This is a genomic window from Shewanella sp. MF08487 (assembly GCF_050848685.1).
GTDB lineage: Bacteria > Pseudomonadota > Gammaproteobacteria > Enterobacterales > Shewanellaceae > Shewanella > Shewanella glacialipiscicola.
The window spans coordinates 1-50091 of the sequence record NZ_JBOZPB010000031.1 but is presented as its reverse complement, the minus strand read 5'-3'; the positions used below and the strand labels follow the sequence as shown (position 1 = coordinate 50091).

Genomic DNA, 50091 nt, shown 5'->3' with positions numbered 1-50091 from the left:
CAAACGACGATAAGACCACGTTTTCCAACACCAGCTTGATGAAGTATCTTTGCTAAAACTCCGCAGCATGTTTCTTGGTAACACAACTGCGGAAAATTGCTGTAATCATTGATCTTACTGCTTATTAAGTTATTAATAATTCTAAAAAACTCATTATTTCATTGAAGCTTCCAACCACCTGTCAAGGTCCTTGAACTTGGGGTTTCTCAGCTTCTTTGTCCCAACCACTATTGTCGGGAAATTCAGCTTTCCGTTCGAATAGAGGGAGCACAGTTCATCAGCAGCCGCGTCGTCTTCATGAACATCCAAAAAAACAAACTGGCTCCCTTTTTCTTGCAAGTACGAATGGTAAATCTTGGTTTTATGGCAGTCTTTATGACCGAACAGCTTAATCAACACGAACGGCTCCTTTTTTCAAAAGGTTCACTTTCATAAACCCCCTCGATTTAAAAATTATTCTACAAACTTCAATGACTCCGAGTTAATACAGAATCGGACCCCTGATGGCTCAGGACCGTCTGGAAAAGCGTGCCCCAGATGGGCTTCGCACACATTGCATAGCACTTCGATTCTGCGCCCGAAGGTCGTATCCAGTTCATATTGAATTACGTTGTCTGCGACTGGCTCAGAAAAACTCGGCCATCCCGTTCCCGAATCGAACTTTAGGTTCGAGTCAAAGAGTTCGGTGTCGCAGCCCACACAGGCGTACCTTCCAGCTTCATAAAATGAACAGAGTTCTCCGGTGTGCGCGCGTTCGGTGCCTTTCATCCGCATGACCCGAAATTGCGCTGGCGTCAGAATTTCTTTCCACTCTTCCTCGCTCTTTTCTACTTTTTTGGGAGGCGCGGGAGTGCCGTTATCCAGGTAGTTGTAAATGCTTTTCCAATTGAACATATATTTGCTCCTTTATTTTAGGGTTCACTCTTTAGCTATCAATCCACGAGAAGAAGTCTGTAGCACTACCAATGAATTCTCCATCCACAAAAACTTGCGGTACAGTTTGGAGATTTGTTCTTTCCTTCAACTCCAGGTAAGTCTTCGGATCGTCGTCTACGCGAATTTGTTTGAAATCGACCTTTTCAGCAGTTAGGTAATTCTTCACGCGTGCGCAAAATGGACAATGGTCTTTCGTATAAATAACAACATTCTTAAGTGCTTTCATTTTTTCCTCGTTCATTTGGTTCATGATTTAGTCTCTTTCAAAATGGCAAGAGTATCCGCTGGGATTCCTCTGCAAATAGTTTTGGTGATATGCCTCAGCGTCGTAGAATTCTTTTTCCAGGGTGACGGTCGTGACCACTTCATTCTCGAAGCGACCGATCTCATTGACCTCATCAATCACGTTTTCGATAATCGCTTTCTGTGCATCGTCACGATAGAACGCTGCCGAGCGATACGAAGTGCCAACATCATTTCCTTGGCGATTCTTCGTAGTCGGATCATGGATTTTGAAAAAGTAATGTAGAATCTCTTCGAGAGATATTTCGTCTTGGTCGTATTCCACGCGAACCGCTTCGGCGTGCCCCGTTTTCCCTGTTATAATATCGGCGTAGGTAGGATCATCAAAATCTCCGCCAGAGTAGCCCACCTTCGTTGACGTCACACCGTCCAGACTCCTAAGGAGGTCTTCGAGACCCCAAAAACACCCTCCGGCAACGATCACATAATCTAGTTTCATAAAGCCTCCTTAGTTTTCATCCACTTACTGATTAGACTGACTTTACAGCATGTAAAATAGATATAATATGTTCAATAGTTCGTATAACATGACCTATTGGACAGTTTACGTAGGAGCTATATATGGATGTTCTCAGTGAAATTTTAGATAAGGTAGAGCTTACTAGCAGCTACTGGTATAGAACCTCATTTGCGGGAGACTGGGGCATCAGCCTCCCGCAGGAAGAGAATCTAGCGAGATTTCACATCGTGACTCATGGCGAGTTTTGGTATGAGGTGCCAAAACTTAAACTTAAAGCATTGGCGGAGCAGGGCGATATTTTGATCTTTTTCAAAGGGATGGAGCACACCATGGCCAGTGCACCAAAAATCAAGGCCGAGCCTGCGGTCGAATTTAGAGCTAAAGCCAACCTCACCGAAGCTCAAGTTTTGGAATACGGTGATCAGAGCAAGCTCAAAGCCAACGTCGTTTGCGGACATTTTTGTTTTAATGGCGGACCCGATCATCCATTCTTAAATTCGCTGCCAAATGTCGTGCATATCAAGAGTGCTGATAACTCCCACTCGCCTTGGCTTGCCATGCTTTTAAGTATTATAGAGCAGGAAGCAAAATCAGGGCTTCCTGGAAGCAACACGTTAGTCAGAAAGCTGACCGAAATTATCTTCGTGCAAGCGTTAAGAATCCACATGTACAAATCCAATAAAAATGCTGGATTCTTCAAACTGATCGAAAATCCGCAACTCAGCAAAACCTTGGAAGCTATTCATCATAGTCTCGATAAAAAATGGGGTCTTGACGATCTCGCCGGGATTGCGGGGATGTCGCGTACGAACTACAGCGTCAAATTTAAGGAGCTGTCAGGCATGACACCTCTTGATTATTTAACCTATTGTCGGCTTGAAAAAGCAAAGCAGCTGCTTAAAGAATCCGGTAAGTCTGTTCCCGAAGTGAGTGAAGCCATTGGGTATCCGGCACATGAACACTTTCAAAAGTTGTTTAAGAAAAAAATTGGCAAAACTCCTAGCGCGTACAGAAAAGAAAATTCTGAAAAGGTGTAAAAATGAATATCTATAACTCTCCTGTTACCAAAATAGCTTTCTGGGTCATAGTCATTGGTGGTGCGGCTTGCCTGCTTATCCCTTTGTTTGCACCTCTTCTTCCGCTGCAATATTTGAAAGGTTATGGCGAAATAGGAGATGTTCTTGGAGGTATTTCAAGCCCATTTGTACAAATTCTGGGTTCAGTGCTTCTCTTTCTGGTGTTAAAAGCTCAGATTGACGCTAATGGCATCCTCCATCAGCAAATCGAAAAGGAATATACGAAGGAGCAACTGAGGCACGAGTTGAATCAGCTTCACGAACTTTATATGTTCGTCGAAAGAAACATTAAAAATTTTAGCTACGATCAGGAAAAGATGATTGATGGCAAGTCGCAAATGATCCTTTTGCATTCCCGGCGAGCGATTAAATGTTTCATTGAGGATCTAGAGAGCTTAGATGTTGATATTCACAAAGATGACGACATTTTAAGGTTCGACGGGGTTAAAGAAATTATGAGCATTTTGAACAGCGTTGACCTATATTTCGACAAAATCAAAGACAGCGAGATTGCACCTTATCATAAGAGTTTTTATAAAACGCTTATGCAGCACGAACTTCTCTTCAGCGTTTTTCCTTATCAAGATCTCGACAATCAAGCGTACCTAAAACAAGAGCATTGCCCAGAGTGTGGTGAATATCATGCAAATTATCCGCCACTGATTTATGACCGGTTACAGAAAATTAAAAAAAGTTTCTCCTGATGTATTATGGATATTTATTCGGTATCGGTCCTACCAAAAAGCTATTTGTAGTATCTCGAGTACGTGCTGTGGTGTAGTAATTCCAATCTTAGAAAACTCAAAGCTTATTCTGAAACTATCGGAATTGTCGGTTGGGTGAGACTTAGTCGCCCCGTAAAGCCTTATCGGGGCGGCAAAGATAACTTTTTATATCACTGCTATTGATGACGTCCTTTGTTTACTAAAGTTGTAAGCCCTTATTCTTTGTTTTAGACCTTCAACCACTCCGGGCTTGTCACTAGGAGAGTCCCCTTGGCTAACCTTAGCCGTCAGATCGTATTCAGCGATTTCTAGCCGGTCCCCCTGAATCATTTTACGCCAACCGTTCCACAACTTAGGGTCAAGCTCTTCGGTACGCCAACCATCGGTCGGTTCGCTCCGACTCGCTAAAGCCAGATCCCTGATTTGGTTCTGGAGCGTTAGATCGTCAATCATTGTTCAGCGCCGTACAAAAATGCTATTTTGTTCATACTCAATGCGTTTGTGGGTTTGGTTTGTTTGGCGACTGATCTGATCGCGCAAACTGCATTGAGTTCCCTTACCTGAGTGATCTACTATTTCGCACAGTTATTTAGCTTTATCGTAACGCTCAAGAAATTGGGCTTAATGCCGAATACAATAAAATAAAACAGCCAACCCTTGAGGCTCTTATGCGCCAGAATTTACCAGTGACGGGTCGAAACTTAGAACTCCCAAAAGATACCAATATTCTTTCGACTACCTCCCCTCAAAGCCATATCACGCACGGCGGCCGCAAAAACTGAGTGCAACACCTGACCTTTCCGGTACGGTGCTGCCACTATGTCCTATCACGAACTCAGTATCCCCGAACGTGCGACCCTTCAACTCGGCCTTGCCCAAGGTTTCAGCCAGCGGCGAATTGCCCGGATGCTCGGCCGCTCCCCCTCGACCATCAGCCGGGAGCTGCGCCGCAACCGGGCCCCTGGCACCCGCTACCAGGCCTGTGCTGCCCAGCAGCAGATGCAGGTCCGCCGCCAGGTCTGCAGGCCTCAGTGCAAGCTGCTGCCGGGCAGTGAGCGCTTCGAGCTGGTCGTCCATATGCTGCGTGAGGGTTTGTCTCCCGAGCAGATTGCCGGCAAGCTGCGCAGCATGAACATACCCAGCCTCAGAGAGGCCTACGTCTGCCGCGAGACGATCTATAACGCGATCTACGCCCTGCCGGTCGGTGGCCTGCGCAAGGAGCTGATCATCTGCCTGCGCCAGGGCAAGACGAGTCGCAGGCCGCGCTCTGGCGGCGTCGATCGGCGCGGCCAGATCCCTGAAATGCTCAGCATCCACGTGCGCCCGCCGGAGGTCGAAGACCGGCTGATGCCAGGCCATTGGGAGGGCGACCTGATCAAGGGCAAGGCCAATGCCTCGGCGGTGGGCACCTTGGTGGAGCGTACCAGCGGCTACCTGATGCTGATCAAGATGGCCGACGCGACGGCGACCTCGGCGCTGGAGGGCTTCAGTGCGGCGCTCAATGGCATGCCGCTGGCGGTGCGCAAGAGCATGACCTACGACCAGGGCCGGGAGATGGCGCGGCACGCCGAGATCACCCAGCGGACCGGGGTGGCGATCTACTTCTGCGACCCGCACAGCCCCTGGCAACGCGGCAGCAATGAGAACATCAATGGACTGATCCGCCAGTACCTGCCCAAGGGCACGGACTTGTCGGTGCATAGTCAGGAAGCCCTGGACGCCATCGCTTTGCAACTGAATATGCGACCGCGCAAACGCTTCGACTTCAAATGCCCGATCGAGGTGATGGGCGAAGTGATGCAAGAAGCCGTGGTGATGCGGCATGATGCTCCCGCTTCAATTCAATAACCGTGTTGCACTCAGATCCTGCAACCAGCTATTATGATGGACACACCAAATAACTCACTGCATGAGGCAACCCATGAAAAAGCAATTAAAAATAATTCTGCTCGCGTCCCACCTGGCTCTGTTTGGCGCGGGAGTTGGGCTAGGGATCTATATACTTCCGATTTTGACAGCACAAGAAAACGCCACCATCGCCGAAATTGAAGAAGTGCAAAAGGTGGCAAAGTATAGCGGAGAGTTCAAGAAAGATCAGAAAGGCAGCGACGCCCTTCACTGGGCGAATGGACAACTTTTTGTTACGGATAACGAAATTGTATTTAAAGGTGATGTAGCACCTGGTCCAGACTACAAAATTTACCTGACAAAGAAACAAGCCACCGACAAAGAATCGTTTTTGGACATAAAGAAAGAAGCAATTCTGATTGGCGAATTGAAAAACTTCGGGAATTTCAAGAAAACCATTCCTGCAAGCGTCAACGTCAACGAGTTTACAACGGTCCAAATATGGTGCGAGCATTTCTCTAAGTTCATCGGCTCCGCAAAATATCAGTAAACAAGCTTAAACTTGGATCTTGCCTGTTCACGAATAACATGCGCCTCATGCCAATGGAAATTAAAGTCTTGCCGGGCATGAGGCCTCCCCTCCACGTCTAGATTCTTGAAGTCAAAATTGACCTCAACCGACCCTCAGACACTGACTACGATGCCTGCATACCCTGAAGCGGTTCACCAGATGGGCTTGCGACAGAGATAAGTACGCGCCAACCTCAGATGCCGCTAAGGCTCTATACGCCGCCTTATCGGAATGGGTGGAATTTTGCGCGCGAGCGTCTAATGTTATCCAAGAGCGAGGGCTCTGATTAGTCCCGTCTCCCATGAAGATTCGCAGACTAAGACCCCTATTAAATCTGTAACATTTCGCTAGTTGGGGTCGTCTCAGAATTCGGAAAATAAAGCACGCTAAGGCGTAGTCACCCCGTGACTCCCCCGCGCCGATGCAGCGAGCTTCGTTCCGTCTTGCAGTGACGCAATCAGCGGGCAGGAAACGTTCCCTTTCCGCGCATGGCAGGCGCACACCAGTTCAGACAGCACGGCCTCCATGCGTGCCAAGTCGGCCATCTTCTCGCGCACATCCTTGAGCTTGTGCTCGGCCAGGCCGCTGGCTTCCTCGCAATGGGTGCCATCCTCCAGCCGCAGTAGCTCGGCGATTTCGTCCAGGCTAAAGCCCAGCCGCTGGGCCGATTTCACGAACCGCACTCGTGTTACATCCGCCTCGCCATAGCGGCGAATGCTGCCATAGGGCTTGTCTGGCTCCGGCAGCAGGCCCTTGCGCTGGTAGAACCGGATGGTCTCCACATTGACCCCGGCCGCCTTGGCAAAAACGCCAATGGTCAGATTCTCAAAATTAATTTGCATATCGCTTGACTCCGTACATAACTACGGAAGTAAGCTTAAGCTATCCAAACCAAATTTGAAAGGACAAGCGTATGTCTGAACCACAAAAGTCTGAACCACAAAAGTCTGAACCACAAAAGTCTGAACCACAAAACGGGCGCGGCGCGCTCTTCGCCGGTGGGCTGGCCGCCATTCTTGCGTCGGCCTGCTGCCTGGGGCCGCTGGTTTTGATCGCCTTGGGGTTCAGCGGGGCATGGATCGGCAACCTGACGGTGCTGGAACCCTATCGCCCGATCTTCATCGGCGCAGCGCTGGTCGCGCTGTTTTTCGCCTGGCGGCGCATCTACCGCCCGGCGCAAGCCTGCAAACCGGGTGAGGTCTGCGCGATTCCCCAAGTGCGAGCTACTTACAAGCTCATTTTCTGGATCGTGGCCGCGCTGGTCCTGGTCTCGCTCGGATTTCCCTACGTCATGCCATTTTTCTATTAATCACAGGAGTTCATCATGAAAAAACTGTTTGCCGCCCTCGCCCTCGCTGCCGTTGTTGCCCCCGTGTGGGCCGCCACCCAGACCGTCACGCTGTCCGTGCCTGGCATGACCTGCGCCTCTTGCCCGATCACTGTCAAGCACGCGCTTTCCAAGGTTGAGGGCGTGAGCAAGACCGACGTAAGTTTCGACAAGCGCCAGGCCGTCGTCACCTTCGACGATGCCAAGACCAACGTCCAGAAGTTGACCAAGGCGACCGAGGACGCGGGCTATCCGTCCAGCCTCAAACGCTGATCCGTTAACCGAACTCGGGAGCGACACATGGGACTCATCACGCGCATCGCTGGCAAAACCGGCGCGCTCGGCAGCGTCGTTTCCGCGATGGGCTGCGCCGCCTGTTTTCCTGCCATCGCCAGCTTTGGCGCGGCCATCGGACTGGGCTTCTTGAGCCAGTACGAGGGGCTATTCATTGGCATCCTGCTGCCGATGTTCGCCGGCATCGCGTTACTCGCCAATGCTATCGCTTGGCTCAATCATCGACAGTGGCGACGCACGGCGCTCGGCACGATAGGCCCGATCTTGGTGCTGGCAGCGGTGTTTTTAATGCGGGCTTACGGCTGGCAGAGCGGTGGACTGCTCTATGTCGGCCTGGCCTTGATGGTTGGGGTGTCGGTCTGGGATTTCATCTCGCCAGCACATCGCCGCTGCGGGCCGGACAGCTGTGAATTGCCAGAACAACGTGGCTGACGGCAACAGCCGTAGCCACCACAGAAAAGGAAAAATACATGACCACCCTGAAAATCACCGGGATGACCTGCGACTCGTGCGCGGCTCACGTCAAGGAAGCCTTGGAGAAAGTGCCCGGCGTGCAATCGGCGCTGGTGTCCTATCCGAAGGGCACAGCGCAACTCGCCATTGAGGCGGGCACGTCATCGGATGCGCTGACTACCGCCGTGGCCGGACTGGGCTACGAGGCAACGCTTGCCGATGCGCCACCGACGGACAACCGCGCCGGCCTGCTCGACAAGATGCGCGGCTGGATAGGGGCCGCTGATAAGCCCAGTGGCAACGAACGCCCGTTGCAGGTCGTCGTCATTGGTAGCGGTGGAGCCGCGATGGCGGCAGCACTGAAGGCCGTCGAGCAAGGCGCGCAGGTCACGCTGATTGAGCGCGGCACCATCGGCGGCACCTGCGTCAACGTCGGTTGTGTGCCGTCCAAGATCATGATCCGCGCCGCCCACATCGCCCATCTGCGCCGGGAAAGCCCATTCGACGGCGGCATGCCACCCACACCGCCGACGATCTTGCGCGAGCGGCTGCTGGCCCAGCAGCAGGCCCGTGTCGAAGAACTCCGTCATGCCAAGTACGAAGGCATCCTGGACGGCAATTCAGCCATCACCGTTCTGCACGGTGAAGCGCGTTTCAAGGACGACCAGAGCCTTATCGTTAGTTTGAACGAGGGTGGCGAGCGCGTCGTGATGTTCGACCGCTGCCTGGTCGCCACGGGTGCCAGCCCGGCGGTCCCGCCGATTCCGGGCTTGAAAGAGTCACCCTACTGGACTTCCACCGAGGCCCTGGCGAGCGACACCATTCCCGAACGCCTTGCCGTAATCGGCTCGTCGGTGGTGGCGCTGGAGCTGGCGCAAGCCTTTGCCCGGCTGGGCAGCAAGGTCACGGCCCTGGCGCGCAATACCTTGTTCTTCCGTGAAGACCCGGCCATCGGCGAGGCGGTGACAGCCGCTTTCCGTGCCGAGGGCATCGAGGTGCTGGAGCACACGCAAGCCAGCCAGGTCGCCCATATGGACGGTGAATTCGTGCTGACCACCACGCACGGTGAATTGCGCGCCGACAAGCTGCTGGTCGCCACCGGCCGGACACCGAACACGCGCAGCCTGGCATTGGAAGCGGCGGGGGTAGCCGTCAATGCGCAGGGGGCCATCGTCATCGACAAGGGCATGCGCACCAGTAGCCCGAACATCTACGCGGCCGGCGACTGCACCGACCAGCCGCAGTTCGTCTATGTGGCGGCAGCGGCCGGCACTCGTGCGGCGATCAACATGACTGGCGGCGATGCGGCCCTGGACCTGACCGCAATGCCGGCCGTGGTGTTCACCGACCCGCAGGTCGCCACCGTGGGCTACAGCGAGGCGGAAGCACATCACGACGGGATCGAGACCGACAGTCGCCTGCTAACACTGGATAACGTGCCGCGTGCGCTTGCCAACTTCGACACACGCGGCTTCATCAAGCTGGTCATCGAGGAAGGTAGCGGACGGCTCATCGGCGTGCAAGCGGTGGCCCCGGAAGCGGGTGAACTGATCCAGACGGCGGTGCTCGCCATTCGCAACCGTATGACCGTGCAGGAACTGGCCGACCAATTGTTCCCCTACCTGACCATGGTCGAAGGGCTGAAGCTCGCGGCGCAGACCTTCAGCAAGGACGTGAAGCAGCTTTCGTGCTGCGCCGGATGAGGAAAAGGAGGTGTTCAATGAGCGCCTACACAGTGTCCCGGCTGGCCCTTGATGCCGGGGTGAGCGTGCATATCGTGCGCGACTACCTGCTGCGCGGATTGCTACGGCCGGTCGCGTACACCACGGGCGGCTACGGCTTGTTCGATGACACCGCGTTGCAACGGCTGCGCTTTGTACGGGCTGCCTTCGAAGCGGGTATCGGCCTGGACGCACTGGCGCGGCTGTGCCGGGCGCTGGATGCTGCGGACGGTGACGGTGCGTCTGCGCAGCTTGCCGTGTTGCGGCAACTCGTCGAGCGTCGGCGCGAGGCCCTGGCCAGCCTCGAAATGCAACTGGCCGCCATGCCAACCGAACCGGCACAGCACGCGGAGAGTCTGCCATGAACAGCCCAGAGCACTTGCCGTCTGAGACGCACAAACCGATCACCGGCTACTTGTGGGGCGCGCTGGCCGTGCTCACCTGTCCCTGCCATTTGCCGATTCTCGCCATTGTGCTAGCCGGCACGACGGCCGGCGCGTTCATCGGGGAGCACTGGGGTATTGCAGCCCTCACGCTGACCGGCTTGTTTGTCCTGTCTGTGACGCGGCTGCTGCGGGCCTTCAAGGGAAGATCATGACCGCTTCCCAGCCAGCCGAGAGTGGGCAGCTTTGAGCTTCGCTACCAATCTGGAGGAGTACCACCATGAACGCAAACGCCCCGAACACTGCCAGTTGCACCACCTGCTGCGTATGCTGCAAAGAAATTCCGCTCGATGCCGCCTTCACCCCGGAAGGCGCGGAATACGTCGAACATTTCTGCGGGCTGGATTGCTATGAACGCTTCCAGGCACGCGCCAAGGCCGCGACAGAATCTGACATTGCGCCTGTCCCTGGCGGTTCGCAGCCGTCAGATTGAGGCATGCCCTAACTGGGCGTCAGGCCGGAACCTTGGGCAGTGTCAGAATAGGGCCGATTCCAGCATTTTCTGACGACTCGCCTGCAACCTCTAGGGCCTCAACCTGACAGGCCGCACGCTTAGCGTACGATTTTGTCCGTTTTCTCTATCGTCCCCTATTAGTAAAAAACTAGAGTTGATGAATATTAAAACGGCCTACGACCTAGCACAAATGCCTGCAGGGCATGCTCGTAAGCAATTTAGCATTGAAATCGAGCGTACGGTTCGTGAGCTAAATGGCATCGAGTGCAAACAATGGGATCAGGCAAGAGCCGATAAACAGCAGATATTTTCAACTCGTTCAGTTGGTGAGCGGATAACCGATTTTAACTCTTTACTGCAGGCATTGAGTAAGCATGTTGGAATTGCAGCAGCGAAGGCAAGGGCACAGGGATCTAGTTGCAAATCAATGCTACTGTTCGCCAGTAATTCGCCTTTTGATGATCAACCTAAAAGCTTTAAAACGCTGATCCATTTCCCATGTGCGACAAATAGCACGGTCGAAATGACGCAGGCTGTCTCAGCGGCTGCACCCAAATTATTCAGAGAAGGTGTACGTTACTACAAAATCGGAGTTGGGCTCATCAACCTCGTTTGTGACAAGCGTCAGCAATTCGACTTATTTAATGCGCCAAAAGCTAATCCTGCTTTGATGCAAGCGCTTGATGGCATTAACTTTAGGTATGGCCGTGATACGCTGTTCTTAGCTGCACAGGGAATCGAACAAAAGTGGGCTATGCGGCGAGAACTGCTTAGCCCTCAGTACACAACCAAGTGGGACTGTTTGCCTATGATAAAATGCTAATTTTGACCCTTTTCAATTTATCTGTGGCCGAAGTTGTAATGTTCGGTCCTGTTGGGTTGACCATATTTTGGTATTGCTCCACATTGTATTCAGGATCATTTGCGATTTGACTGGAGGAACTAAATGAAGAATTCGAAATTCAATACATTGCTCTCAAAATGTGATCCAACGGCCCCAATACCTAATGATTTAGCAGAATTGCTTGATGCCCCCTCTGTTGGAAAAGAGGTCATTCCTTATAGTGTAGAGAAATCAATAAGTTCTGAAGAAGAGTATCGAGCTGCTTTAAAGCGAATTGACGAACTGTTTGATGCATTGCCTAATACCGCCGAAGGTGACGAACTTGAAAAATGGATTTCGTTGATTGAATCATATGAAAATGACCACTTCCCAATGTAAATCAATATTGCCCCAAAGCGTGCCAGAGAAACTTTTTGCCGTCATTACAGAATTTCATCAGTTGACCAAATTTTTGTAATGTTACAACGCCTAGATTAGTTAGCAGCGTAAGTGTTGTAGTTTTTGCACTTAATTCTTCTTGGAAGTTCACGTTATTCATACAGCGAACCTATCTCTGACGCTTACGACAAATTCACCAGTTCTCGCAACGCATACACGATCTTTGATGACGAATCCCTCAACCCAATGATCACCAGTGTAGGAGGTGGATTCTGTTCGATAAATTTCGTCTGCAGACGTGTTTGATTGAGTAGATATTTCCCCCCTAAGCTGCCCTACATTTGCCGCCTCTTGACCTGTGTTTACTACCTGCCAATAAACGTCGAACGGTGCAGGAACATTAGTCTTAAGTTTGAACTTTAACTCCTTTCCTTTGAGTAAAGGCTGTCCAGACTGAAACTCTTTCCAATATATGTTGGATTTATAACTTGCTTTTATATTCGCTGAATATATGTTTGCAACAATAGGGTATCGAAGTTGTTCCTTATGGGGCACATTAAAGCTTAGTGCAGGTAGATTTGTTGGTTTGTATACATCAACAAGTGACTTAGTTAACTTATCTTCCTCGATAAAGGTATCAATATTGATGAAATCGTCTCTGAGCCAATCCACCCATCGGAAAAAAGCTTTTGCTCTTGCGTTATCATCCTCATGCCATCGGTCAGCGAAGTTTTCTCCCGGATTAGCAGGGTTGGGGATAAGCCACTTCCCATCAGATGTGCGAGTTATCAATGTGTAGGTATTTCTTGCGTAGTAATCATTAAAAACAAAGCTATTGCTTAATTGATGAGAGTGCTGGTTTAAAGATGATATTAGATTTCTCAACGTGTCATAGATAGTTGCTTCATTGTTATAACTATTGGCAGCTAATACAGTAATGATCATTGAGATTGGTTTGAAGGTTTCAATATCTGATTGTGAAAACCTTACGTCACGGTGTCTCTTTAATAGCTGAATGGCCCTCTGCAACGGCGTTTTAACGTGGATATTTGGAACATCGTCAATCGAATTGTACAACTGTCTTTGATTGTTGAAGATGCGTTGTTTCTGAGTTAATTTTGCTTGTTCAAATACAGTGCCATTTCTTTCGTAAAACCATGCAGCAAATCCTTTCGGGTTGCTCGTTGTCCAAGAGTAGCTGTTTTCTTGATCTTTATTTGTAGCTGCAATTGATTGAGGTCGGGCTAATAAACTGTTTTCTACAACAGAAGGGAGTATATCCATATGGAATCCAACCCCATCATCTTCAGCATAGTTAAGAGTCCAGCAGCGCTTTCCTTCATCATCTAACAATCGGGAATAAGTGCCATTCTCTTTAATCCGTTCCCCAACCTGATTTTTTACAGTGGAGGCTAGTACAGCCTGTTTTGAATGCCCCAAGTTGCAGACCAAATCAATGTCATAATCTGCATCTTTACTATTTTTGAATGGGCGGATTTCTGTTCCAAGCTTAAAAGAGCCTTGAAGGTATACCTCTGGGACACGAAATGTTCCAGGATAGTTACCTTGCTCTAGGTGCGTTTTCATTGAATTAAAGCGATCAATCGCTTGCTTATATTTAGTCGGTGAAATATCCAACTTTTTCGCCGCTGTTAATAGGGCCTCTTCCCTAGAAACTATTTGAGTCACGATACATTTCCTCCTAAGACAAAGTTGCTAATCTCTTTACTTCCATATGTAAAATTCTTGTCGGCTAAACTGATCAAATTATCGATTTCAGAAACGTCATCGAGTGGCAGATCAGTATCTGACTCAAAATCAATTCTTAATATTTGCTCAGGCTTCAAATGAAGCTTTAGATAATTCAACGCGCTTTGGCTCTGAAGCGATAGCATGAAACTTATAAATTCTTTATGCCTCCAGCCCGTTGCAAGACCCCAGTCTCCCTTGTGCTTTAAACCATAGGCGACTTTGGAATGACCGGTGCCGATGGATACCACTTGTATATCATCGTAATTTATCCCCAGTCGTTTTTGGGCATCGATAACAGCCACTAATGCTGGGTTGTTTGCCCACAGACCACCATCTGATAACAAGTACTCATCAACTTTATGAGGGTCAAAATATGTTGGGGCTGAGCAAGATGCTAGAACAGCATCTCTGACTTTGACCAACCTATCGCGATTAAACGTTGGGTCATAAGCCGATTTAAATACATGAACTCCGCCGTTACCAACATCCGTTGCAGGTAGAATCAGAGGCTTGGCAATTTGCCCAAGCGTACTATCGTTGAAAACACCTTTAAGAACTTTATATAAACTGCCACAGTCATAGACGCTTTCAAGCAACGGTTGCGTAATGTTTCGAAGCTTCTTAAAAGGTATTCTCGACTTTTTCTTTTTGAAAATATCTTCGCCATGTTCTTTGTACATGTTAACTATTTCGGTTGCGCGGATGTCGCAGGCAACACCAGCCGCTATTATGGAACCCGTACTAGTGCCAGCTATCATGTCGAATGACTCTAAGAGATTGATTCCGAGTTTTTCTTCGAAACATTTAAGTATGTGCGCAGGGTAAACCCCTCGTATTCCACCGCCATCAATGCTTAAAATCTTAAAAGTCATATGTATCCTTACTCCTCTGTAAACCGCCAGTTGACCAAATTTTAGTAATGCTACAGAGTGGCTCTTCTAACGATGGCTACTCATTGAGGTATTGATAGATTAACTTTTCCGTTTACTTGAGTTATCGACAGTTTAGACCTCATTTCGTCACCATCGAAGTCATATACAAGAAGTGCTGGCTGATAGAGATCAAAGGCTTGACCTATGAATACACAAGCAGCGTTAGATGCACAGATGAGCAAGTGAACACGCTTCACAGAAAATTGGTCATGAAGTTTTTGCAGTATTGCATGAAGTTCACTTTTTAATTCTAACCCGTTTTCCGGATGCGGGATCGCCGCATTACCCATTTGCTTGGCTACGATTTCAATCTCAGGATAACCGAGAGCTGTTGCAGTCTTTTTCATTACTTCAGGATATTGAGTTAATGCTATAGAGATCGTGACTTCTGATGATTTTCCTATTTCGCTCTTCCAGTTCACCTTGTAAGGTGTTTCTGAGCGAGAATCCTGAGGCCAAACCCAGCAGTTTCCATCTCGGTATCTGAGCATTGGCGTGATTTCAGATTTATTTCCTAGACACGCTCCTAATCCGATCAAAGCAGGCATTGGCCCAAATGCGAATAGCGCCGCTCGATATCCATAATTTTTTGTTTGATTAACTATGGTTTCTGCTTCCTCTGTAACAATTTCATCCATTTCTTTGGTAAACCGTTCAGGTTTGGTTCTGTATCGGCGTTCATTGTCACTAAGATTATTCAATGCTCCTCTCATGCGAGTTCTTAACCTAGATAAGCTTCCTGCAATGTCTCTTGATTCAGGGGGAGAAACAACATGGCCTCCTACCGGCCAAAGAACTGAAAATACAGGAATAGGCTGGAAACTCAGTCCTTCAAGTAATTTCTCAGTATTAATTAAAAACTCGGTTCGCATTTGAGTAAGTCTGGATGCAGGGTAATCAGCACACGCAACTCGATCTATTAATCGGTGGTGTTTGTCGCATAGAAGCAAGATATTAGCTGGCTCATTAGAAAGTTCTTCGGATAGATAAGGTATACCCCTTGGGCCACTCTCGGATGACGCAACATTGTGAGCCAAGTATGAATAGTTACCAGATGTCCCCGTCAGATCATCAATATCCAATCTATCCCCGCAGCCTTCAAACATACAATAGCCATGACTATCACGCATCACTTGATTAATTGTGGACTGTGTGAAATCTTTACCACGACCTTTATTAAATCGCTGTTCGATATTCCTAGAGATATAGTCGATAACGTCATTGACTGGCAAGACTCTAGATTGGCTAACACAGGAATTCCATATTTTAAATAGCGACTCTATTGTTCCATATTCGTTTTGAGATATGTTGCGACCCTGGAGGTGGCGAACCTCAAGACTATCCCCACAATCCATCAATGTTAGAGCATCCTTAAGCTCCGCATCAATTACGTTAAGCCGAAAACTGGCTCGGAACTCATGTGAATACAATATATATATCTGGTTTTTTACACGCTCATCGGTAAGTAATCCAACATGCTCCCACACAAAAAAAGTCTTAATGCCCAATAGAAACTCTGCGAGCTTGTCAATTGACTCTATGGGATAAAAACATGCTTGATGAAAATGTAGCCTCTCGTCAGTCATCGATTTGTTCCTTAAAAATTCGTTTAAATGACCCGTTAATTTCCCGAAAGATACAGACGTCTTTCTGACCAACAATTACAAAGACTAATTCTCTGTCAGGGTTACGTTTTATGCATTTCTTCCAATCTGCAATATCTATATACGATGGGGTGGGTGTTGGTTCAGGATGTGTGTGCCATGTACCCAAGTAGCCTAGTTTGCCATGCGAACTTTCGTAATAAGAATTAACTGATTTCTGGTGATGAGGAGCACGCATATTAAAGTTAACTCTGGTGGCAGAATCTTCTTTCTGAGGGGTAGTACAGTGTTCTAGCCAAAATTCATTAGCGTCAGCGGACTGAGAACCAATTAATGCTCCAAAAGCTTCACTTCTATCACGTGACATCTGCCTGTAAGAATACCAAACGTCAATTAGTTCTTCGGAAAGGTAAATTTTCGTATCTTTGATGCCCGTATCTTGCTCAATGAGTGCAGACATCACAGTCCTCATCAACCAAAGGTAAGTATTCAAGCGAACTGCTGAAATTGTAGTAACGATGAGTCAGCCTGATGCCCTCCGCCATTGCATCTTCATCTAAGCCCTTCCAACTGACTTTACATGACTTTGCTTGTTTGCCTTCCAAATACCGAATGGCCAAATTTGCTGCCATTACAGCTGTTTGAGCCGAACTTGCTGCGCCATATGAAATAAATTGTTCCCCACAGCCAGCGATATTTTTCATGGTTACCTGATTGGGTTCGATAAAATTCATATTTGACACAAGCCCTCTTACACCTGTTTCTTGGCAAACGTAAGAGCACAATAAACATCCCTCTGAACTAGGGATATCTAATGTTGCGTGGCCGCCAACGCCAAAACCTTCCAACCAACTGTTCATGACAGCAACTTTTGAGTTGTTATCCAAAAGGTATTGTTTAAACAACCGTTCCTGGGTCGGATTGCCTATAGCAATGACAATCAGGTCAAAATCATTCATACGGCTACTGCGAGCAAACTCCATCAGTTTATCTAATTTCCATTGTGCACAAGACCAGGGGAATTGTCGTTGAAGAGCGACACTTAGGGCTGCGGTTTTAGGTGCTCCTACCCAATGCTGTTCTAAAACATGGCGATACAGATTATTGATTTCGTATACATCAGGATCTACTAACGTAAGATGCCTGACTCCGGCAGCAGATAACTTATGCGCAATTTCACAGCCTACTGAGCCAACACCTATCACTGCTACCTTTTTGTCTGCTAACGACAGAATGCCTCCACCACGTTCCACAGTATTCTCTTGATTGAATAGCCGTATTGGTAAAGCTTCCAATTTCCAGTTTTTCAGCTTTTCATCTGATAGTGGTAGCGCATTTTTGGTTTTACCGCTAAGTTTCAGTGCGAACCAAGTACGTTCATCATTAACAGTTTTGGCAGTAAACACGAGCCAATAAGCAGTTTCACGCCATTGACCGTATTTTTGTTGTAAATCACTTCTAACCTTTACCGGTAGCGAAGATATTGTATTTAAATACCATTCATCGAGAGCATCTGAATGTTTAGGTGCAGGAGTAAGTGTCTCGATTGGAATAACAACCGCTTTTCCTGCTATGCGTCGATTACCCTTATCTATAGATAATTGAATATCACTGATAACCGAAAGCGAATCGTCAGCCGGATGAACCATATAGTGGCTTTCGATGCCAAATTGCTTGCCACCTACTGGCCTATATACCGATAATGTTTGTAGAACCGGCCTTGCGATATTTGCCAGTAGGGGTTTAAAGCTATCTGGAGCACAGATTCGCAACCATTCACTGGAGAACTCACGAAGCAATTCACTATGGTTCCAATCTGGATTCGTTATGCATTTCTCTAACAACAAGATATGCCTCCGAAGCGATTCTTCTACGACTAATAGTGGTTGTTCGAAATTTACTGACAGTGACTCTGGAGCATTAACACAAACAGTGCCAATCTGAATCCCTGCATATTCATGAACAGAGACATGAGCCAACCTGCCAATGGAATCAGGGTTAATTAAGAAAAATTCGGGCAGGCGGTAGTAGGGAGGATCTGCTACCAGCATTAATTGTATACCATGATTAAGGATCGTTGTTTCCACTACGATCCTCTCACCTCCAGCTACTTCACTGGTTGTGCAGTTGAAGCCCTGGTTGATAAGGTGCTGTTTTATTTCGCTTAGCACACTATGCCCCCTGTGACGTTCCAACTACCCCAGCGCTACTGTAAGCCACTTTTTTGGCATTACTGTCTTGCTCCTTTTCTGGTACTTCAAAGTCACCACCGAACAGTCCTTGCAAGATTTCACATTGTTTACGCAAAGAATCTTCGTTTAATGCTTGATCGAGTTTAGTCAACATTGCATTTAGCTTGTTATAGAGCTGTGTTCCTGTGTCAATACTACTGTTTTCAAAAACATTTCTGTATGGTTGAACCGGTAACCGCACATCGATTTTGTACTTACCATCATCAACCCACTGGAAATAATTGGCATTCAAAATTGCTGAAACAGTGTCGCGTAGCGATTGCAAGTCACTGAGTTTACCGTCATTGCTGATAGATGGACTGAACTTATCTTTCAACATTAGTGTGAGTCCAATTGAAAACACTTTTTTGCCTACATTTTGGCCGAATTTTTCATCTCTCCAGCGTTTTACGTATCTGACCAAACGTTTGACCTGTCTGATTTTCAGGTCTGCAGAGCCGATGTATTGGCTGCTATCATTAATATGTTCTATCAGTTTTTTTGGCTCTGCAGGAGACCACACACGGTTTTCTACATTTGAGTTCAACTTACCGACTGCCAGTTCATACTGCTGACCTAGTTTCCGGTATATGACTATGTCGATATGTAGGTTTAAATTCATGTAGTCAGCAGTGACACAAGGCTTTTTTATTCTTGCGTTTTTAAAACCACGCTTTTCCAAAACTTTTAGAACAAGTTTTTTAACTTCAACCGGATCATCAGGAGCATTATCTGCATCAATAACAACTGCTCTATCGATATCAAAGTCAGCCACTGGGTGCTTTATGCCTGTATGCGTGCTTAAAGAACCTTGAATAAACGTTTCAATTATTGGATAACCTGCGTTTTTAAATTCATCCCTTAAATCATCCAGGATACTAGAGTCCTTCGACCTGGCTTCCCGGTAAGTATCATCCTCTCGTCCTAATTTAATTTTGTCGTGAAATTTTGAGAATTGGTTTTGTAAAGACATAGTTAGCTACCTCTTATAAATTTGTTCACTGCAAATCTCTCTAAGACAAACTCACAGGTGAACAAGGTCTGCACCTACACCTATGTCGCTCTCGCTGGTTATTAACAGAAGTTAATTTATTAACCATCGTTTACAAACATACGCCTTCTAGCTAAATAGATCAACTGCTGTTAATATAAAAATTAACGGAGGGTTATTTTATGGCTGACAAACTTCAGCAAGCCGCACTTATCAGCAAAAACATAAAGCACATGCGAGAATTACTTGGCTGGACACAGGCAAGGCTCGCTAGCGAAGCTGGGATAACAGCGGCAGCACTGAGCATGATCGAAAAGGACGAAGGCCGAATGCCAACTATTGTTGTGCTGAGGAAAATCGCTTCGGCATTGGGTGTTAAACCTTATGAAATAACAGGAGAAGATGCACCAGAAGATTCTGGAGATAAAACGATTGAGTTCTACCGAAAATGGGGAGAACTTGATAAGCTGCCAGAACAGGATCAGCGTATATTGCGAGAAATGATGGAACGCTTCACCAAGAAGTAAGGAGTTGGTATGGAAGAACAAAAAGGAGCAATGGAGGCCGAATCTTTACTTGAAGATCTGGGTTTTGATCAGTTACCGATCAAAGTAATTCAATTTATTAATGCCGTTTCAGACGAAAGCTTTCCTATCAGAATGGAATTCCATGCATTTGTATCCGATCAGTTTTTAGGTAAGGCAATCGGTAGTCAAGATGGGGCTGGAATTATTATTAATAGCAATATTCCAGATTCTCGGCGGCTAAATTTCACTGCGGCACATGAAGCAGGCCACGTTTGTATGCACATAATGCAAGGCTCCTCTCAAGATTTTGCGTGTGGCAACTCTGAGCTTGGAGATTATTTTAAAGATCCGCTCGAACGCCAAGCTAATGGCTTTGCATCTGGGCTACTAATGCCAAAGCGATTGGTTAAGTCTTTGACTGATGGCGACGTAAACTGGCATAACATCAAACAAATATCCGATCTATGCGACACCTCTTTGGAGGCTGTTTTTAGAAGACTATCATGGCTTGAGAAAGCGCCTGTGGCGATGGTAATCCACCAAAACAAGCAATTTAAGCGTTTTGTTCCTACAAAGCATTTTAATTTTTATATAAACCAAACTAACCTATCCTCAGAGCAATTGGATTCTTGTACAAATGTCAGCCAAGAGGCATTTCCTAGTGACTTTGACGTTGTAGACCCGATAGATTGGGTTACACCAGAGCGAGATGGCATGAAGTTACTGGAGTTATATGCAAGCTCAATTGTACTCAAAGACGGGTTTATTTATACATTACTTAGTTACGATGATGACTGCCTGGAAGAAGTTGACATCTAATTTTTGCGGTTTGCAAACCTAATAGGCCAGTTACATAGTCATAGCAACAAACTTGGTTTTCTCTGAGTCGTAAACGACTGTAAGGTTAAAATTTCAATACGGTACATAGTATTGATTGGGATCTCAAAGATACCCATTTAGGAGTTTGTTTTTCTATTACTTTAAGAGGGTATTATCCCCATAGAAATTTTTATCTGAAATTGACGAATTAGAGTTAAGACTTTAACTCAGAATTGTCCCAAAGTGATTTTGCTAAGGTTTAATAGACATTCGTAGTAAAATTACAGTTTCTCACTTTAGTTATTTTATAGTTGCTCCTATTTGTCAGACTATGAGTACATTTTATGTCAATGTATGGTTATATGTTTTAGCTAAGTACTTGTTCCTAGGTATGCTGCTATGTCATGGTTTGGTTTCAGCGACAAGTATTCCCTCATTCACTGGTGCGGTAAAAAATGCACTAAAGGTCTTGGATGTTGAGCAGATGAACAATCGCTTAAACCAGCTAGTTAAATACCTAGGTGATCGACAGAATTAAAAGCTGATAGTTGAATCAAAGTAAGAGAGCGGAAAATCACGAATGGAAGAAAAACATCATTACCATGTATTTTATATTGGTTTGTCAAATCAGACAGGTCAGCAAGTTCAATGCACAGTGACTATCCCAGGGTGAGATTATGCTTTGTAAATTCTGTTAACATTTAGCTATTTTGTTCTTAAGTCGACTTAATGCGAGATTATTGATTGATATAAATCATCCATAATCGAATGAAATTCGTTCGACTGGATAGGTTTGTTAACCAATTTAACAATGTATAATCCGGCCCTGGTATATGAATGGAGATGGTTTTGATGAGCGATTTAAATTTCTAAACCCAAATGAGGAACAACTTGAATTTTTTGGGGCAAGATACAAAGAGAATTGTAATAGATTAGGGCTTGCATCTGTTTAAAGCGTCAATAGGGCTTTGAGAGCTGTCTACATGTAAGCGTCCATTTTAGGACGTCCTATTCCCACTTAAGATCGCGCGATAAGCTGTGCACTCATCATTACAGGAGAGTGATATGGCAAAGCGAGCTTACCGCAACGCTGCACAATGGCAGCAATTAATCGACTTATGGCACACATCAGAGCTGAGCATCACTGAGTTTTGCCAAACCCATCAACTGAGCACCATGTCATTTTATAAATGGCGGCAACGTCTATCACCACAAACTGAGCAAGCTAATGTGCACCAGGATACACAGTTTATCGATTTATCCGCGCTTGCACATCACGGTAACACCCGCTGGCATATCGTCTTGTCACTGGGCAATGGCGTTGAACTTACCCTTAGCCAGCAATAATGTTTATCCCTGCTGCCAACCAAAAAATCTGGCTGTGCACCACACCCGTGGATATGCGTAAATCCTTTAACGGTTTAAGTGCCCTGGTGCGCAATAAACTTTGCCATAATCCACAAAGCGGCCAGTACTTTGTGTTTATCAATGCCCGCAAAACCCAGATGAAGGTGTTGTACTTCGAAAGCTCAGGCTATTGTGTCTGGGCTAAGCGCCTCGAGCAAGGTCAGTTTCCGGTGAAACCGCATCCGAGTGGGATCCAATCACTCACCGGTTGCACCCTGCAAATGATCGTTGACGGAATTACCGTACTTCGCCAGAAACAAGCGAAGCGCTATGGGCAGTCAATCGCTTGATAAGTCTGTATAATTGACGCTATGAAAATCAAGCCTTCATCCTCATCCAACGTGGCAGCGGACGCCGAGACACGGGTTAATTTGACCAGTGAAATCGCGCGCCTGCAGAGTTTGTTGCAACAGGCTTCTGCAGAGAATCAGGCCTGGTCAGAAAAGTACGGCAAGCTGGAAACTGAGCATGCGTCATTGCGCGAAACCTTCGCAGGCATTCAGCAACGCTTAGCCTGGTTTGAGAAGCAGTTGTTTGGTCAGAAGTCAGAAAAGCGCGCCTTGGAATTGGGTATGCAGTTAAGCTTACTGGGCGATATGGTGCCAGCACTGGCCCAACCCGAAGGTGAAACCGAATATACCACCTACACCCGCAGAAAAGGCAAACAGCGCCCGGATGATTGCGTTAATGACAGTGGTTTGCGATTTAACGATAACGTACCGGTGAAAGTGATTACGCTGATACCAGACGAGTTAAAAGGGGAAGATGCCGACCAGTATGAAGTGATTGGCGTAAAAAGCACCTTCCGCTTAGCACAGCGCCCAGCGAGCTTCGACGTGCTGCGCTATGACCGGCAAATCATCAAACACAAAGACAGCGACACTATCCTGCCAAGCGCAGCGCCGTTCAATGTGCTGGATAAAAGCGTGGCGGATGTGAGCTTTATCGTCGGCATGTTGGTGGATAAATTCCAATACCACTTGCCGCTGTATCGCCAACACCAGCGCTTAGCCGCAGCGGGCATTACTTTAAGCCGCAGCACACTGGGCACCATCGTGGCACGCGGTATTGATTTACTCTATCCGATTGTGGATGCGATGCTGACCAGCATCTTACAAAGCCAGGTGCTGGCAATGGACGAGACGCCGATTAAAGCAGGCAAAGCAGGCCCGGGCAAAATGAAGCAAAGTTACTTCTGGCCGGTGTATGGTGATAAGGATGAAATTGTTTTTACCTTCTCCACCAGCCGCGGGCGGCAACATATAGAAGAGATATTAAAACATCGCTTTAAAGGGACTTTATTAAGCGATGGCTACAGCGCCTATGCCAGTTATATAAAAGCGAATGAGGGCTTAACCCATGCCCAGTGCTGGGTGCACAGTCGCCGGCAATTTATTGCAGCCGAAAACAGCTGGCCACAACCGGCCAAAGAAGCGATAAGCCTAATCGCCAAGCTGTATGAGATAGAAGAGACTATCCGAAACCAAAAGCTCACGGATGACAAAAAACGCCAATACCGGCTTGCGCACAGTAAACCGGTGGTTGACCGCTTCTTTACGTGGTGTGATGACACCCTGCATAACCTGACGCTGCTGCCAAAAGACCCCCTCTACAAAGCGATTGGCTATGTACAAAGCAAAGAAATGGCACTGCGTGTCTTCTTAGAAGACCCCGATGTGCCGCTGGATACAAACCATCTGGAGCGGGCGCTCAGGCCCATACCCATGGGGAGAAAAAATTGGTTGTTCTGTTGGACAGAAATCGGTGCTGAGCATGTTGGCGTTATCCAAAGCCTGATAGTCACTTGTCGATTGCATGATATCAATGTAAACGATTATCTGACCGATGTACTGCTACGTATCAGCCAACACCCTGCCAGCCTGGTGCATGAACTGACGCCACGGTATTGGAAAACCCAGTTCGCCGATAATCCACTGCGTTCAGACCTCTTTGCTTTACCCGCCACTTCGGTAGAATAGCCTCCAGACGGAGGCGATATGCGCATAGAAGACCTAACCTTAGACGAATTACATGACCTGAACGAGCTCATCTGCAAGCGGATAGACTACTTACGTTTGCAAAACGACATCAATGTTCTAAGCCAGCTACGTTTAGGCCAAAAAGTCCACTTCAAGGCCAAAGAAGGCCAAGTGTTCGGCGTGGTTATCAAAATCAACAAGAAATCAGTGATGGTGGTCAGCGATGATAACCGCCAGTGGAAAATCCCACCAGGACTGGTGCAGATCATGAAAGACATCTAGCCAGGATGCTTGGCCGAAATCTATAAGGCGTCAATACGTCCTAAAATGGACGCTTACGTCTACATTAAGTTTTGAAAAACTCCATCATTTGTAAAGTCTCTCTCTGAGTATTAAAGTTTGATACTGAAATGGCAGTGACCACATCGGTGTACTGCCTTTTCAAAAAACTTCTGCGCAATCCGTATTTCAGTATTTTAAGTCAATCAAAGTTTTAGATACTGCTCTTCACTTCTAATATTTCAAATAAAAACTGCGCCTTTCCTTTTTGACCACTCACAGCGGGATACACCGAAAATTTAACCACTCCCGATTTGGCAACAGGGTTTAGCGTTACCGTTTGACCAGGCTTTACTACTTGACCAAGTACTTGAACACTTATTTCAGCATCAGTGCGTAACGTAAATAAAGCATCTTGCGGTCCCGAAGCGAGCTGGCTTTCAACTGTTCTCAGATCATTAATGACGACTTCACTGACAGGATTGTCTACAGAGCTAGCTAAATCCTTAGATACTGCAAGAGTGGTTAATGAGCCTACATTTACTATGTTAGGCGGCTGATAAGTAAAGCTCTTGCTACTAACGCCTTGGTTGCCAAAAACGTCGGTAGCTTTCACCGTTAAAGTATAAATCTCACCGGATGTAAGTGATGGGAAAAGCCTTGGATATTGCAATGAATACACGTTATTGCCTTTACTTACAGTGGCCAAATAAACCGTGTCGTTAGCTGAGCCGCCGGAGATAATAACACTATCGATGGTGTAGCTTGATTCATCTGCAATGGACACTACCAAGTCATCTAGCCCGACAATGTCATTGAATACTGCACTACCGTAATTGGTAATGCTTATTGTTGGTGCGGCGTTTTCTACTTTGAATGTTTGAAGCGGGGACACAGTGGTAGGCCCGTGATTCTCGACCATCTCTAATTCTAGTGAATGGTTTCCTGTCGGCAGAGAATTTAAGTTAAAGACGTATTCCCAATTAACACCGTTGCGAATTGAACTAATAGGGTCTAAATATTTTGTACCATATTTAATTCTAGCGGCCTTCATGACTAACCTTTCAAACCAACTGCCTGCACCCGGTAGATAAACAAATGCAGTAAGAGTGTTAGTTGTCGTATCAACTTTAAAACTGGTCATTTGCGGGTATTGAGCATCGTTATAGGTTGATTCGCCGTAGCTGTAATTCGCGTAAAGTGTTCCCATCGGCAGGCCCACTGACACAACACCGATAGCATCGTGCAAATAGCCATATCCACCTTTGGTCATCTCATATGTTAAACCCGTTAAGCTACAAATTGACTCACCTGCTGGAATGTCGCAAGAATATCCACGAAAACTTGCGCGTTGCACGTAATCCCGCGGCTGCACCCGAAGCTCAAAATCAGTCATTGTAGCTGGCAAAATCGAATTATGATGCATGATCCCTGTCGTAATAGACATTCGAACGTCATTTAACAAAAATGTTGCTGACGTCAACACTGGGGATTTTGAAGCAGTTTCAGACAATGACAAATTGTATTGGATAGTGCCTGCCATCCATCGACCAAAATCAACCCACTTAATTTGGTTTGCGTTGTTATATCCAAATGGCGCTGTCATATCAAAATAACCGTATTCACCATTAATTATAACATTTGTCGCTCCCACTGAGTTCGCGAGAGCAAGCCCCCCTTTCACTCCAGCGTCTCGAACGTTATCTACTGGTACTCTATATAACAATCGAACGGGGTTGGTTTTGACTGTCATGCCTGGCGTATAAGCTACAAAACCTACAAATGAACTAGATACACTTTCAGCCAAGTTTGCATCCGGGTCGAAGACTGCAAAAGGAGAAGATGGAGCCCCACCATAGTTGTCGTAATAGAATGTTTTGACAGTTGAACGAGTGATGTTACCTGCGGCATCATATAGCTGAGCCTGCATTGAATATGGATCAGTAGCGTTATTTGACGGTAATATATCTGATAAGTCTGTTTGTGCATTTATCACAGCTTTGAATGCTGCTTGGTCTATGACCATGGGTCTTGTTAATACGATGGAATCGGAATTTAGTTTTTGTACAATGACAGAACCTGAAACCGCACCTTTTACATCCGTTATCCAAATTTTCGAATCTTCGCCGGTGTTTTGTGTATTTAGCCACCAAATCTCATTCGACCCTGTTTCGGCACCATAATTGCCTGTTCCATTTCCATACCAGTCTCCAATGATAGGTCCCTCAGTATCAACTTCAACAACCTTTGTATACTGATCAATTGTTGTACCAGAACTGTTAATCGTTTCGATTTTAAGGCTATACAAACCATCCATCAATTTGGGGATAGTTATTGATTTTCCGTAAAATTCTCGTCCAGAAAAGCTTAACCTGTCAGAAACTCGAATAAAATCTGTGGTGTTGTTGAACACCGTCACTCCACTGGTGTTGATGACTGATAGCTTAAGTTTGTTATCAAGCCCTCCAGAGAGGTAAACCATCGCATCAGTTTGAGGGTTAATGAGCGAGCCCTCAGTGGTTTTCACTGTAGCGTTGGTGTCTGTATACGAAAAGCCTTCTACTGCCGCGTTAGCCATGCCAGAGCAGATGACGCTACACAGCCCTAAAAGTAGTGATTTATTAATTTGCATGGCCTGCCCTTTAATTGGTAGAAGTGATTTGCGGAATGTCGATCATGAAGCTTGCCTGCCCTTTCACACCAGGAGAAGCAGAGTAAACAGGAATAACAACTTCACCTGTGATGCTGGGGATGATCGTGATTTGTTTAGTTTCCCCAGGTTGCAACACGCTACCAAGGATATTGACGTTGATTTTCGCGTCACTACGTAACGTGATAAATGCCGTTTGAGCACCGGACGCGAGTTGTCCTTCAGCCGTTCTGAGCACACCAGTTTTAATTGATGTAATTGGGTCGTTTTGAGTGTTCTGCAGTTGTTTATTAACAGCCAAAGTCGTCATTTGCCCAACTTGCAATAAATTGGCAGGCAAATACAAGAAGGTTGAAGTTAACGTCGATGCGTTCCCTGCTGTATCTTGAGCGGTAATATTGATAGTGTAAGTTTCATTCGCTTCCAAACTAGGGAATAAACGAGGGTAATTCAGGTCGTAAATACCATCACCTAAATTATTTGTAGAAACATAAACTGAATCCTTAGCAGCCCCTCCAGATAGCACAACCGAATTGATATTGGCTTCACTATCATCAGTAATGCTGATACGTAAACTCTCTAAACCATTAATGGTGCTTCCGTTTGTGATTTGCGCTCCAGAAGGCGATTGCAATCGCAAAACTGGAGGCGTAGTGTCGTTTAGATAATTGGATAGAATCGACTGTGTTACCCGATTACCATAGGTGTCATCTGCGTAAAACGAAATATTTTGACGACCACTTGGTAATCGATTGAGTTTAAAAGTAACTCGATGACGGCCGGTGCCGGTGATCACCCAAGAATCGGGAGATATTGCGAAGCCTAAACTAGATTACAATCGGAAAACCTCTGTCTTCCACATTCCAGAACGCCAATCGCTAGCAGTGTTCGTGTCGTACACGTTTACAGTTATTGAATCATCAGTAACATTGACCGATTCGATTGTGGGAGCAATAAAATCCCAATATGTATACCAATAATTAAATTGAGCACTAAAACGTCCATCACTGACACCGTTCACACTTGAGTAGACCACATAGCTGTAGGGTGTATAGCCAAAACCAGACTCAAATACTCTGTTGATTGTAACATCGCAATAGGTTTCACCAATTGGGATAACACAGGAGCCTAAACCTGAAACAACGGCTAATTGTTCATAACCCATTTTTTCACTGTTTAGACGAAGCCTTACCACTTTTGTGTATTTGCCAACACTGATTGTTTCGCCCCCACTGCCACCTTCCTCACTAAACCATTGTACAGTGTTAGGTTGCTTAGTAGGCGAACGATCAACACCTGGGCCTAGGGTGAACTTGAAATCAGAAAGGTAATTGACTGAGTAAATGCCACTTTTCGTCAGCGCAACCCAATATGGGTTTACTGTAGGATATGAGACAGTAAATTCGTTATAGACAAAATCACCCTCTCGATAACCATAACTACTCCAACCATAATCCCCGTTTGCTTCCAACGTTTCAGAATAGGGCCGTCTATAGCGGACTTTTATCGGATTGTTGTAGATGGTCATCCAAGATGTGTACGGCTTCCACGTAGCACTTGAAGCATCATAAATGTCGCTACGAACTGGTAAGGGATATGAGGCTTTTTCGATAAACGAGCGAGCAGTAAAATCTGAATAATTACCTGCTGCATCAAAGACCCTAAAACCAGCCTGATACCAACCTCTATCACTGGGAAAAACCTCAGATGGTAGGGACGAAAGGCTCGCAGTGGAAGTATCTAAATCCAATTGAGCATTAATCGAATTTATTAATGAAAGGCTCACATCATCTTTCACAATGTAGAGAACATTTTTGAGCCCAGCACCTGTATCTTGAATACCTGTGAGTTTTAATTGGCCGAAATCCATAGGGCTATATGAAGCTAAAGTTCCACCGAAGGATCTATAGTTAAAAGCTAAATCAGAACTATTAGCTGTTGGTGCTTGAGTATCTATTGTCACCGAAATAGACCAAGAGCCAATCACATTCCCATCAACGGATAACAAGTCAGCCTGTAAGGTATAATTTCCCTGTGAATTAGGCGCAGCTATAGAGATCTGTTTTCCGTAAAAGTCTTTTCCTTGAAATGTAATTCTGTCAGAAACACCAATCATACCTGTATTGACTTCATTCAGCTTAACCCCACTAGAAAGCCAATATAATTTCAGCTTACGATCAAGACCTGCAGACACAAAAACACTCATTGACTGTTCCAGTACCGGATTAATGACCATGGTCGAAGAAGCTGTCAAAGTTGACTGTTCTTGCATGACAGAGGTAAAGGTTATACCTTCAATTTCCGCGAATGCAAAATGTGGCAAGGCTAATAACGCAGCCGCTAAAAGTTTGTAGCGATGCTGACTGAAATTCATAAGTGGCTCCTTCATCTAGAGCGATTATTTTAACACAGATAATTAAGTTTGCATGTTATTTAATCTAAGTTAAGATCTAACATAAACCATAGTTCTAGGTAGGAAATTCATGAAACTTATCAGACTGATTAAAGCCGTATCCATTTGTGCGATTGCTTCAGCTACGCTAAATGTCTACGCCAAAGATGATGGCAAGAAACGGCCAACCCTAAACGAATTGATGGCTGAAAATGCTTACATCGAACTTGCTGAACGTAATGAGCTCAGCAAGCCAGTTGTCTCTTCATGGGAACAAAAAACGATGAAATCAGAAGGTGGGAAAACCACGGAGGTTGTTGAGTCTTGGAAAGTCGAAACACGTATATACAGTAAGCCTAAGAGTGACAAACCTTAATCAGTTTTGCTAACTGCCCATGAACCTGCTCAGCTAATCCCCGCGAATTGGTAAGCACGATACTTTTGTCACTGAGAACCACGCGATAAGCGTTCATTGTACTTTCAATTTTAAGTTCATCATTGGCTAAGTTGAATTCTCGACTCCAAATGCGCCCCCCCCACAGTGTCAACTCGAGCAGGCAATCAGACTCGTAAAGATAAGACATATAGACCTTTTTCTTTAATCCAAGCGCCACCAACGCCCCCCCCCCAAGTACAACCATCCCAGCCCAAGGAGTTAATGAGTTATGGAGGTTGACGATCACAGACAACGTGCTGAAACCCACAATTGAGATCAACGAATAAAAAACTGAGCGAGGGTAAGGTGTGAATGAAGTACCAAACCATACTCGGATTTTAGGGTTGTTGTGACAAATTCTTATCGCATTCACAAAATTACATCTCCATATTTGAATTAGGATGGATTATAGTAGCGTCAATAACACAAATCTATAATGCTAAGGCATATGTAAATTGTTTATTTCATATTCAGAATTAGTGGACGAATGCGGTAAACTACTAGAGTCAGAAATGCCAGTAGTGCTAGTTCAAATTATTCATGCCCGAGGTCACAGCGCGGCCTACCATTTAAAACTGGGAGTTATCCCAGAATCAAATGACAAGATCATTGTTAAGTACCAACTTCCAAGCATGACCGATAATCCATCGGTTGCGCAGACGTGGATAGAGACTCTTCTGTCGCATTATCCTCAACTGGCTATCCACACCTACGGCGCTTTCAAAACTCATTCCTTGCCGATTGAAAACGCCTAGCACTACTGCTGGACAGGATAGTACGGCAGCTGTGTAAAGGTTTGAACGGTATTTAACAGGCAATGTGAGTCAATGTTAGGGTAATTTCGTGCAAATACATCCAATGCGTAGACCCCGAGTAAGTAAGCATCATCAAAGCTCACAGGAACAGCTTTTGGCTTCTTGCCACCCTCATTGATTGAGAAGAAAAACCCATTCTGTTGTCGCTTGACCGAGATGCTTTTGTTTTTCTGTGGGCCATGTGACTTAAACTCAATGAATGGAATGAATCCGAATAGCACGGCTAACAAATGCCGATATTCAGTCGCGGTGATTTGAATTATTGTCTTATCCTGCCAATCAAACTTTTTAGTGCCATCCCCCATTCCGTTTGCGCCTTCAATGTTCAAGGTGTGAAAACCTTTCTTAGTGACAGATGCGACGATGGTCAGCGCAGCGGCCTTACCGTGGATTTTTACCGATTTTTCAAATTCTGGAGCAGCTGCAGGCTGAACATTTTGAGCGCTTTGTGCGGATTGCTCTTCAAATCCGCGGCGATTGTCATGCTGGGGTTGGTACTGCTGATATTCATCATAATTTGCGGCCTCGTGGTGAGGCCCAATATTCATAGGGTTACCTTGGCGCGGTTGAAAATAATGCGTCTGCTGTTGCATTGGAGCAGATTGGGCTTGTGGGGTTGCGTTGTAAGCGGGTTGGCTGTTATAGCTGTTATTCATTTTTAAATCTCCACTAATCATCATGACTATGATTAGACCAGACATTTCAAATGACGCAAAAATTGGCCTTTCGACTCAATAATACAACTCGACTTTACGCCACAACTTCAAATTGTCAGTATGACCGCTCATAAGTGGTGGCGAATACGAAGCCCCATAGCTAACGACGCTAATCAGTTCACTAGGCACCCCTTTGGAGACCAATTCGTTTTTTACTCGCTCCGCACGTTTGCGTCCAAGAGCAAGATTGTAATCAGCTGAGCCACTAATATCAGCATAACCAACAACCAGCACTCTACCGTGGGTTTTTAAAAGATAATCACGGTGCTTAGCCAAAACATATTGAGCCTCGGCAATATCGGAATAGCCGACAGCATCATACTCAAAATAAAGCGTTCTATCGGTGGGTTGGTGAATAATGATTTGGGCATCAGCATTGAATTGTTGCAGATCACGCTTTTCATCATTTGCAGCTGGCGCTTGCGTTGGCAGATAGCTATCACTGTAAGCAGATGAAACTGCTGCACGGTAAACATCACGATAGTAATTCATCATGGAGCTACGGCCATCATTAACAGCCGCATCTCTCGCCTTTTCCAATTCGAAAGCAAGATCGAGATCGCCTATTTTTCTCCCAGCATCAGCTGAAAGGTTCCGAACATCGTATCTTTGTTGATGCCTTACATTGATATTTTGAACATAAATTGTTTTACTACAGCAATCAGAAATTTCAGGTTTTTCAGTTGATACTGATACAGCACACGCTGAAAGCATCATGGCGAACAGTGATACTGTTGCTAGTTTGTTGATTTTCATCATATGGCCTACACAGTTTTCTAAACGCAAAGTTTTTAATATATAATAACATTTTTTTAGAAGAGTTCTAAGTTTTCTAATGAATCAGAAGAAAGGGAATTTCGGAATTTTACGAGGTAGACGGTGACTAACGCCGCATTCGACATTAACTCTTTTGATGTTTTGTACAACAAACTGACTCTTGAATTAATTGAACTAGCCAGTCATCTTCCTGATGCAGCTAGCAATCAGTCATTTTTTTATAAAATAACTCCTTCACCCCAAACATTTGATAAATTCAAAGTAGAACTATTTTCTGACATCAAAGCGCGAGGGTGGATAGCATCTTCCTTAACTCAAATGACGCTTTCTGAAGATTCAATCGGCAGAACCAGTATAACACCAGGTGTTATCATTTTCCCTCATTCAGAATATAACCATATAAATCAACTGATTGAAAAAATAAATAATACGAAAGATAACATTCAAGCGTTACTATCAACGCATGACCTACACAAGTTAAGAGCAACGTTAGCCCGGCAAAATACATTGTGCTCACTCGTTATGCTCACAAGAAAAATCCACGTTTTAAAATGCGAAGAAAAATCTACCATTTCAGTCTCTTGGTACATGAGAAGTGGAATGCGCGTTTTGAAAGAAAAGGATTTTTCAACAAGAATACAAAAAGCAGTGCAAAACAACATTCTGGAATTTTCAAAAGGAAATGAATATCTAGAAATTTTTCAAAAAAACCAAAAATCACATAGTTTTCGAATAAAAAGAAACATAATACCAACAACGATTTACAACATTTGGAAAGCTGGTAGTAGTAAAGAAAAACTGCAATACAACGGCCAAACACCTCTTTTCGTTTTCTCCGATTACGACATAAAGGTCAAACACTTAGAAAGTAATTACGGTACTAAGACGCGTTCAAAACGCAATGATGCAACGCCTGACACGGATCTTCTCATTCCAGAATTACACATTTACATGTCAAAGATTAACAAGGAATAATTAACCTATAGAATATTTGAATTGTGTTTGTGAGAGATTTCGCACATACTCATAGATGAAAATCGTACTGAGTAGACAGCTACCCTCTCAGGAATTTTACGAGCCTAGCCAGCGCGAAGCCGTCAAAAAATCGAGAAAACATCATGAATAGCAACAACGTACTTAAATTTCCGGTTACTGCACCACTAACGCACGTACCCAAGGATAACATCAAAAAACCAGAGCAAGTTGCTTCGGAGAAGATGATAACCTCACGGAAAGGGGTGCAGTTTTTATCTTATGAAGATTGGGTGGAGTATATAAAAGATCTCGGAGTTACCAGTCGTGCAGAATGGCTTAGATACGTCGAGGCTAATGAAATCCCTCCATATCTACCAGTGTCGCCATCATTATTCTATGGCCGTAGAGGATTATGGCAAGGTTGGGGGGTGTTGAACCCTAACGCACCTGTAATACCGCAATCGGAAGAAGATGACATTCATAGTCGCGGCGGCGTATTTGCTAGTTATGAGACATCTTCCGAATATGCCAAAGCATCTGGCATTAAAACAATGGCCGAATGGGTGGAGTATCACCAGAAGAATGAAAAACCTAAAAACATTCCTTCTGATCCTCGTTCTTTCTATACAAGAAAAGGTTTGTGGCAATCTTGGAACCATTTCCTAGGAAATGAAGAACCTTATGATTACCACCAAAAAGGTACTCTTGAGAAAGTGAAAAGATGGTTTAAAGAAAATAACATCACCACTTCAACTCAATTTTTAGAAATGGCTGCAAATAAACAACTGCCTGACTTTGTGCCAGCAGCACCGACCATGTTATTCGGTGTCAAGTTCAAAGACCTTCTTGCTAAAAGACAAAAGTACGTCACTTTTAACCAAGCTAGTAAAGAAGTTAAGAAGTGGAATTGCAGCAGTATGTTGGAATTTAGAGCTAAACATCGCGAATTGAAAGCCAGTGGCAACAAACTAGCGACTCAAATTCCGTCTGCACCAGATCGCGTTTATAAAGACCTTTGGAAAGGCTGGACAAACTTCCTTCAAGGTTAATTTCCTAAAAAAAGCTGGGACATCAATAACTTGAAAGTGTGTAGTCAAGATAAATTCCCAGCTTATCAAGCGCCTCAAAGCTCATAAAGATCCTTGACATCTCTCCCGCATTTTTTTGATTCATCGCTTTAGAATACTGTTCAAAAGCCTTTTGAAATTCCTGATTTTGCTCCAACCTCAAAACATTTTTATAAGCACGATCAATCACATCACCTCTCACTGTAATTGTTTTGCTCGCAACAATTCTAAATATCGGCTCCGACTGGCCTTCTATCTCTCCTTGTTCAAAGGCTAAATCGCTCCCGGTAACTTCATATGGGGACAAATTCAAAACCATCACCACTTCCCAAGGCTTTTCAATCTTGCGGCCTGACTGCATCAAAGCATCGTAAAGCGCATATTGAATCGATTTGATACTTCCTGTGTGCGCAAGAGAATCGGCGTCGTCGAATCCATGAACAATTAACCTGGACACACCATTACCACGATAATCATACTCACCCGCAATGACATCTGTGTGAGTTAACAACATAGTAATTATTAGCAGCGCGGCACTAATTTTTTGCATATAAAATTCTCCCCTACTTCGACGGCAACGCTTGAATCGTAGCGTTCATACCGATGGGTACTTGGGTATTTTTCAAATTGTTGACAGATACGACCTTTTTACCGACTGAGATAAATGCGCCATCCATCCTTTTAATCATCTGTTGGTCAGGATATTTAATCTGCTGTTGAGGCTTATGTGACAGAACGGCTTCAAAGACCATATCAGGCCTTGAGCTAACACCATCTACCGTGCCTAAAGTGGGTCCCTTTACCCCACGGCGCCCGTAAGCGTCAGCGAGCATGACTTTGTAGCGCATAACCCAATAATCTAAAAAGGTTTCAGTAGACACAAACTGATAGTCGGAGGGCATCGTGTTCTCATGATTGCCGGTGATCACAAACAAACTATTAGGAGTGCCATAAATTCTATCTTCTTTTTCTTTCAAATAGCGTCCATCAATCGGTGTCCAGTGGCGCCGATTCTGCGAAGATAGATGCACATCCGTTTCCAACTGTTTTAATAACACGGACTCGTCGTAAGGACGAATGCTAACGGTTATATCTGCTTTAATCTCAATACCTGAAGACAACACGTTATAGCTAAATTCAACAAAATTTACAGAATACATATAGGAACTTGCAGTAACGACCTCATGTAATACCGATTCGTCATTAGATGATGACCTGATCAATACGCCCTGTTGTGCTGTAGGGTTCAATTTGGAATAAATTGCTTTTCTCGCCGCTCGGTCAATTAGTTCTGCCTTGAAATTGTTGAGTGACATTTTGCGGCCCACTGGTTTACCACTTAAATAACTCACACCCCATAAATCGGTTGCTGACTCTGTAACAGTCAGTTCTTCAGCATTGACAATACTGGCCGAGCTAAACCAAGCTGCCACTAATAGGCTAATTATCTTCAAAATTTTTCCCTTACCATTACATTTCCATCCATGCTACACCACTAATCAAATCCAGCAAATTTCCCCAAAAAAAATCGGCGGTAGAAACCGCCGAATTTCAAACCAAAATCTATCAACGCTTCATCGTTGGTACGTTGCTATTGGAAGTGTCCATAGAAGGGCCACCGCTGCTATTGGAACCTGCGACAGAGTGACCGCTGGCCGCACCACCACCCACTAAATCAACACTGTTATAACTCACGTTTGAGGGTTGGACGTTGTTCCCGAATCCGCCCATTACAGAGAAATTGAATCCAGCTTGATTACCATCGAATGCGTAAGGATTGTTCTCTACAACGGTACTTCCCGATTGCGTAGAATTTTCGGCCGGAGTTTCAACATAACGAACCTCTGGCTCACTTCTTTCAGGACTTGCGGTGTTTACCGCATCACCTTGAGCCGTAGTTGCTGGAGCTGCGCCTTGCTGGCTCACCGCATCACCTTGAATCGTGGCTGCTGGGGCTGCGCCTTGCTGGCTCACCGCATCACCTTGAATCGTGGCTGCTGGGGCTGCGACTTGTTGGCTCACAGTCTCACCCTGAGCCGTGGCCGCTGGCGCTGAGCCCTGTTGGCTCACAGTGTCACCTTGAACCGTGGCCGCAGGCGCTGAGCCCTGTTGGCTCAACGCATCACCTTGAACCGTAGTTGCTGGTGCTGTGCCTTGCAGGCTCACAGTCTCACCTTGAGCCGTCGCCGCTGGGGCTGCGACTTGTTGGCTCACAGTCTCACCCTGAGCCGTGACCGATGGGGTTGCGCCTTGCTGGCTCACAGTCTCACCTTGAACCGTGGCCGCAGGGGTTGCGCCTTGCTGGCTCACAGTCTCACCTTGAGCCGTGGCCGCTGGCGCTGAGCCCTGTTGGCTCACAGTCTCACCCTGAGCCGTGACCGATGGGGTTGCGCCTTGCTGGCTCACAGTCTCACCTTGAGCCGTGGCCGCTGGGGCTGCGCCTTGCTGGCTCACAGTGTCACTCTGAGCCGTGGCCGCTGGGGCTGCGCCTTGCTGGCTCACAGTCTCACCCTGAGCCGTGGCCGCTGGGGCTGCGCCTTGCTGGCTCACAGTCTCACCTTGAGCCGTGGCCGCAGGGGTTGCGCCTTGCTGGCTCACAGTCTCACCTTGAGCCGAAGCCACTGGGCTTGATGGGAATTGTGTCTCACCTATGGGCAATTTTTCACTTGATGGCGATGAATTGCTTGCGGTTAATTCCATACCACGCTCTACATTCGACCTTACCGAATCCGGAAGAGATCCTAAAATTGCGGCTTTATCTTCTGGCGACATCTTATTGGCAATGGACTCAAGGCGCATGTTCGCTCCTTCACCGTTGAATCTGACGTTCTCCTTCCTTGATTCAGTAGAACCCTCACCCACCCCTATACGGTTGAAACCGTCCATAACTCGAATCCTTTCACTCGCATCCAGACCTCTCATTGCAGAGCTATTTCTTGTAGCATCATCAAAGGCGGTCGCATGTTGATAGCCAGTGGCATCCCAATGAAATGCTGTTGAATTGGGCGAGGTGGCCAATTTCCGTTCAAATTCTTGCAACCCTTTAAGCGTTTCTCCTAACCTTTCTCTAACTGGCTCAGATAATCCCTCCTGTCCAAGAGCGTGCTTCACAATGTCTTGAGCACGATCAGTTACGAGTTTCATATCTAGCACTTCGTCTTTAGATGGGTTATTTTCCTTGTAATAACGACTAAACTCAGCATTCGGTAACGGATTGTCACGGGTCCCCTCTGCAGCGATGGCAGATGCGAGTGCGACGGCTTGCTGAGTATGTTCATCTTTGCTAGAGCCTAACGTCGAAATGACTTGAGCGGCAGCATTACCAGCACGGGATGGCCTATCACTTATCTCTTTACCAGCATACACATCATTGACGCTACCAAAGGCCTGTTGTGCATTTTGAAAATAAAGTTTTTCACTAGGGCTTAATTGATCACTGTCAATGGCTTTCGACAATAATCCATCAACAGTATTAGCCATTGCGGATATTACTGGGGCTATTTGAGCTGCATTGTCCCCAGAAAATGAATTAGATTTGGAATTTGCGAAATCGTTCAGCATCCGACCTAACTCTGCGGGTGAATTATTGGCGTTTTTCATCACTTCAGCAACTCTGTCAATAACCTGTGGTGATACTGCCCCATAAGTCTTTGACTTCAATTCTTGCGCTACAGTGTCGATGATTCGGTTTACCCCTGCTGGCCCACTAACAGCCTCACTTTGCTGCATTTTTTTCCATAGTTCATCAACACTCTTGTCCAACTTATCAAGTTTATGTTGCTGATCAGGCGTCCATTTAGCTGGAGACTGAAGATCTTGGTTGACGTAGTCCTCTTTAGAAGTTTTATAGTCCTTCGCTCTTTGACCCGCCTCTTGTTCCAATTTGGCGCCCTCTGAGCTGATACGTTGACCCGCTGCATTAACGCCATTCTGTGTATCAGATTTGAAGGCCTGTTGGTCAGGAGTTAACGCTGGCTTATCGTAGTCTTTAATCTGCGCCTGACCAACAGCGGTAAATTGAGCGCCAACAATTCTAGCGGTCTCATTACCATTGGCAGTTCCTTTTAACGCAGCATATTCAATAGCGGCACCTGTAGCAAGGTTGCGAACCGCGTCAGCCTTAATCGGTTCTGATTGAGTTCGAGCCATCGTATCCGACAACTTGGCTACGGCACGGTCAGCGATCGAACCAATATCCTGAATGGGGATAGGTCTACCATCAGCTGACATCATCGTCTGCGAATCATTCACAATACTCTGTAACGCCTGCTTGTCTCGTGCCACGTCATATAATGACTGATTAGCGGCATAGTCCTGTTTCATCGCATTAAACTTGGCTTCATCTGCTGTACCAGCCCCTGCCCCAGCGGCTTTAGCATCTAAAACACTCATTGTGCTTTTGAAATCGAGCGTATCCACGCCGTTAGTAGCGGCATCCCAATCACTTCCATATTTGCCACGCATTGCGCCATCTGCCGCATTCTGTGCAATCTTGCCCAAGTTGCTCGCTGTTGTCATCAAATCACGATTGCTAGAAGAAATAATCTCACCAAACTTGATGTTTGCACTGCTACCCGCCGCTCCCGATGATGTTACACCGTCACGAACTTCACGAGACCGAGACTCTGCTTCCTGTAATTGCTGTTGGATACTTTGCTGCCTGGTAGATGCTTCATCTCGAGCCTTAGCTGCTTGATAAGTTGCTGACGAAGTATCAGTTGAAGTATTGCTATAGAATTTACGATTAGAGGCTGAATCGCTTTCTCTATACGCCCTTGCTACGTCTTCTTGCTGGATTGTACTTAGCGTTGACGTTTTGTTGGCTCCTTCTGACTCTAGCAGCGTTTTCATGCTCGTTTGCGTCTGCGACCAAGATGCACCGGCTTCTGCGTTAATACCCAAGGTTTTCATTAATGCTGTGAGCGGATTAGTTGAAACTCCAGTACCAGCCCCCACATTAAACCCAGCTTTAAGAGCAAATTGATTTGCTTCTTGCTCAGTCATTTGTGACAAGGTTTGAATTATCTGCTGACGGGCCTGTAGACCACTAACACCCATCTTCGTACCGAGTTGCTGACTTACATCAAACCCGCGAGCTTCTTCAAACCCCAAACCTGCTTGACCAGCATTTTGATAGACGTTACCAGTACCAATAGAGGTCTGTAATCTCTCATTCGCGGCAGCGAGATCTTGTTGCGCTGCGGTTTTAGATGAAGTTAGAGATGAAACACCTGATTCCGCTTGGGCCACGGCTGAAGTACCAACATGTTGAGCATTGTAGGTTGAACCACCGGTGCTAATGGAAGACATATTACCTGCACCCTGACGGCTTTCCATCCACTCACCATTCGATGTCATTGTCTGACTATAACCACCTGACGAAACAGTTTTACCATCGCTATTGACCGTCTGTGGTGATACGCCCTTGGCATCCATGTTAGCGCCCATTTGGGCTTTTTGTGTTGCCCCCATCATAGTATGCACACCACCGAAGACAATCATCATAGCCAAGGCTGGCACCATTGTTTGAATGATTGCCGCTTGAGATACGAAAGTCTCTAGTGTGGTGTAGGTGCTATCCATCCCCCCAAGAGAATCGATACTCCAATTTCGCATACTAGGCGCAATCATGCAGTTCTGAATCGAGCTCGAATCATTTCCTGGCAGTGAACACATCAGCTTACTGAAATAGTGGTTGGTATACATGTTGACGCCAACTTGGATAAGCGGCCAAAAGTTCACAGCGAGTAGAAAAGAATAGAGCTTTCCGGCCATCATGATCCCTTTAGAGCCGAAGGTCAAAAATACCGGAAGTAGCGGAGCAACGAGGAAAATAAAACACTCGAACCAAGTAATAAGAGCGGGGGCTGTCTCAAGGAAAAATGAAGATTGTGCGGCTTGGCTCAAGTGTCTTTGCTGAATCGCATCAAACTCCTGCTGAAACGCCAAGCGCTCGGATGGATCTAATTCGACATAGCTAGCCCCTACTTTGGCCATCATTGTTTTCACAAAGTTAGCGCGGTATAAATTTATGAGGTTAGTAGTATCTCCCGTTAAAGACTCGAAGACTTTCTCAACTTGAGACTCTTCTGCCATATTGTAAAGTACGGCGGCTCGCCCCTTCATTTCTTCGGCCCAAGGACTACTGTCAGAGAGATCATTTCCTAACTTGGCATAAGCATCGGTACAGGTAATTTTTGTGTAGGACTTGGTGTTAACATCGTAGTAAGGCGTAAACCAGCTTCCCGAGGTTACCTTGAATTTAGTCCAGTCAAACGGCCCAGTGACACTCTCGTCGTGATGAACCTCCTGTACCGCCTGCCCCGTCGGATTTTTACCGTTTCGAATGTCTTCGAAATAACAGTTTTTAATGTACGCTCCCAAATTTTCACCGACAGAACGATAACTCGCATCTGCCTCAGAAGTGCCGACAAATCGGGCTTTAAGTAACGCTTTTAGAGGGTCTATGTTGGTGCCAGGCTCAGTGTCATAATTAGGCGTGATACTGGAATAGGCCTCTGACATACCTTGAGCAAAACCACCACCAATCATGGTAGCTAATGCAGCAGGCGCCACAATCCCAAATGGCAAAGTAAATGACTGAGACACTTCGCCCGTTCTGACTGACTCAACGTAAAAATCCACCTTCGGGGTGAACAAAAACATGTAAGTGAACAAGGCGATGAAAAACTCCTTTACATGGAATTTATCAGGGTCAAACATTTGCTTGAAAGCAGATACTAGCAGGGTAATACCCAATCCAATCGCAATAAGATTGCTATTTGCAATGCCGCCATCACTGAATGCCAATTCCGCCGATTGCGCCATCTTTATCAATAAATCGAGGTCACCGAGAGAGTAGATAGTTAACATGAATTACTTACCTCTCAAACTTGCACGAAAGTTGATCTGATTTAATAGTTCCTGCTCCATTTCACGTCTTCTGTTGGCCATTTCTTCCCTTTCAAGGCTCAGCGCGTCGATTTTCTCTAACAACTTAGATGAAAACGCGCCGCGCTGACCTTTATCAGTCGAAGCCATCTTACTCGCGGCAATTCGTAGACCGTCGAGCAACTGCTGGGTTGCATCTATGGCCATCGCTTCGGAGATAAACTTACAATTACCTGTATTGATGACATTGACTGTTGAGGCTCGTTTAATAATGTCTTCAAATTCACTTCGCATATTGGCCATGATCTGTGCTTGAGAATCACTATAATTTCCTTTCTGAGCATAGATGGCCATGATGCTCGAACCGACTAAGTTAGAATCGACTAAGCCACAAATTGCATCACCATAAAATCGATAGAACGAATCCAAATAGCGTGTATCGCTAATTGGAACAGTCGCGACCTTAGCCGATAGACACTTGCTATCGGCAGATTGGGCCTGCTCACAGACCACCATTTGTTTAGGTACAGCCATTGATGTAGTCGCTTGAGGCTGATACAAGTCTTTCAATGAAACTTGTGGGCTAAATGACTGACTGACCGCATCACTTCCTGCTGAAGCCGATGCAGTTAATGTGCTGTCGAATTTATAAATTTCAGTCCCTAAAATAGTCATTAACATTTGAGCGACGACATGGCGGTCTGAGGATAGGGTTGGGACGGTAGTTTCAGACTGCATGAAGGTTTCATACACCGAGTTGAACTGCATCTCGTCGCCAGCCTGAGTCAACTGTGCGGCTTTCGAGTGGGAGTCTATTGAACTGCGCTCAACCGTCGATGAAGCGAATGAATCAAACCAAGCACCCGCCGAATCATTGTAGGCTTTCCACATTTTACGGTCACTTTGTACCTGAAGTGATGGCCACTGTTGCTCGGCCAGATCAGCCCATTCCTCGCAATCTTTGCTGATAAAATCATTTAACGCATTGAGGCGTTTCGCTAGGTCTGCGAGAATTGCATTACAGTCCGGGCATAACATTCCCATTGCTAATTGGAATGCGTACATCGGGGCGGCGGCGGCGATAGATCTTGCCATCTGAACAAGCTCTTCACGTTTTATAATGGAGAGTGAGCCACCGAAGAAGTCGATCCCCTTGCAGGATGATTGAAGGTAAGGAGCCCTAACCGCCACAATCTTTTCGTTAGTGGTTTTAATCCGTACCGACGCACTCCCCAGAGAAAATCCGTCACGTTTAGCGCCTGAATATGAAGTTGCACCGGAGCTGGCAGACAACATCTGATCCCATAAATTGTTTAACCCGCTAGCAGCTGTCGCTGATAACGGGCAACAAAGTAAAGTAACTATAACTTTCTTTTTCATTCTTGTTCACCCTCGCTATCAGGTTTTCCGAGCATAAAATTCCGCATCTTGTTAATGAGGTAGTCTGGGTCTTCATACACTTTTTGCGTGTCAACCTTGGCTTCTGCATCGGTCATATAAAGAGCTCGTACCTGCTTCACATTATTAAGTTCTGCTTGGCTAATAATTTTCTCGCGGCTAGCGAGTTCGATGATCCTTTCACTGAGAGAATCCATGCCGATTAGCCCAGAACTCAACAGGAAGTAATCACCCGTGTTGTTGGTTAGATACAGTGTTGGTGTCGCCAAGACGTCGAAGCGCTGCGCCATGTCGGAAGTCGCCACTCGATAATCGCCTAATGCTAAAAAGTCATCATTTGGAACGGTGCCGCCATCGAGAGAAACAGGCATGATCGACCATCCATATTCCTTTGCCAGACGGATTAGGTAGGGAGTTTGCTTTGCGCAATACGGACACTGAGAGCCGTAGAAATAAATGAGGGTGGCTTTCTTGCCGATGGCTTCAATTAACTTCCATTGGTTTTCAGACTGAGCGCCTTTGAAAGTTTGCAGCGTCACGTCATTTTCAGGACGGCGTAACCCTTCATCGAGGTAAGGGTCAAACATTTGTTCGGAAATATAAGTAGCGGCAAATTGGTTGGCGCGATCTATTGCGGCACGCTGGATGTAAAGGTAGCGTTTAACGTCTTCTGGTTTTCCAGTGTTAAGCGCCAACTCCTTTGCCTTGGGCAAGTTTTCTTGGAACCACTTAACGCTCATGGCCTCTACTGAATTTTTACTCGTTTCAGTCTCAGTTGGTGCAGAAGATGGCGTTGGCGCAATAGGTTCTTCCTCTTCCTTTTCTTCGGGCTCAGGAATGTACTCGTGCCAATACCAGCCCTTTTCGCGTTGTTTATAGAAGTTACCACCATCATTGCTATTTGCAGGATCTTCTGCCACAACTGGCAGAGCCAGAGCCGCAAAAATCAAAGCCATCAATTTATTTACTTTCATAACACCAACACACTTTTTATATTCCATAGGCTAAATATATCACGCCTCACTGGATGAAAAAAAGCCGCCTCAATTGCAGGCGGCTGATTTATTGTTTTTCACGTTTCTCGGGCGACAAAAAAATCATCACTAATATCAAAGTCATCTTCCATTGGACTTCGAGGTTCTGCATCTGCTTCCACTTTCTCCCTTTCACTTTCGACTTCTACCTTCGGCGCCAACACAGTGCCTAGATTAAATCCCTGCTGTCTCACCATTAATCCAAATTCCATCAGGGTCATCATCTCGCGGGTCAGTGCCTTTGGCCCAAACTGATCTAAATGAGCGAAAATTAGCGGGTGAGTATCATCGGCAATCCGAATGTGTCTCTCGATTGTTTTGGGCATCCCTCACCTCAGACTGCTTTTAACTTTTGATAATCACCTCGCGCTATTGCTCCACGAATGAATTGCTCGCCTGCGGTTTGCAAGCCACGGGCAACAGCTGTCAGAGAGTCATCAACGACTTCGATTTTGTGGAAAGGGAATGCGCGCTGAATCGAAGGCAGGTATACCGCTGCGGCACCACCGGAGACAATAATCAGGTCAATGTCCTGACCATCACCCACTTTATTGACGACACTTGTTAATGCTTCGTCAGTAACAGACCGAATCGCGCTGGTCACATCAAACAGATCGCACTTAGGGAATTTCATCGCTTTACCGTACAGCTTAAGCTCACCACTGATAAAGGCTTGGTCGATCAACTCTGGGTTAATCTGTTTGATGTTGAAACCTTCGAGTTGCGAGCGCAGCGCGACTTCGACTGCACCAATCACTTTGGACATCCCAGTTTCAGAATCACCAGAACGATTTGGACTGACCTTCAATCCTTTCGACGTAATGAAGTCGGTGGTCATATAACCTGGGTCAATGGATAGCATGGTTTTATCTTTGCACTGGGCAAAGCGTTCATTTCCGCCTTGGCGCAAAAATGACATCAACGCACCAAGCGGTTGTTCAAAAACCAAGACCTGACGAATGGTGACCTTGCGACTTGGGGTGATTTGGTGAGTGCCGGTATAAATCTTGGCGAGTTCATCTTTCCTGAACATGACACTCACTGGCAGACCAAGCACTAACACATCTATATCGATGTGATTTGATTTGCCTAAAAATGACAGGGCGCCAAACAATAACGCTTTATAGCGGTCACTCGTGATAAACGATTCGGTGTTGAGAACGCGAACATTTCGCGAACCGACCGAGGTCCCTACGTCCGAACCAACCTCATAGGTGATTCCATCGACTTCCACGGTTGTTACATCGCGCTCCTCGCCTGCTAAACCCAGATTAATATCCGATTTAATCGGAATAGGCAGGGACGGGAACGTCTTCACTGAGTAATTGCCTAGCGATTCCTTGTGTACACAAGTCGTTGTGCCATAGCCAACATCGACTGTGATGATGACGGGATTATTCATAAATACCAACTCCACACCAAATGACCCCCAATCTGGGGTTTTAAGAGACTTCCAAAACCTTTCCAGCTTGCTCTGGAAGATTATTCTTACCATTCCAATACCAATCTGGGATCTACATAATACACAATATATTTAGCTCGTGTATTATTTATTTTGTGTGTATATTATGCACTTTGTTATCCACAACATGTCGCTAGTGAATTAATCAAAACATGAAATGGCTAACGAACTGAAGTGCAACTAAGTCTAGCTTAGTAGCGAAATTCCTACTCTGGATTCTTCGAAATTAAGCAGTTTTAACGGCTTCCAAAATCAGCAAATCAACGCTCTGAATGCACAAGTTGGCTCACGAACTGGGGGGAAACCTGAAGTGGCCAACAGAATCGCAGACGTGAGAAAGGATTTCTCAGGGGGCTTGCCCGTGAATCGGTGTGTATATCACGCGAAAAGCATGAGTTGGACAACGAACTGAAAATCATCAAAGGATGGCTAACACAGGAGGCACCTGGGATTTTATCCCAAACTCAGCTCGCAGAATAACGGACGGTGACAGACACGAGTTCGCCAACGAACTGAATTTCTGCATGAGTTGTCCCCGTAGGCCGAAAACGGATTACTGAAGACGAACAAACAGTAGGTAAATGAATGAATGACTACTCAGGTACTTCGGGTAGCTCTGAGAACGGGAAGCCCGTACCCGCATTAGGGTTCCAGTTGGCGAATACCATCAGAAGCCTAGAAGGGTTGATTGAAGCCGCTCAGTTTCAGGCAAAGGTCATAGTCGATGATTACTGGCTGAAATGGAGATCTTCAAACCGTCAGTTGCGCAGTGATGACGGTGGGAAGTTTAGTGGCGGTGAGATGGCACCCAGGGTCGTTGTAAAAAACGAAAAGGTGTATTTGGTCTGGACGAGGTATCGACCAGGGCGAGTTGGAAACATCAGCAAGTCTTGGGGCGATGACGTTAAACCGACCCAGCGCGGATACACCTTAGACCAGTTAACCCGCAAATCCCCAGAGTGGGAGGCACGAATGATTGAAGACACAGAGAATCGATTGGCTCCGTTGAGAGAAACCCTTGAGTGTCTACATGAAGCAAAAATCAAACTACGTCGCATAGAGCGAAAACAATCCTAGGAGGATTATATGAGTCAGACCAACGAGAACCCACAAGTTTCATCAAAGCGCACTCAGAAACCATCTGCAGTGCGTCAAGTTCAGCAGCGTAAATTCATTCTGAAGGAAATGGATTTCAAGAGTAGCGCCATCCAGCAGCTGTTTAGCAATGATGCTCGTCAGCAGAATATCAAATACAGCATCGCCCGTATCGCTGGTCTATTTGTGTTGACGTCTAACAACAAAGAAATCCGTGACCGTTTAGATGCGTGGTTTGCAGCTGAGCAAGAAGAAGCTGTTCGTCGCAGCACCCTTCTCAACACAATCCACAACAATGAGTTGTCTACCTCGCTTGGCAACAATGCCGATTTAGACGTGGTGACACCAGAATCGTTCAGCGTGACATTTCAAATCGAGCACCCAATCTACTGGCGTGTAATCGACGTAATTTCCCAGATTGATGAATCTATCGCAGCTATTGAAAACCTCTGGTTAGCTGGCGTGATTTCTGAGTCAGTCAGCAACAATAGTCGCGGTATAGCGATGAACACCATGACTCGTTTCTTTGGTCGCATGAGAACTGTAGCTACAGATTCAGCTGACCGTAAGGGCGGAATTTATTCGTTAGACGCTTACAACAAAATCATGCAAACCATCACCCGCAACAATCCAGATGACCGGTCAGCCAATGACGACTCAGGCGCTGAAGAAATTGAGCAGGATTCCGGCAAACTGGTAGTGAACGCATAATGAAGAAAATAGCCAAGCTAGTTAGTTTGGCTGTTCGATCCTTCTTACTGGATGGCAAAGCCCCAGATAAGAATGCGGTACGGATGGCTGTTGGTGGGGTTGAGACTAAAGCGGTCAGCGAAGAGTTGGTAGAGACTTTCTACCCTCCCGTAGCTGACGGTGTAGCTGTAGCGAATCAAGCGAGAATCATTAAATCCAATAATGACCTAATTGATATGTCGATTCGTGAACTGGGTTTGACTGATATTCATCGTGACACGTTCAATCCTGCCAACCTATCTGAATACAACCAAGTCTATAACGCACAGACATTGGTTAGGGATGTGGTAGCGAATTTCCTTTCTTACGCTCACCTACTCCCAGCCTCAGAAAACCATCATCACGCGGCTGTTGGTGGTTTAGCGCGTCACAGTCTAGAGGTGGCTCTGTTCTCCCTGCGTCACATGGCGTCGGTTGATATTAAAGAGACCAAATTTACCGACGAGTTGCACGGTAAGAAAATCCGCTGGCAATATGCGGCGTGGGTAATTGGGTTAGTGCATGACATCGGTAAAGCTCTACATGACATGACCGTGCAGGCCGATGATTCAGTCTGGAACCCACAACTCGAAAATATCTATGATTGGTCAGGGCGCAACCAAGTATCCCGTTATCAAGTGACGTGGAACTATGCAGACCGTCACGGCAAGCACATTGGGCTTGCATCATCCATGCTTAACACTGTACTGACCAAGGCAGCGAAGCAGTATCTATTTGGCACTCAAGATGACCTTCAGGTCGCCATCTATGAAACCTTGTCCGGCAGTATCGAAGTTAATAACTCACTTAGAGACAGTCTTAAAAAAGGCGAAGCACGTTCCGTCCACAAAGACATGATGTGGCAATGGGACAGATTAACCGGTGCTCGCAAGATGCCACTGGAAGCGGCGTTTATTAAGCGCTTACAAATGATGCGTCGCGGCTGGAAGGTTAACGAAGAGAAAGCCGACATTTGGTGCCTGGGCGCCGAAGATGTGTACGTGTCTTACCCAGCAAGTTTCAACAAAGTGATGTCATCGCTCAAGGAAGATGGCTTTAACGTCCCAATGCAAGTCGGAAAAATGCTTGAGATGCTGGTAGAGCGTCAGTTATTTGAGCCGCTGTTTGAGGATTACACCAGTGGCCACTTGCACCCAGTTACGAATCCAGAGTGGACGGCAGGGCCAATCAAAGTTGTTAAGCCAAAATGGGCAGGCATCGTCTATGGCGAGGAGATTCCGCAACGCGGCATTCATGGGAAAATCTCATTAACCCGTGACGATTCACTGTTAATCCATTACGCCGATACTGGGCTAATCACCCTGACAGATACCCGTGAGCCAGACCCGCAAACTCCGGCTAACAACACGGCTGCACCAACCCAACCAGCTCCTGCGTCAACCCCTGCTCCTGCGGTAACACCGGCACAGCAGAATGGGTCGCAAACAAATCAAAGTAAGGCTCAGACAAAGAAACCGAAGAAGCAAGCAGCTCCGGCGAACACCAACACTCCGGCACCAGCACCAACGCCGAGTAAGCCTGCGCCAAAGAAACCGCAAGCTGAATCTAAGGAAGAGCCAGAGCAATCCAATACCAGCGCTCCAGCACCAGACACCAAGGGTATCGTGTTTAAGAACATGAATGACACTCCGGTAGTTAGTGAATCAGTGGAAGCGGCAGTAGAGATAAATGAGCCAGTAGCCCAAGAAATGCCAGCAGAAGTATCGAAGGACAAGACCTGTATTGATCTGATAATCGAATACCTGCTAACGGCTAACAACACACTACATCGAGCAAAGCTGGATGGTGACGTGCTGACATTGAATACCAGCCTATTCGAAGAAATTGACCAGCAAATGAGAGGGCTTGGTTTTGACGAGGGTGCCGTGCTGAAGGATTTGATGGATAACAAGTTACTTATTCCAGACCCTAAAGCGCCGCGTAAAGTTATTCATGTCGTTAACAAACAAAAGTTCTACCAGCTGAAGCTAGCCGACGTTCTTGCCAAGCCAGTGGGTGACATGCTGACCGAGCTTCAAGCTAAGGCCGATGAACGCAAAGCCAAAAAGCAAAAGAATAAAGCCCTAACCACCGAGGTCATTACAGAGCCGAATAACCTGCCCAAGCAGGAGTCTTCTATCAATGATGTGATTGATGGCCCGATGACAGAAGTCCCGGAGCAAGAATTATCTCCGTTAATGCCTAACGAAGTATCACCAGAATCAAGCGGTCAGTTTGATTTAGCCCCGTCGTTCATTGATGACGCGGTAGATAGCCTAATGGCAGAAGTCCCAGAGCAAGATTTATCTTCGTTAATGACTGACGAACTTCCACCGTTGTCCGAGTACACGGGGGAGATGTCTTTGGCCACGCCGGAGAATGAGCTGCCATGGTTTACGCCGGAAGATCTATCGATGTTAACGACTGACATGGAACCTACCGTCCCCGTCGCTGAAGCGGCCATTGAAACTGCCGTTGAGCCCGCCACCACGTCTGCGAGCTTTACCCCTCCTGCCGAGCAGGTATCGACACTTTCACAGCTAAAAGTCGCCACGGGTAACAAGTCTCCGAAGGAAAAGAGCAAGTACCCGCCTGAGTTGCAAGTGTTCATTGGTTGGGCGATGGCTCGCGCAGGCAAGTCCGGTATAGACCTCCGCCCTGGGGTGATCCGAATCCAAAGTTTCGCGTTAACCACTTACGAGCAAGAAGTAGGGTTAGCAAAAAAAGAGGCGACTAGCCTCAAGCGCACAGCAGGCGACAACGCCTCAATTGCGACAGACAGTAACCAAGTTGCATGGATGGTATTTGAGACAGTGGGAATAGAGCATGAGTAAAAGCATCGAGACTAACGGCTTATTCATGGAGAACATGTATAGGCCGATTTATGAAATCCAATCCAGTTATGCTTGGGCTGGAGCCTCCTTGTTCACGGCAGGCTCGTGGGTATACCACGGGGTAAGTGGACACGATGTATCGATGGTCGCAGTTTCGGTTATTGCGGCCACAGCGGGTATGTCGGTTAAGCGCTTAAAAGAAGCCTTACCGCAAATACGTCGCCAGATTAAGTTGGTATATAACTATCAATACCTCATTGAATCTAGCGCTTTGTGGGATCTGAGCAAAACCCAGAGGGATAAGGCCTTCTTTGGTCGCGGCTTTGAGTGGACGATCACTGTAGTGGCATAGTGAATTTGGCCACCTAATAAGAAATGTTATGATCTCATTCATAGCGAATTTAGGTGACAAAATGAATAAAAGTAAACGTGCTCGATATAGCGCAGCGATTAAACTCGAAACTGC

General features: G+C 46.1%; 50 protein-coding genes and 1 pseudogene. 27 read left to right on the top strand and 24 right to left on the bottom strand.

What is annotated here, in order from left to right; all coding sequences use genetic code 11:
* Window positions 1-153: 153 nt before the first annotated feature.
* Genes ACRN9H_RS17750 through msrA form a run of 4 tightly spaced genes read right to left on the bottom strand, consistent with a single transcriptional unit; the run spans window position 154 to window position 1678 of the window.
* Entirely contained in the window at window positions 154-399 is a 246-nt protein-coding gene (locus ACRN9H_RS17750) for a glutaredoxin family protein (protein ID WP_011711656.1), read from the bottom strand.
* A gap of 54 nt (window positions 400-453) precedes the next feature.
* Window positions 454-894, bottom strand: a complete 441-nt coding sequence (gene msrB / locus ACRN9H_RS17745) for a peptide-methionine (R)-S-oxide reductase MsrB (RefSeq protein WP_005403705.1) — start codon at window positions 892-894, stop codon at window positions 454-456.
* A gap of 31 nt (window positions 895-925) precedes the next feature.
* Window positions 926-1186, bottom strand: a complete 261-nt coding sequence (locus tag ACRN9H_RS17740; protein WP_005403706.1) for a glutaredoxin — start codon at window positions 1184-1186, stop codon at window positions 926-928.
* Window positions 1187-1189: 3 nt separating this feature from the next.
* Complete coding sequence (gene msrA, locus ACRN9H_RS17735; RefSeq protein WP_069785042.1) at window positions 1190-1678, bottom strand: peptide-methionine (S)-S-oxide reductase MsrA; 489 nt, start codon at window positions 1676-1678, stop codon at window positions 1190-1192.
* Between the two features lie 122 nt (window positions 1679-1800).
* Here msrA and ACRN9H_RS17730 point away from each other — a divergent pair, with 122 nt between their 5' ends.
* The 4 genes from ACRN9H_RS17730 to ACRN9H_RS17715 all read left to right on the top strand — a co-directional run bounded on the left by ACRN9H_RS17730 (window position 1801) and on the right by ACRN9H_RS17715 (window position 5898).
* The gene (locus tag ACRN9H_RS17730; RefSeq protein WP_002123001.1) at window positions 1801-2736 is read left to right on the top strand and encodes an AraC family transcriptional regulator; all 936 of its coding nucleotides are present in this window, start codon (window positions 1801-1803) and stop codon (window positions 2734-2736) included.
* 2 nt (window positions 2737-2738) lie between these two features.
* Window positions 2739-3479: a hypothetical protein gene (locus ACRN9H_RS17725; RefSeq protein WP_011711659.1), complete on the top strand. Its 741-nt coding sequence runs from the start codon at window positions 2739-2741 to the stop codon at window positions 3477-3479.
* 840 nt (window positions 3480-4319) lie between these two features.
* On the top strand, window positions 4320-5348 hold the full coding sequence (locus tag ACRN9H_RS17720) for an IS30-like element ISShes10 family transposase (protein WP_011711660.1): 1029 nt from the start codon (window positions 4320-4322) through the stop codon (window positions 5346-5348).
* A 73-nt stretch (window positions 5349-5421) separates the two neighbouring features.
* Window positions 5422-5898, top strand: a complete 477-nt coding sequence (locus ACRN9H_RS17715) for a DM13 domain-containing protein (protein WP_011711661.1) — start codon at window positions 5422-5424, stop codon at window positions 5896-5898.
* Window positions 5899-6305: 407 nt separating this feature from the next.
* On the opposite strand, the gene merR is transcribed toward ACRN9H_RS17715, so the two are convergent.
* On the bottom strand, window positions 6306-6761 hold the full coding sequence (gene merR, locus ACRN9H_RS17710; protein ID WP_001166628.1) for an Hg(II)-responsive transcriptional regulator: 456 nt from the start codon (window positions 6759-6761) through the stop codon (window positions 6306-6308).
* Window positions 6762-6832: 71 nt separating this feature from the next.
* Here merR and merT point away from each other — a divergent pair, with 71 nt between their 5' ends.
* The 9 genes and pseudogenes from merT to ACRN9H_RS17665 all read left to right on the top strand — a co-directional run bounded on the left by merT (window position 6833) and on the right by ACRN9H_RS17665 (window position 11833).
* Window positions 6833-7228: a mercuric ion transporter MerT gene (merT, locus tag ACRN9H_RS17705; protein ID WP_001294653.1), complete on the top strand. Its 396-nt coding sequence runs from the start codon at window positions 6833-6835 to the stop codon at window positions 7226-7228.
* Window positions 7229-7243: 15 nt separating this feature from the next.
* Window positions 7244-7519, top strand: a complete 276-nt coding sequence (gene merP, locus ACRN9H_RS17700) for a mercury resistance system periplasmic binding protein MerP (protein ID WP_000732275.1) — start codon at window positions 7244-7246, stop codon at window positions 7517-7519.
* 27 nt (window positions 7520-7546) lie between these two features.
* Entirely contained in the window at window positions 7547-7972 is a 426-nt protein-coding gene (gene merC / locus ACRN9H_RS17695) for an organomercurial transporter MerC (protein WP_000522996.1), read from the top strand.
* Between the two features lie 38 nt (window positions 7973-8010).
* On the top strand, window positions 8011-9696 hold the full coding sequence (merA, locus tag ACRN9H_RS17690) for a mercury(II) reductase (protein ID WP_000209296.1): 1686 nt from the start codon (window positions 8011-8013) through the stop codon (window positions 9694-9696).
* 17 nt (window positions 9697-9713) lie between these two features.
* Window positions 9714-10079: a mercury resistance co-regulator MerD gene (gene merD, locus ACRN9H_RS17685; protein ID WP_001277466.1), complete on the top strand. Its 366-nt coding sequence runs from the start codon at window positions 9714-9716 to the stop codon at window positions 10077-10079.
* Entirely contained in the window at window positions 10076-10312 is a 237-nt protein-coding gene (merE, locus tag ACRN9H_RS17680; protein ID WP_001087807.1) for a broad-spectrum mercury transporter MerE, read from the top strand. The genes merD and merE overlap by 4 nt, the downstream gene beginning before the upstream one ends.
* 65 nt (window positions 10313-10377) lie before the next feature.
* Window positions 10378-10590 carry a DUF3330 domain-containing protein gene (locus ACRN9H_RS17675; protein WP_000993245.1) on the top strand — a complete coding sequence of 71 codons (213 nt, stop codon included), beginning with the start codon at window positions 10378-10380 and terminating at the stop codon, window positions 10588-10590.
* A 157-nt stretch (window positions 10591-10747) separates the two neighbouring features.
* Window positions 10748-11434, top strand: a pseudogene (locus ACRN9H_RS17670) (DUF4113 domain-containing protein); the annotation flags it as partial.
* Between the two features lie 123 nt (window positions 11435-11557).
* On the top strand, window positions 11558-11833 hold the full coding sequence (locus ACRN9H_RS17665; RefSeq protein WP_041413367.1) for a transcriptional regulator: 276 nt from the start codon (window positions 11558-11560) through the stop codon (window positions 11831-11833).
* A 156-nt stretch (window positions 11834-11989) separates the two neighbouring features.
* Here the strand turns inward: ACRN9H_RS17665 and ACRN9H_RS17660 are convergent, their stop codons facing one another.
* From ACRN9H_RS17660 to ACRN9H_RS17635, 6 genes are all read right to left on the bottom strand, one after another.
* On the bottom strand, window positions 11990-13522 hold the full coding sequence (locus ACRN9H_RS17660; RefSeq protein ID WP_011711663.1) for a nucleotidyltransferase: 1533 nt from the start codon (window positions 13520-13522) through the stop codon (window positions 11990-11992).
* Entirely contained in the window at window positions 13519-14457 is a 939-nt protein-coding gene (locus ACRN9H_RS17655; protein ID WP_011711664.1) for a CBASS cGAMP-activated phospholipase, read from the bottom strand. Before ACRN9H_RS17655 ends, ACRN9H_RS17660 begins: the two co-directional genes overlap by 4 nt.
* 80 nt (window positions 14458-14537) lie before the next feature.
* Window positions 14538-16103 carry an SAVED domain-containing protein gene (locus ACRN9H_RS17650; RefSeq protein WP_011711665.1) on the bottom strand — a complete coding sequence of 522 codons (1566 nt, stop codon included), beginning with the start codon at window positions 16101-16103 and terminating at the stop codon, window positions 14538-14540.
* Entirely contained in the window at window positions 16096-16581 is a 486-nt protein-coding gene (locus tag ACRN9H_RS17645; RefSeq protein WP_049796111.1) for a Mov34/MPN/PAD-1 family protein, read from the bottom strand. The genes ACRN9H_RS17650 and ACRN9H_RS17645 overlap by 8 nt, the downstream gene beginning before the upstream one ends.
* Window positions 16565-18292: a ThiF family adenylyltransferase gene (locus ACRN9H_RS17640; protein ID WP_011711667.1), complete on the bottom strand. Its 1728-nt coding sequence runs from the start codon at window positions 18290-18292 to the stop codon at window positions 16565-16567. The genes ACRN9H_RS17645 and ACRN9H_RS17640 overlap by 17 nt, the downstream gene beginning before the upstream one ends.
* Window position 18293: 1 nt before the next feature.
* Window positions 18294-19325 (bottom strand): nucleotidyltransferase domain-containing protein, encoded by a 1032-nt coding sequence (locus tag ACRN9H_RS17635; protein ID WP_011711668.1) that lies wholly within the window; start codon window positions 19323-19325, stop codon window positions 18294-18296.
* A 200-nt stretch (window positions 19326-19525) separates the two neighbouring features.
* Between ACRN9H_RS17635 and ACRN9H_RS17630 the strand changes: the two genes are divergently transcribed.
* From ACRN9H_RS17630 to ACRN9H_RS17605, 6 genes are all read left to right on the top strand, one after another.
* Window positions 19526-19870 (top strand): helix-turn-helix domain-containing protein, encoded by a 345-nt coding sequence (locus tag ACRN9H_RS17630; protein WP_011711669.1) that lies wholly within the window; start codon window positions 19526-19528, stop codon window positions 19868-19870.
* Window positions 19871-19879: 9 nt separating this feature from the next.
* Window positions 19880-20689 carry an ImmA/IrrE family metallo-endopeptidase gene (locus ACRN9H_RS17625; RefSeq protein WP_011711670.1) on the top strand — a complete coding sequence of 270 codons (810 nt, stop codon included), beginning with the start codon at window positions 19880-19882 and terminating at the stop codon, window positions 20687-20689.
* A 1065-nt stretch (window positions 20690-21754) separates the two neighbouring features.
* Window positions 21755-22036, top strand: coding sequence for an IS66 family insertion sequence element accessory protein TnpA (gene tnpA / locus ACRN9H_RS17620; protein WP_133040548.1), 282 nt, complete (start codon window positions 21755-21757; stop codon window positions 22034-22036).
* Complete coding sequence (gene tnpB, locus ACRN9H_RS17615; protein ID WP_014610304.1) at window positions 22036-22386, top strand: IS66 family insertion sequence element accessory protein TnpB; 351 nt, start codon at window positions 22036-22038, stop codon at window positions 22384-22386. The genes tnpA and tnpB overlap by 1 nt, the downstream gene beginning before the upstream one ends.
* A 21-nt stretch (window positions 22387-22407) precedes the next feature.
* Window positions 22408-24075, top strand: coding sequence for an IS66-like element ISSpu21 family transposase (locus tag ACRN9H_RS17610; protein WP_101057747.1), 1668 nt, complete (start codon window positions 22408-22410; stop codon window positions 24073-24075).
* Between the two features lie 18 nt (window positions 24076-24093).
* Window positions 24094-24357: a transposase gene (locus ACRN9H_RS17605; protein ID WP_014610306.1), complete on the top strand. Its 264-nt coding sequence runs from the start codon at window positions 24094-24096 to the stop codon at window positions 24355-24357.
* A gap of 211 nt (window positions 24358-24568) precedes the next feature.
* Here ACRN9H_RS17605 and ACRN9H_RS17600 read toward each other — a convergent pair whose 3' ends face one another.
* The 3 genes from ACRN9H_RS17600 to ACRN9H_RS17590 are packed head-to-tail and all read right to left on the bottom strand — an operon-like array spanning window position 24569 to window position 29378.
* Window positions 24569-26986 carry an Ig-like domain-containing protein gene (locus ACRN9H_RS17600; protein ID WP_432315455.1) on the bottom strand — a complete coding sequence of 806 codons (2418 nt, stop codon included), beginning with the start codon at window positions 26984-26986 and terminating at the stop codon, window positions 24569-24571.
* Window positions 26987-26996: 10 nt separating this feature from the next.
* On the bottom strand, window positions 26997-27800 hold the full coding sequence (locus ACRN9H_RS17595) for an Ig-like domain-containing protein (RefSeq protein WP_432315453.1): 804 nt from the start codon (window positions 27798-27800) through the stop codon (window positions 26997-26999).
* A 36-nt stretch (window positions 27801-27836) separates the two neighbouring features.
* On the bottom strand, window positions 27837-29378 hold the full coding sequence (locus tag ACRN9H_RS17590) for an Ig-like domain repeat protein (RefSeq protein ID WP_432315451.1): 1542 nt from the start codon (window positions 29376-29378) through the stop codon (window positions 27837-27839).
* Window positions 29379-29487: 109 nt separating this feature from the next.
* Here ACRN9H_RS17590 and ACRN9H_RS17585 point away from each other — a divergent pair, with 109 nt between their 5' ends.
* The gene (locus ACRN9H_RS17585; protein ID WP_037431062.1) at window positions 29488-29772 is read left to right on the top strand and encodes a hypothetical protein; all 285 of its coding nucleotides are present in this window, start codon (window positions 29488-29490) and stop codon (window positions 29770-29772) included.
* On the opposite strand, the gene ACRN9H_RS17580 is transcribed toward ACRN9H_RS17585, so the two are convergent.
* Window positions 29753-30205 (bottom strand): hypothetical protein, encoded by a 453-nt coding sequence (locus ACRN9H_RS17580; RefSeq protein ID WP_259564278.1) that lies wholly within the window; start codon window positions 30203-30205, stop codon window positions 29753-29755. The two genes, ACRN9H_RS17585 and ACRN9H_RS17580, sit on opposite strands and share 20 nt — an antisense overlap.
* Before the next feature lie 139 nt (window positions 30206-30344).
* Between ACRN9H_RS17580 and ACRN9H_RS17575 the strand changes: the two genes are divergently transcribed.
* The gene (locus tag ACRN9H_RS17575; protein WP_041413326.1) at window positions 30345-30587 is read left to right on the top strand and encodes a hypothetical protein; all 243 of its coding nucleotides are present in this window, start codon (window positions 30345-30347) and stop codon (window positions 30585-30587) included.
* A gap of 2 nt (window positions 30588-30589) precedes the next feature.
* On the opposite strand, the gene ACRN9H_RS17570 is transcribed toward ACRN9H_RS17575, so the two are convergent.
* Complete coding sequence (locus tag ACRN9H_RS17570; protein WP_432315449.1) at window positions 30590-31303, bottom strand: hypothetical protein; 714 nt, start codon at window positions 31301-31303, stop codon at window positions 30590-30592.
* Window positions 31304-31378: 75 nt separating this feature from the next.
* Window positions 31379-32122, bottom strand: a complete 744-nt coding sequence (locus ACRN9H_RS17565) for an OmpA family protein (RefSeq protein WP_432315447.1) — start codon at window positions 32120-32122, stop codon at window positions 31379-31381.
* Between the two features lie 120 nt (window positions 32123-32242).
* Between ACRN9H_RS17565 and ACRN9H_RS17560 the strand changes: the two genes are divergently transcribed.
* On the top strand, window positions 32243-33115 hold the full coding sequence (locus tag ACRN9H_RS17560) for a DNA replication terminus site-binding protein (protein ID WP_011711612.1): 873 nt from the start codon (window positions 32243-32245) through the stop codon (window positions 33113-33115).
* Between the two features lie 143 nt (window positions 33116-33258).
* Entirely contained in the window at window positions 33259-34164 is a 906-nt protein-coding gene (locus ACRN9H_RS17555) for a hypothetical protein (RefSeq protein ID WP_432315445.1), read from the top strand.
* A gap of 22 nt (window positions 34165-34186) precedes the next feature.
* Here the strand turns inward: ACRN9H_RS17555 and ACRN9H_RS17550 are convergent, their stop codons facing one another.
* From ACRN9H_RS17550 to ACRN9H_RS17520, 7 genes are all read right to left on the bottom strand, one after another.
* Entirely contained in the window at window positions 34187-34732 is a 546-nt protein-coding gene (locus ACRN9H_RS17550; RefSeq protein ID WP_259564290.1) for a hypothetical protein, read from the bottom strand.
* A gap of 13 nt (window positions 34733-34745) precedes the next feature.
* On the bottom strand, window positions 34746-35636 hold the full coding sequence (locus ACRN9H_RS17545) for a hypothetical protein (protein WP_224022242.1): 891 nt from the start codon (window positions 35634-35636) through the stop codon (window positions 34746-34748).
* Window positions 35637-35748: 112 nt separating this feature from the next.
* Window positions 35749-41055: a conjugal transfer protein TraG N-terminal domain-containing protein gene (locus ACRN9H_RS17540; protein ID WP_432315443.1), complete on the bottom strand. Its 5307-nt coding sequence runs from the start codon at window positions 41053-41055 to the stop codon at window positions 35749-35751.
* Between the two features lie 3 nt (window positions 41056-41058).
* A complete protein-coding gene (locus ACRN9H_RS17535) occupies window positions 41059-42453 on the bottom strand; it encodes a conjugal transfer protein TraH (RefSeq protein WP_432315441.1) in 1395 nt (464 codons plus the stop codon).
* Entirely contained in the window at window positions 42450-43445 is a 996-nt protein-coding gene (gene traF, locus ACRN9H_RS17530; RefSeq protein ID WP_208660813.1) for a conjugal transfer protein TraF, read from the bottom strand. The genes ACRN9H_RS17535 and traF overlap by 4 nt, the downstream gene beginning before the upstream one ends.
* 98 nt (window positions 43446-43543) lie before the next feature.
* Window positions 43544-43831, bottom strand: a complete 288-nt coding sequence (locus ACRN9H_RS17525; RefSeq protein WP_011711605.1) for a hypothetical protein — start codon at window positions 43829-43831, stop codon at window positions 43544-43546.
* An 8-nt stretch (window positions 43832-43839) separates the two neighbouring features.
* Window positions 43840-44907, bottom strand: coding sequence for a hypothetical protein (locus ACRN9H_RS17520; RefSeq protein ID WP_140906551.1), 1068 nt, complete (start codon window positions 44905-44907; stop codon window positions 43840-43842).
* 645 nt (window positions 44908-45552) lie between these two features.
* On the opposite strand from ACRN9H_RS17520, the gene mobI reads away from it, so the two are divergent.
* The 4 genes from mobI to ACRN9H_RS17500 are packed head-to-tail and all read left to right on the top strand — an operon-like array spanning window position 45553 to window position 49977.
* Window positions 45553-46044: a conjugative transfer protein MobI(A/C) gene (mobI, locus tag ACRN9H_RS17515; protein ID WP_263149167.1), complete on the top strand. Its 492-nt coding sequence runs from the start codon at window positions 45553-45555 to the stop codon at window positions 46042-46044.
* 9 nt (window positions 46045-46053) lie between these two features.
* The gene (locus ACRN9H_RS17510) at window positions 46054-46773 is read left to right on the top strand and encodes a hypothetical protein (RefSeq protein WP_259564230.1); all 720 of its coding nucleotides are present in this window, start codon (window positions 46054-46056) and stop codon (window positions 46771-46773) included.
* The gene (mobH, locus tag ACRN9H_RS17505; protein ID WP_259560901.1) at window positions 46773-49625 is read left to right on the top strand and encodes a MobH family relaxase; all 2853 of its coding nucleotides are present in this window, start codon (window positions 46773-46775) and stop codon (window positions 49623-49625) included. The genes ACRN9H_RS17510 and mobH overlap by 1 nt, the downstream gene beginning before the upstream one ends.
* The gene (locus ACRN9H_RS17500; RefSeq protein WP_432315440.1) at window positions 49618-49977 is read left to right on the top strand and encodes a hypothetical protein; all 360 of its coding nucleotides are present in this window, start codon (window positions 49618-49620) and stop codon (window positions 49975-49977) included. The genes mobH and ACRN9H_RS17500 overlap by 8 nt, the downstream gene beginning before the upstream one ends.
* The last annotated feature ends 114 nt before the right edge of the window (window positions 49978-50091 follow it).

Bases quoted from the DNA above. Each gene is read 5' to 3' on its own strand.
- msrB (WP_005403705.1), bottom strand. From the start codon at position 894: ATGTTCAATTGGAAAAGCATTTACAACTACCTGGATAACGGCACTCCC.
- ACRN9H_RS17740 (WP_005403706.1), bottom strand. From the start codon at position 1,186: ATGAACCAAATGAACGAGGAAAAAATGAAAGCACTTAAGAATGTTGTT.
- msrA (WP_069785042.1), bottom strand. From the start codon at position 1,678: ATGAAACTAGATTATGTGATCGTTGCCGGAGGGTGTTTTTGGGGTCTC.
- ACRN9H_RS17730 (WP_002123001.1), top strand. From the start codon at position 1,801: ATGGATGTTCTCAGTGAAATTTTAGATAAGGTAGAGCTTACTAGCAGC.
- ACRN9H_RS17725 (WP_011711659.1), top strand. From the start codon at position 2,739: ATGAATATCTATAACTCTCCTGTTACCAAAATAGCTTTCTGGGTCATA.
- ACRN9H_RS17720 (WP_011711660.1), top strand. From the start codon at position 4,320: ATGTCCTATCACGAACTCAGTATCCCCGAACGTGCGACCCTTCAACTC.
- ACRN9H_RS17715 (WP_011711661.1), top strand. From the start codon at position 5,422: ATGAAAAAGCAATTAAAAATAATTCTGCTCGCGTCCCACCTGGCTCTG.
- merR (WP_001166628.1), bottom strand. From the start codon at position 6,761: ATGCAAATTAATTTTGAGAATCTGACCATTGGCGTTTTTGCCAAGGCG.
- merT (WP_001294653.1), top strand. From the start codon at position 6,833: ATGTCTGAACCACAAAAGTCTGAACCACAAAAGTCTGAACCACAAAAG.
- merP (WP_000732275.1), top strand. From the start codon at position 7,244: ATGAAAAAACTGTTTGCCGCCCTCGCCCTCGCTGCCGTTGTTGCCCCC.
- merC (WP_000522996.1), top strand. From the start codon at position 7,547: ATGGGACTCATCACGCGCATCGCTGGCAAAACCGGCGCGCTCGGCAGC.
- merA (WP_000209296.1), top strand. From the start codon at position 8,011: ATGACCACCCTGAAAATCACCGGGATGACCTGCGACTCGTGCGCGGCT.
- merD (WP_001277466.1), top strand. From the start codon at position 9,714: ATGAGCGCCTACACAGTGTCCCGGCTGGCCCTTGATGCCGGGGTGAGC.
- merE (WP_001087807.1), top strand. From the start codon at position 10,076: ATGAACAGCCCAGAGCACTTGCCGTCTGAGACGCACAAACCGATCACC.
- ACRN9H_RS17675 (WP_000993245.1), top strand. From the start codon at position 10,378: ATGAACGCAAACGCCCCGAACACTGCCAGTTGCACCACCTGCTGCGTA.
- ACRN9H_RS17665 (WP_041413367.1), top strand. From the start codon at position 11,558: ATGAAGAATTCGAAATTCAATACATTGCTCTCAAAATGTGATCCAACG.
- ACRN9H_RS17655 (WP_011711664.1), bottom strand. From the start codon at position 14,457: ATGACTTTTAAGATTTTAAGCATTGATGGCGGTGGAATACGAGGGGTT.
- ACRN9H_RS17650 (WP_011711665.1), bottom strand. From the start codon at position 16,103: ATGACTGACGAGAGGCTACATTTTCATCAAGCATGTTTTTATCCCATA.
- ACRN9H_RS17645 (WP_049796111.1), bottom strand. From the start codon at position 16,581: ATGTCTGCACTCATTGAGCAAGATACGGGCATCAAAGATACGAAAATT.
- ACRN9H_RS17635 (WP_011711668.1), bottom strand. From the start codon at position 19,325: ATGTCTTTACAAAACCAATTCTCAAAATTTCACGACAAAATTAAATTA.
- ACRN9H_RS17630 (WP_011711669.1), top strand. From the start codon at position 19,526: ATGGCTGACAAACTTCAGCAAGCCGCACTTATCAGCAAAAACATAAAG.
- ACRN9H_RS17625 (WP_011711670.1), top strand. From the start codon at position 19,880: ATGGAAGAACAAAAAGGAGCAATGGAGGCCGAATCTTTACTTGAAGAT.
- tnpA (WP_133040548.1), top strand. From the start codon at position 21,755: ATGGCAAAGCGAGCTTACCGCAACGCTGCACAATGGCAGCAATTAATC.
- tnpB (WP_014610304.1), top strand. From the start codon at position 22,036: ATGTTTATCCCTGCTGCCAACCAAAAAATCTGGCTGTGCACCACACCC.
- ACRN9H_RS17610 (WP_101057747.1), top strand. From the start codon at position 22,408: ATGAAAATCAAGCCTTCATCCTCATCCAACGTGGCAGCGGACGCCGAG.
- ACRN9H_RS17605 (WP_014610306.1), top strand. From the start codon at position 24,094: ATGCGCATAGAAGACCTAACCTTAGACGAATTACATGACCTGAACGAG.
- ACRN9H_RS17600 (WP_432315455.1), bottom strand. From the start codon at position 26,986: ATGCAAATTAATAAATCACTACTTTTAGGGCTGTGTAGCGTCATCTGC.
- ACRN9H_RS17590 (WP_432315451.1), bottom strand. From the start codon at position 29,378: ATGAATTTCAGTCAGCATCGCTACAAACTTTTAGCGGCTGCGTTATTA.
- ACRN9H_RS17585 (WP_037431062.1), top strand. From the start codon at position 29,488: ATGAAACTTATCAGACTGATTAAAGCCGTATCCATTTGTGCGATTGCT.
- ACRN9H_RS17575 (WP_041413326.1), top strand. From the start codon at position 30,345: ATGCCAGTAGTGCTAGTTCAAATTATTCATGCCCGAGGTCACAGCGCG.
- ACRN9H_RS17570 (WP_432315449.1), bottom strand. From the start codon at position 31,303: ATGAATAACAGCTATAACAGCCAACCCGCTTACAACGCAACCCCACAA.
- ACRN9H_RS17565 (WP_432315447.1), bottom strand. From the start codon at position 32,122: ATGATGAAAATCAACAAACTAGCAACAGTATCACTGTTCGCCATGATG.
- ACRN9H_RS17555 (WP_432315445.1), top strand. From the start codon at position 33,259: ATGAATAGCAACAACGTACTTAAATTTCCGGTTACTGCACCACTAACG.
- ACRN9H_RS17550 (WP_259564290.1), bottom strand. From the start codon at position 34,732: ATGCAAAAAATTAGTGCCGCGCTGCTAATAATTACTATGTTGTTAACT.
- ACRN9H_RS17540 (WP_432315443.1), bottom strand. From the start codon at position 41,055: ATGTTAACTATCTACTCTCTCGGTGACCTCGATTTATTGATAAAGATG.
- ACRN9H_RS17535 (WP_432315441.1), bottom strand. From the start codon at position 42,453: ATGAAAAAGAAAGTTATAGTTACTTTACTTTGTTGCCCGTTATCAGCG.
- traF (WP_208660813.1), bottom strand. From the start codon at position 43,445: ATGAAAGTAAATAAATTGATGGCTTTGATTTTTGCGGCTCTGGCTCTG.
- ACRN9H_RS17525 (WP_011711605.1), bottom strand. From the start codon at position 43,831: ATGCCCAAAACAATCGAGAGACACATTCGGATTGCCGATGATACTCAC.
- ACRN9H_RS17520 (WP_140906551.1), bottom strand. From the start codon at position 44,907: ATGAATAATCCCGTCATCATCACAGTCGATGTTGGCTATGGCACAACG.
- mobI (WP_263149167.1), top strand. From the start codon at position 45,553: ATGAATGACTACTCAGGTACTTCGGGTAGCTCTGAGAACGGGAAGCCC.
- ACRN9H_RS17510 (WP_259564230.1), top strand. From the start codon at position 46,054: ATGAGTCAGACCAACGAGAACCCACAAGTTTCATCAAAGCGCACTCAG.
- mobH (WP_259560901.1), top strand. From the start codon at position 46,773: ATGAAGAAAATAGCCAAGCTAGTTAGTTTGGCTGTTCGATCCTTCTTA.
- ACRN9H_RS17500 (WP_432315440.1), top strand. From the start codon at position 49,618: ATGAGTAAAAGCATCGAGACTAACGGCTTATTCATGGAGAACATGTAT.